Origin of the sequence: Streptomyces sp. NPDC005774, assembly GCF_042871645.1 — a bacterium.
Lineage (GTDB): Bacteria > Actinomycetota > Actinomycetes > Streptomycetales > Streptomycetaceae > Streptomyces > Streptomyces pratens.
Window position 1 is genome coordinate 1 of record NZ_JBIAIV010000045.1, and the last position, 57,671, is coordinate 57,671.

A 57,671-nucleotide genomic window follows, 5' to 3' on the forward strand; every position below is an offset into this window, starting at 1 on the left:
GGGGCGGCCCCCCCGCGGGGGGGGGGCGCGGGGGGGGGGGGCCCGCCGCGGGGGCGGGGGGGGGGGGCCCCCCGGGGGGGGGGGGGGCCCCCGGGGGGGCGGGGGGGGGGCCCGCGGGGGCCGCCCCACGCCGGTTCGGGCGGCTGCCGGCGGCCGCCTGTGTGCTGGACGGCCGGGAGGTGCCGGGGGCGCCGCAGGCCTGGTACATGCCGGCCGCCGCGGACGGGTCGCGTCCGGGCACCTACCACTCCAACACCGAGCGGGCGACCGAGCGTTCGCGGGTGCTCGCCGAGGCCACCGCGTTCCACGAGGCGGTGCCCGGCCACCATGTGCAGCTCTCCCTCGCCCAGGAGCTGACCGGGCTGCCCCGGCTGCGGCGGATCGCGTGGATCAACGCCTACATCGAGGGCTGGGGCCTGTACGCGGAACGCCTCGCCGACGAGATGGGCCTGTACTCGGGGCCACTGGCCCGGCTCGGCATGCTCGCGATGGACTCGCTGCGGGCCGCCCGGCTGGTCGTCGACACCGGGCTGCACCACTTCGGCTGGAGCCGCGAGCGGGCCGTCGGCTTCCTGCGCGAGCACACCGTCCTGGCCGACGTCGAGATCCACAACGAGACCGACCGGTACATCGAGTGGCCGGGGCAGGCCCTGTCGTACATGACGGGACGCCTCGAGATCCAGCGCCTGCGTTCCCGTGCCGCGCGGGAGCTGGGCTCCGGCTTCGACGTCCGCGCCTTCCACGACCTGGTGCTCGGCAACGGCTCGCTCCCCCTGGACGTGCTGGACCGGGTGGTCGCCCGCTGGACCGCGAGCCGCTGAGCGTCCCCGCGTACGGGTGAAGGGGGGCCGGTGGCCGGCCCCCCTTCCGGTGTTCCGACGCTGTGCTCAGCCGCTGAACAGCCCGTTCATCTGGAAGAAGTCCAGCGAGTCGTCCAGCGAGTCGTAGGTGCCCGACTCCAGCAGTTCGAGCGTGGCGCGGCGGGCCGCCGTGTACGCGGCCTGGGCCACGCCCGTGCCGACGCTCACCCTGCGGACACCCGCCTTGGCCAGGTCGGCGACGCCGGGGCCGCCGGGGCCCGCCATGGCGTTGACCGGGAGCGGGGAGCGCGCGGACAGGTCGCCGAGGACGGCCAGGTCGAGCAGGCCGGGGACGAAGATGCCGTCGGCGCCCGCCTCGGCGTAGGCGGCGGTGCGGGCCAGGACGTCGTCCAGGCGGCCGGACTCCTCACCGATGCCGAAGAGGTACACGTCCGTACGGGCGTTGATCACCAGCCCGGGCAGGCCGGCCTCGGTGGCGGCGGTGCGGGCGGCGGCGATGCGCTCGGCCTGCTCCTCGGGCGTGAACAGCGGGCCGCCCGCGGCCTTGGAGTCCTCCAGGTTGATGCCGACGGCACCGGCGGCGACCACTGCGGCGACCGTCTGGGCGACCTCGGCCGGGGCCGCTCCGTAGCCGGCCTCGACGTCGACCGTCACCGGCACGTCCACGGCGGCGGCGATACGCGCGGCGGCGGCGAGCATCTCGTCCCGGGTGGCCTGCTCGCCGTCGCCCTTGCCGAGGGACCAGGCCACACCGCCGCTGGTGGTGGCGATGGCCGGGGCGCCCGCGGCGGCCATCACGGCGGCGCTGCCCGCGTCCCAGGCGTTCGGCAGCACGAGGACCGTGTCGGTGCCGAGCGTGCGCAGCCGCTGGGCCTTGTCCTTGGCGCTCTGGTCAACTGTCATGAATTCCATGTTCCTTTCACATGCGGGGCAGGTGCGGACGATCGTCACACGCCTGTGGGGAAGAGGGGCGGGATTCGGACGGGCCGAGCGGTGGTCAGGGACCCCCGCGGCGGGTGATCGTCACGTACAGGTGTTCGTCGAGGACCTTCGGCAGGGTGACGGCGGGCCGTCCCAGGCCGGCCGCCAGCGTGTCGGCGCTCAGGCCGCTCTCGGCGAGGACCGTCCGCGCCCAGGCCCGGCCCGTGCGCAGGTGGCGGGCGAAGGCGGCGCCGTCCCGGGCGCCGTACAGCTCGACGGCGATGGCCGCGTCCCAGGGCATGACGGTGTGCGGCCGCAACGCGTACAGCGCTTTCGCGGCGGCGGTCGGGCCGAGGGCGCGGGGGCGGGGCGGGGACTTGGCCGGGAGGCGCGCGAGGTCGTCGTAGGCCGTGGCGAGGACGTCGATCGCGGGGTCGGTGAGCTCGGCGAGCGGGGTGTCCGGGAGGGGGTGCGCGACGGCCCAGGCGGCGAGGGCCTCTCCGAGGACGTACGGCTCGCCCTCGCGCGGGTAGGGGAGCCTGCAGCCCCAGGAGTTGAGCCAGCGGTGCAGGGCCGTGCGGTGCGTGGGGTCGGCCGGGTCGACGCCCGGGGCGGTCAGCGCGCGCAGCTCCAGCCAGGTGCGGTCGACGCCCGGGTAGGCGGCGAACACCTCGGCGGAGGCGCGCAGCTGCGCCAGCCGGAGCGGCGGGGCCGAAGGCTCGGGGCCGGGGCCGAGGTGGGCGCGGGCGAGTCGCGCGGGGACGCACATGCGCCAGGCCTCGGTGACCAGTTCCGCCAGTTCCGGCAGGTCCAGGGCGCTCAGCGTCACCCGGGCCCAGTCGTACCGGAGGTCGGACTCGCGGGGCATCGAGAACTTCTCCGGGTCCGAGGCCACCAGGGCCGCGCGCTCCTCCTTGGGGAACGCGAAGCCCAGGGTGGTCTCGTCACGGGACAGCGCGAGGTACACGATCCGGCCGATGCGGAACTTCACCCGGTCCCGGATCAGATGCTCCTCGGTGCGCGGCAGCGCCAGCGCCAGGCGCCGTACGTCTGTGACGGTGGGCATGTCCTGCCCGTCCTTCCTCCTGTGGGCGGTCCGGCCGACACGGTCACGCGCGCGCCGGCCGGACCTTCAGCTCGATCGTCTCCAGCGCCCGTACGGCCGCCGCGTACGCCTCGGCACCGGTGGCGGCCTCCGTGACGGCCGAGCCGACACGGTCCCAGGAACTGCGCAGCTCGCGCACCTCGGCGCCGGGCTCCACACTCACCGAGCACTCCTCGACGCCGGGCAGCTCCCGCGCCGCCTCGACGCCGGTGACGGACTCGACGACACCGGCCTCCCCGGTGTGCAGGAAGCGGACCGCGGCGGCACCGGGCGCCTTCGCCGGGAGGTCCGCGGTCAGGGGTTCGCCCTTCATCAGCGTCCAGTAGTCGCGGACGAGGTCGACGCGGTACGCGCGGTCGATGAGGTCGACGATGCCGTCGCCCGGGAAGCGGCCCGCGCACTCGACCAGGTAGGGGCGGCCGTCCTCGACGATCCACTCGCAGTGGACGGTGCCGGTGCCGAAGCCGACGGACCTCAGCAGGCGCTCGGTCTCGGCGCGCAGCAGCGCGTCCAGTTCGCCGGGGATGTCGGCGGGAACCAGGTGACCCAGCTCGATCGGACGGGAGCCGGGGTAGAGGTCCTTGCCGGTGACGTTGCCGAACAGGACCCGGCCGCGCTCGACCAGCATCTCCACGCTGTACTCACGGCCCCGCACGCACCGCTCGACGAGCATGCGCAGTTCGAAGCCCCGGTCGGTTTCCATCACGCCCTCGTCCATGGCGGTGGTCTCCGCCCAGGCCTCGTCGACCTCGTCGGCGGAGACGAGAACGCGGGTGCCGAGGGCGGCCTGGCGGTTGGCGGGTTTGAGGACGGCCGGGCCGGGGTGGGCGGCCATGAAGGCGCGGACCCCGTCCGGTCCGGTGACCTCCGCCGACTCGGGGTTGAGGATGCCGGCGGCGGCGCTGACCTTGCGCAGCAGGGCCTTGTCGCGCAGGATCCGCAGGGCGCCGTAGCCGCCGGTGGGCAGTCCGTAGCGCTCGGCGAGGCGGGCGGCGAACGGGGTCGCGTACTCCTGGAGCGGGGCGATCGCGGCCGGGTCGAGGTCAGGGTGGGTGTTGTAGAACGCGTCGGCGGCGCCTTCGAGCCGGTACTCCCAGGCGATCAGTTCGCGGACCACGGGAGCCTCGTCGGTCTTGGGCCGCAACTCGCGGTTGCGGATGACGTCGGGTTCGTCGACGACGATCACGGAGCCCTCGGGCTGGAACCGGGCGAGCGAGGTCACCGCCACCGCCACGAAGCCGACCATGATCACGGGTCGTACGGTCATGTCATTCACTCCTGGGTTCGGACGAGGTCGGCGCGGATCTGGGCGGCGAGTTCCTCGGCGGTGGACATCGCGTCCTCGAAGGACGTGCCGGTCACGCCGAGGAAGCCGAGGATGCTGTTGCCCTCCGGCGGGCGGCGGACCAGATCCCCCGGCTTCGCGGTGAGCTTGAGGAAGAGCAGGCCGTCCCGGCCGGTCACCTCGTCGGGGACGTGGACGTCGTCGATCCGGCCGGAGGACCGCGGCAGCAGGCACAGGGCGGCCGTGTGCACGCCGGTCGGCGCGTAGTGCCCGACCCGCGGGCGGATCCCGCGGGCCACGTCGGCGACGGCGGCGATCGGGTCGTAGCCGGCGGAGACGCGGGCCATGTGGTCCAGACCGCCGCCCCCGGGGCGTACGGCGATCTCCACCAGGTGCGGGCGCCCGTCGTGGAAGCGGACCTCGGCGTGCATCACGCTGCGGACCAGGCCCTGGGCGCGGGCGCCCGCCGCGACGACCTCGTGGACGGCCTCGATCCGCTCCGGGGTGAGCGCGGTGGGGGCGTGGTGGACGTCGTCGTCGAAGGTGTCGCCCTCGGCGGTGACCCGGTCGACGATCGAGCCGAGGTACACCTCGTCGTCCCAGACCAGCGCCTCGATGAGGAACTCGTCGCCGTCGAGGAAGGACTCCACCAGCAGTCCGTGCGGGCCGAGGTCGAGGCCGTCGGCCTCCATGGCGTACCAGGACAGCTCGGTCAGGCCCTGGGCGGCCTGGGTGTAGCGCTCGCGCAGCTCGGCCTCGTCGTCGGCGCGGAAGACGTAGTGGGAGGCGGCGCCCAGGGTCGGCTTCACGATCACCGGGTAGCCGAACTCCTCGGCGGCGGCCAGGGCCTGGTTCTCGTCGGTGACGAACCGGAAGGACGGGTGGGCGGCGTGGCCGCGTTCGTGGGCCTGGCGCATCAGGAGCTTGTTCCGGCTGGCGCGGGCGGCCTCCAGGCCGATGCCGGGCAGTCCGAGGGCCTCGGCGACGGCGGCGACCGCGAGGACCCCGGACTCGGAGAAGGTGAGGACGCCCTCGAACCGCTCCTGGGCGTGCCACTCCTTGGCCGTGGCGATCAGATCCGTGACGGCCCGCGAGCCGGCGACGCGGTAGCGGTCGGCGGGCCAGAAGTCGTCGGTGCCCTCGCCGTTGAGGACGTACACGTCGACGCCGAGGCCGACGAGCTGTTGGTAGCGGGAGACGTAGTAGGTGGCGTTCTGCCGGGCTTCGATCGCCAGGAGTCTCATGGCGTTCCTTTCAGCGGGGTCATGGGGAGGCGTCGAGGGGTGCGGTGTCCAGGGCCGTCAGACCGGTCGGGTCGGGGGTGCGGCCGAGGACGCGGGCGGCGAGGGTGCGGGCGATCAGCGGCGCGAACTTGAACGAGGAGCCACCGCAGGCCGCGTAGGCGTGGGCCGAGCCGCCGAGGGAGACCACGAGCGGGCCGCCGGTATCGGAGTACGACAGGTAGTAGCAGTCCTTGCTGCCGAGCACCCAGGCCGGGGAGAAGCCCGGCAGCAGGTCGCCGAACTCGGCCGCCAGCTCGCGCTGGTACTCCTCGGGCGTGCGGTGGTCGGTGAGGGCGCCGACCTCGCGGCACAGCGCGGCGGAGGTCACCTTGAGGGCGGTGCCGGCGACCGGCGGGATCAGCCAGGCCCCCCGCCGTGTGCCGAGCGCCGGGATCGCCGGCGTGGCCGCCCACGCCTCCGCCTGTTCCCCGGGCGCCCTGCAGTACAGCAGGGACTGCCGGTGCAGGGTGAGCGTCTTCGCCACCCGGTCGGGCAGCAGCCCGCGCGCCCACGGCCCCACGGCGACCAGGACACCGTCGGCGTCGAGGACCTGTCCGTCCGCGAACCGGACCCGCCCGCGCTCGCCGTCCACCGCGACCACCGGCCGGTGCGCGACCAGATCGATGCCGGGCTGCCACTTCAGCCAGCCCACGCAGGCGGCGAGTACGCGCTCGGCGAGCAGCACCCCGGCCTCGTCCTCCAGGACGCCTGCCAGGGCGCCGTCGAGGGAGAGGTGCGGGTAGCGGTCGGCCAGTGCGGCGGCGGTGAGCGTGCGGGCGTGCCCGCCGGCACCGGTGAGCAGGAACGCGCCCTCGTCCGCCGCGTCGGGCGGGAGCACGGTGAGCGCGCCGACCCGCTCGTAGAAGCGGGTGGCGAGCAGCTCCTCCAGGTCCAGCCAGCGCCGGTGGGCGCTCAGCGCGGCCGTGGTGGCGCGCGGGTCGGCCGGGTGCAGGGCCCGGATGATGCGGTGCTGGTCGAAGGAGGTGGCCCTGCTGTACGGGATGGGCCCCTGGTCGACGACCGTGACCCGGTGTCCGGCGAGGGCGCACTCCACGGTTGTCAGGAGGGCGATCACGCCGCCCCCCACCACGGTGACACGCATCGGGCACCTCCTTTCGCTGCTCGGGTACGGGGTCGGGACGGAGAGGAGACGGGCCGGAACCGGACACGGACCGGACATGGACCGGACACGATCCGGGGCACGGGCCGGGCAGGGCCCGTGTCCCGGTCCGCTCCGGTGGTCAGCCGAGCGTCGGGACGGTGAACGGCCTGGTCGTCCGCGCCGTCGGCGCCACGGTGAACGTGCCGTCGAAACCCCCGTCCGGGCGGGCCCGTTCGGCGAGGTCGATGAGGATCGGCGAGGCTGCGGCGAGCAGGGTGCGCACCTCCGCGAACAGGTCGCCGAGCTCGTCGGTGGACGCCTCGCGGGTGGCCGGGCCCGGACCGGCCGGCAGGGCCTCGGCCCGGGCCAGGAGGCGCTCGGTGTGCAGCGGGATCAGGTCGGCCGTACGGCTGAGGCTGTACCCGGTCAGGCGGTAGCCTGCCTCGAACCGCTCGGCCATCGCCGCCCGGCGGGCGTTCGCCGCCTCGGACACCGGCAGGTCGCGGCCCTGCAGGCCGAGTTCCGCGACCGCCTTGCCCAGCAGGCCGGCCAGCCGGTTCCACGGCTCGACCAGACGCTCGCCGGTGATCTTCTCCAGGGCGGCCCGGGAGAAGTTGGTGCGGGCGTGCTCGGGGGCGGTGAGGGCTAGGTGGAAGCGGACCAGGTCGCGCGGGACCTCGCGGACCAGGTCGCGGGTCCACACCACGTGGCCCTTGCTGGTGGAGAACTTCTCGTTCTCCAGCTCGTAGAACTCGTTGCAGACGATGGCGTCCGGGAGGACGTACCGGCCCTCGTGGGCGAGCAGCAGCGTCAGATGGGTCAGGCCCCAGAAGTAGGCGTTGTCGAAGCCGAGGAAGTAGACGAGCCGGATGTCGTTCCCGGCAAGCCACAACTCGTCGTCGCTCGAAGGCTGTTCGCCGCGGGCGCGCTGGGCCACCGCCGTGCAGTACATGGAGGCCGGCATGCCCTCCGCCCAGGCGTTGAGCACCTGGCCCGGCGTTTCCGGGAACGGGGCGGGAATGCCCCAGTCCGTCGGGTACGTGATCGGGAAGTCCGGCAGCGGGCGGGCCAGCAACTCGCGCATCAACTGCACGATGTGCGGCCGCCACGTGGACTGCTTGGCCTCGTGGAAGGCGGTGAGCCGCTCGCGGTACTCCTCCAGCGGCAGGACGAGGATCTCGGCCTCGCGGTGGGTGACCTCGGCGTCCGGGTCGATCGTGGAGCGCGGGTCGGTCAGCTCGGTGAAGTTGTTGGGGTGCCCGCAGCTCTCGCACAGCCCGCCCCGGCTGACCGCCAGGCAGACCGGGCAGCCGCCGCTGACCAGACCCTCCATCAGGAACTCGCCGGTGGCCTCGGCGTAGGGCAACCGCACCGTGCGGAGCTTGAACCTGCCGGCTTCGTGCAACCGGGTCAGGAAGTCCAGGGCCATGGCGCGGTAGCCGTCGTCGAAGGGGGCGAAGCCGTCGACGGAGATGCCCATCAGGCCGAGCGTCTCGCGGATGTCGTGCCAGGACTTCTCGGCGAGTGCCCCCGGGCCGGTGCCCAGCTTGGCCGCGCTGGAGACGACGTACGTCTGGCTGTCGTCGGTGCCCGTCGTGTACAGCACCGGCTGCCCGGTGGCCCGCAGGTAGCGGGCGTGGACGTCGGCCGCCATGTACGGGCCGGCGATGTGGCCGACGTGCAGGTCGCCGTTGGGGGTGGGGGGCGGGCCGATGACGACCGTGCGCCGCTGGTCGGTGCTCATCGTGTCACGCCTCCCGTGCCGTGTGACGGGCCGTGAAGCGGTCGGCCGTCCCGGCGTCCCACCAGACGCTGTACATCTCGAAGTCGGCGTCGGAGTCGTTGACGACGCGGTGCTCGTGGTGGGGCGGGAAGTGCACAATGTCACCGGCGTGGAACGGCACGCGCTCGCCACCGGACTCCAGGAAGGCATCGCCGCGCAGGGCGATGAAGATCTCGTACTCGTGGTGGGCGTGCGGGGTGGACGCGGTACCGGGGCGGATGACACACCAGGAGCCCTCGAAGGGCGCGTTGAGGTCGGGCCAGGGAAGCAGGCGTTGGGCGTCGAGGCCGTTCTCGTGGGCGAGGCCGGCGCGGTCGAGGTTCTTGATCAGCACGGGACGTCCTTCTGCTGGGAGCGAGCGTCGGTCAGGCAGTGGCGAGGGCGGGCTCACGGTCCCCGGCAGAGTGCTCCGCGCGGTGCACGAGGATGTCCTCGGTTATCTCCGCCGAGCGGGCGGCGAGGACGCTGAGCAGGGAGTCGGCGATGCCGTGGGTGGCCTCGTTGACCCCCTGGAGGTAGAGGGCCCCGGTGGCCGGACGGCCCAGTTCGAGACGGTAGTTGCGGCTGACCCGGAGCCCGTCCAGACCGAGCCCGGTGCCGAGGTCGCGGACCATGCGGGGCATCGCGCCGTCGAAGCCGGTGCCGAGCAGCACCAAGTCGGTGCGCAGCTCGCCGGTGGCGCCGGTGCGGCGGTCGCCGAGGGTCAGGACGATGTCGTCGCCGTCGGTCACGGCGCCGGTGACGTCGGTCATGGTGATCATGCCGAGCCGGCCGGTGCCTTCCCGCCGGTCCTGGTAGAACTGCCGGTACAGGCTGTCGAGGGTGGCCGGAGCCAGGCCGCCGTAGTTCGCCCGGTGCATCTCCGCCAGCAGCTGACGGCGGGCGTCCGGGGCGGCCTCGTAGAAGTCGTCGACGAACGACGCGTAGAACAGCTCGTTGGTGAACTTGCTGCTCTCGTAGCCGTTCAGACCGATCGAGCGCATGATCATCGTGGGACGGCAGCCGGGCAGGTCCCGCAGCGCCGCGCCGAACAGCTCGGCCGCGCTCTGCGCCCCGCCGACGACGGCGACCCGCAGCGGCCGGTCGGCCGCGACGGACGCGATGCGCCGCAGGTACTCGGTGGAATGGATGACCCGCTCGGCGGGCAGCCCCTCGAACACGGCCGGCACATGCGCGTCCCGCCCGGCGCCGATCACCAGGTAACGGCAGCCGATCGTGTCTCCGTCCGCCAGCCCGGCCTGCCAGCCGGTGAGTTCCCCGCCGTCGCCGTACACGGGGGTGACCGAGGTGACGTCCCGGCCGTACTCGACGTTCACTTCCTCCAGCGAGTCCGCGACCCACTGGAGGTACTCGGATATCTCACTGCGGTACGGCACCCAGCTGCCGAGGTTGACGAACGCGTCCAGCCGTCCGTGTGCCTGCAGGAAGCTGAGGAAGGAGAACCCGCTGCGCGGATTGCGCATCGTGACCAGGTCCTTGAGGAAGGAGACCTGGCTGAGGGCGTCGGGCAGCAGCATGCCCCGCTGCCACATCACGTTCTCCTCACGCTCGACGACGAGGGTCCGGCCCGCGAGCTCGGGGGCCAGCTCCTCGATCGCGACCCCGAGAGCGAGGTTCGCCGGGCCGGCGCCGACGGCGAGCATTTCGACGGTGCGGTGTGCCATGAAGTACTCCAGAGAAAGGGACTGGGCTTCGGTGCGAGGGCTCGTGGGGGGCTCGTGCGAGGGCTCGTGGGGGGGCATGCTCCTGGGGGGCGGCAGCTCCTGAGGACGGGCAAAGGCGGCGGGGACGGACTCGCCGAAGGCGCGCCGGCGGCAGGCGGGGCGAGGCGCGCCCCGCCACCGTCAGATCGAAACCGGCACGGGCAGCGGCCGCCGGTCGAGGCCGACCCGGGCCGCCGCCGCGTCCAGCCGGGCATCGGTCTGCGCCCGGTCCGCGCCGGTGACCACGACGTACGAGTGACGGGCGATGTAGCCGTTCGGCGGCAGCCGCAGTTCGGCGCCGGGCTCTACCAGAGCCTCGGCGGCCAGCAGCCCCTCGGCCTCCGTGGGCGGGGTGACGGAGACGACCTCGCAGTCCTCGGGCGGGTAGCCGAAGCGGATACCGACCGTGCGGTGCACGGTGTCGGAGAAGTCGGGGCGCAGACCCAGTGCGGCGCGCACGGCGGCGCGGGCCGGGTCGATGCCGGTGGCGAGCTGTCCCAGGCGCGGGATGAGGTCGCCGCCGAGACGGCCGTTGATCTCGACGATGACCGGGCCGCGCGCGGTCAGCTTCACCTCGGTGTGGGTGACGCCGTATCCGTAACCGATGGCGCGGTGTGCGGCGCGGACCGTCTCCAGCAGCGTCCCGTCGGTGCGCAGCGGGTCGTCGGCGGCGACGTGGTGGCCGGTCTCCTCGAAGTACGGGAAGAGTCCGACCTGTTTGCGGGCCACGAACATCGGGTGGTACTCGCCGTCGACCACGGCCGCGTCGATGCTGATCTCGGGCCCTTCGAGGTATTCCTCGACCAGCGCGCCGCCCCGGTAGGGCACCGCGCCGATCCGGCCGGCCTCGTCGGCGGTGCGGAACGCCTCGGCGACCTCACCGAGGTCCGCCGCGAACACGACGCCGATGCTGGCGCCCATCCCGCGCGGCTTCAGGACGACGGGGCAGCCGATCGTCCCCGCCGCCGCGAGGGCCTCCTCGGCGGTGTCCACCCATGTGTACCGCGGCTGGTCGACGCCTGCCGCGGTGAGCAGCCGGCGGCTGCGGAACTTGTCCCGGCAGCCCTCCACGCCGTCCACGCCCGCACCGGGCAGTCCGAGTGCCTCCGCCACGTGGGCGGTCGTCACGATCAGCGTCTCGTCCCAGCTGAGCACCCCGCGCACGGGGACGCGCACCGCGAGTTCCCTCGCCGCCGCCAGTACGGCCGCCCGGTCGGTGACGTCCAGCACGGTGTGCCCGGTGAGGCAGGGGGTCTGCCAGTCGGGCTCCTCGCCCGTGAACAGCCAGACGGGGTGCGTCGCCGCCGCGCCGGCCAGCAGGTACTCGCGGTACTTGCGCATGCCGCACCCTATGAGCAGGACCACGCCGTCCGCTCCCTGCTCGCCGTCCACGCCGTTGTGTGCACCGTTGTCGCCCACGCGCTGTTCGCCTCCTGAAACGCACTGAAGCCGAGTGACAACCCGATTCCACGGGGCGTGCGCATTGCCCGGAAGCCATGTCCGGCAAAGCCAATCAACCCGGTTCCAGGCCCGCCCGCGTCCGGTTGATTGGCCGTCGGCCGTGGCCCTTCCGGGCAACTCCGGCCGCCGCTTGCATGGCTGATGTGATCAATTACGACGGCAAGCGATTCAGGAAGGTCCTCACGGACCCGGCCGACGACGCGCCCATCGCGCTCTACCGGCAGCGGGGCGACCTGGTCTGGGCCGAGTTCGCCGGCGGCGACGTCCGGCGCGGCTCGCTCGCGGGCACCCGCGACGCGGACGGCGTGATCAGCTTCTCCTACAGCATGGTCCTCGACGACGGGCGCGTGATCTCCGGCCGGAGCGTGAACACCCCGGAGGTCCGGGCCGACGGGCGGATCCGGCTGCACGAGCGCTGGGAGCGCTACGGCGCCCACGCCGGCAGCGGCATCTCGTACATCGAGGAGGTGCGCTGAGGTGCCCGGCGTCGACTTCTCCACCCTCGCCCGCGAGGTCGAGGGCCGCGTCCTCCTCCCGGGCAGCGCGGGTTTCCGGGTGGGCTCACGGATGTTCAACACCCGCTACCGGGACCGTGTTCCGGCCGCCGTCGTCACCGCGGCCCACACGGCGGACGTCCAGCGGGCCCTGTTGTGGGCGCGCGAGCGGGGCGTCCCCGTCGTCGCCCGCAACGGCGGCCACAGCTTCGCCGGTTACTCCGTCAACGAGGGCCTGGTCATCGACCTCGGCCGCCTCACCCGGACCCGCGCCGACGGCTCCACCGGGCTGGTCGTCGCGGGCGGCGGCGCGAAGATCAGCCATGTCTACGACGCGATGCGGCCGTACGAGATGGTCTTCTCGGCCGGCACCAGTCCGACCGTCGGCGTGGCCGGGCTCGCGCTCGGCGGGGGCGCGGCGTTCGCGGCCCGTCGTTACGGCCTGACCGCCGACGCCCTGGTGGAGACCTCGGTGGTCCTGGCCGACGGCTCGCTCGTGGTGGCGAGCGAGCGGGAGAACCCGGACTTGTTCTGGGCGTGCAAGGGCGGTGGCGGCGGCAACTTCGGCGTCAACGTCTCCCTCACCTTCCAGGCCCAGCCGGTCCCCGACGTCACGACCTTCCACCTCACCTGGAAGTGGGCGGACGCGGCCGCCGTCCTGGACGCCGGCCAGTACATGGTGCAGCGGGCACCGGACGACTTCGCGGCCCGGCTGGGGGTGTGGACGCACGGCACCGGCCTCGGCGCGATCCGCGACAACCTGGAGGTCACCCTCCAGGGACAGTACTTCGGGCCCGCGCACCAGTGCCTGGAGATCCTCGACCCGGTGCTGACCGCGGCCGCGCCGGTGTCCCGGGACGTGAGCGAGCGGACGTTCTGGGAGGCCAACGCGCACATGGTCCACGCGACCACCGGCGACCAGTTCGCGCTGCGCTCCAACTACATCCGCGAACCCCTGGCCGCCGGGGGCGTGGAGACCCTGCTGTCCTGGGTGGAGCGCTGGCCCGGCAGCCACAACGCCGACGGCGGCGGGGCCGGACTGTTCTCCTGGGGCGGCGCCATCAACCGGGTGGCCCCCGACGCCACCGCCTTCGTCCACCGCGACACCCTGTTCCTGGTGTCCCTGGACACTTCGTGGACGGACGACGACGGCCCCGCGCGGATCGACGCCAACCTCGACTGGCTGAACGGCCTGCACGCCGCCATGGCCCCGCACGTCACGGGCTCCGCCTACCAGAACTTCGTCGACCCGGAGCTGACCGGCTGGCGCGAGGCCTACTACGGCGCCAACTACGAGCGCCTGACGCAGGTGAAGAGGAAGTACGACCCGGACGGGGTCTTCTCCTTCGACCAGGCGATCGGTTCCTGAACCCCCGCGGGCCCCGCCGAGGCTCCCCACGAAGAAGCCTCACCCGGGTCCCCCTCCCAACGAAGGTGACGCAATGAGTGTGCCCAAGTCCAAGGACGACGCCTCCCCCGGCGTCCTCGACGCGCTGCGGGCGACGCCGCGCCCGGTCCGCTACCTCCTCGGGGGCGTGCTGCTCAACCAGCTCGGCGCCTTCGTCCAGACCTTCCTCGTGCTGTACCTGACGCACCGCGGCTACGGCGTCGACCGGGCCGGCTTCCTGCTCGGCGCCTACGGCGTCGGCGCGGTCGCGGGCACCGTCGTGGGCGGCGAGCTGACCCTGCGGCTCGGCAGCCGCAACACCATCATCGCGGCGATGGGCGGCTCCTCGGTCCTGGTCTTCGTCATCCCGTGGCTGGCCGAGCCCGGCACCTATCCGGTACTGCTCGGGCTGGTCGTCCTGCTCGGCCTGATGACCCAGGCCTACCGCCCGGCCGCCTCCGCGCTGCTGAGCGAGCTGATGCCGGACGAGTTCCGGGTCATGGGCTTCTCCATGCTGCGGATCGCCATGAACATCGGCGCCGCGGCCGGACCGCTGCTCGCCGCCGGCCTCATCCAGATCAACTGGAACCTGCTGTTCTGGTTCGACGGCGTGACCGCCCTCGTCTACGCACTGCTCGCCGCCGTCCTGCTGCCCAGGCCGGTGAGGAAGGCCTCCGCGCCGGACCCCGCCGAGGACACCGTGGCCGAGGAGGGGAAGCAGTCGACGTACGGCGCGATGATCCGCGACCACCGCTTCCTCTTCTATCTGGCGTCGATGCTGCTCAGCGCGCTCGTCTACGCCCAGTTCTTCTCGGTCCTGCCGATCGACCTGGAGGACGCGGGCCACTCCACGGCCCTCTACAGCGTGGTCCTCACCCTGTCCTCGGCGCTGCTGATCAGCCTGGAGCTGGCGGTGACCGCCCGGGTGAGCCGGTGGCGTGCGAGCACGGCGGCGGCAGTGGGCACGTTCGTGTACTGCCTCGGCGTCGCGGGCTTCGGCCTGCCCGGCAGCGTGCCCGCGCTGATCCTGCTCACCACCGTCGTCAGCGTCGGCGGCCTGATGGTCAGCGGTCCGACCCTGTGGGCCCACCCGGCCAAGGCCGAACAGAAGATCCGCGGCCGGTACATCGCCGCCTCCCAGGCCGTCTTCGGCCTCGGCTCCGCGATCGGACCGGCTCTCGGCATGCTCATGTGGACCCGCTACGGCGACGGGATCTGGCTCGCCTGCGGAATCGTCGGCGTGCTGGCGGCGGCCCTGGCCCACGCCGGCCTGCGCCCCTCGGACGAGCCGGCCGAAGCGGCCGAAGCGGCGCCGCAGGATCCGCCCGCCGGGACCGGCTCACGCGAGGACTCGGCCGTCGTCGGCTGACGCCGTCCGCGTACGGCCCCGGCCCTTATGCCCGGCTCCGGTACCACCCGGCCCGTCCCCCACCCCCCGGACGGGCCGACGCCCCTCACCACCCCGAGTCACGCCGGTACTCAACACCCCTGAGTACCCGTCAAGGAGGCACCCGTGCCCGTCAGCGACACCCTCACCCCCACTGGTCCGGCCCACCGCGGCGAGCGGCCCGCCCGGGTCGCCACCCGCCGCCGGCTGCTGATGTGCCGGCCGCGGCACTATGACGTCACGTACTCGATCAACCCGTGGATGAGCCCCGGCCGCGGCACCGACGGCGCACTCGCGCTGCGCCAGTGGGAGCGGCTGCGCGACCTCTACGTCGAGCTCGGGCACAGCGTCGAGGAGATCGAGCCGGTCGAGGACCTGCCCGACATGGTGTTCGCCGCGAACGGTGCCACCGTCGTCGACGGCAAAGTCCTCGGCGCCCGCTTCCGGCACGCCGAGCGCACCGCCGAGGGGCCCGCCTACCTGCGCTGGTTCCAGGAGCGGGGCTACCAGGACGTGCTGTGGCCACAGCACGTCAACGAGGGTGAGGGCGACTTCCTCACCGTCGGCCGGCGGATCCTGGCGGGCACCGGCTTTCGTACCGACATCCGCTCGCACGCCGAGGCGCAGGAGTTCTTCGGTCTGCCGGTGACCTCGCTGACGCTGGTCGACCCCCGGCACTACCACCTCGACACCGCGCTCGCGGTGCTCTCGGACGACGAGATCATGTACTACCCCGAGGCGTTCACCCCGGGCAGCCGGGCCGTGCTGCGCACGCTGTTCCCGAACGCCGTGATCGCCTCCGCCGAGGACGCCGCCGTCTTCGGCCTGAACGCCTTCTCCGACGGCCGTCACGTCCTGCTGCCGAGCGCTGCCAAGGGCCTGCGGGCCCAGCTGCGCGCCCACGGATTCGAACCGGTCGGCGTCGAGCTCACCGAACTGCTCAAGGCGGGCGGCAGCGTCAAGTGCTGCACCCTGGAGCTGCGCGACCGCTGAGCCCCGCCCCTCCCCGTTCCGGAGGAGCACCCTCATGTCCCCGCGCCCGCGTCCGCGGGCAGCCGTGCCCGATGGCTCGGCCTCGGCCTGCTCGTCGGGCGCCGCTCCCGGTACCGCCTCCGCGGCCACCCGCACGCGCCGCGGGGGCGCACCCACCGGGCCGGCGCACTGCGCGGGCACCACCTGGAGCAGGACGCGAAGAACCCGGTCGGTCCGGGTGGCACTGGGCCACAAGCGGCGCCGGTGCTTCACTCGGAGCAGCGGGGAGCCTCCGTAGGGGTGGGTGCAGCGATCAGCTCCGGATCGTCCCAGGGGCGCGCGTCCGGTGGGTGCCGCTCCAGGCCCGGGTGGCGGCGCGAGTTCGGCCGCACCTGGAAACCGGGCCTGCCCTTGTGCTCACGCCACGGCACGCACGAGCAGCGTCCCCATCGTCCGCGGGCCGGGCGGCGCCGGAATGAGCCGGGTCCGGGCCTGGAACGGCGACAAGCTCCTCGCCCAGCGGCGCACCATCGAGTGCGAACGCCTCCTCTCCCTGGGGCGGAGGCGACGGCCGGGGCAGGAGCTGCGGCAACGGTGGTGCCCGGAGCCGGACTCGAACCGGCACGCCCCCAACAGGGGCAGCGAGGTTTAAGCTCGCCGTGTCTGCATTCCACCATCCGGGCAGGCCATGGGCTCCGCGTGGGGCCCCCCGAGCCTATCGGGACCTCTCACCCGAACTGCGGGGTGGTGGGCCGATGTTGTCTTATTTTATTGACGCCTGAGGGTGTATCAGGCCACGGGAATCGCCATCAGCACATGCCACCAGCCTTGCGTGCGGGAACCCGCCGCGCGTACGGAATGACGGAATTTCACCGTCCGAACAAGGGCGCTCCACCCGTTCTTGCGATGTCGGATGTTCAGTGGGCTCCGCTCGGCCCGAAGGCGCCCCTCCGCCCGGTCCCGGATCCTCCCTCCCGGCCCGAGGGCGCCCCCTCGCTCCGGGTCCGCCGTCATCCGCAGGTATGACGGCGGACCCCGGGGTCCACCCCGGGTCGCCCTCCGGAACCGGAGCTGCGGGTGACTACACGGCCGCCGACGGGCGGAACGATGGACACAGTCCCCTTGCCGTGAAACGTCGTACCGTCAGGAGCACCCATCCCGTGACCACCGCACCCATCGCCGACCGGACCACCCTCGTGGCCGCACGTGCCACGGAGCTGTCGAAGATCTACGGCCAGGGCGAGACCCAGGTGGTCGCCCTCGACCAGGTTTCCGTGGACTTCCGGCAGGCCGAGCTCACCGCGATCATGGGCCCCTCCGGCTCCGGCAAGTCCACGCTGATGCACTGTGTGGCCGGCCTCGACACGTTCTCGGCCGGTTCCGTGCGTATCGGTGACACCGAGCTGGGCTCCCTCAAGGACAAGCAGCTCACCAGGCTGCGCCGGGACAAGATCGGCTTCATCTTCCAGGCGTACAACCTGCTGCCGACCCTGACGGCCCTGGAGAACATCACCCTCCCGATGGACATCGCGGGGCGCAAGCCGGACAAGCAGTGGCTCGACACCGTGATCCGGATGGTCGGACTGTCCGACCGGTTGAGCCACCGGCCGTCGCAGCTGTCCGGCGGCCAGCAGCAGCGGGTCGCCGTCGCGCGGGCGCTGGCCTCCAGGCCCGAGATCATCTTCGGTGACGAGCCCACCGGCAACCTCGACTCCCGTTCCGGCGCCGAGGTGCTCGGCTTCCTGCGCAACTCCGTACGCGATCTGGGGCAGACGGTGGTCATGGTGACCCACGACCCGGTCGCCGCGGCCTACGCGGACCGGGTGGTGTTCCTCGCGGACGGCAGGATCGTGGACGAACTGCACGGGCCGACGGCCGACTCGGTGCTCGACCGCATGAAGCGGTTCGACGCCAAGGGCCGCACCAGCTGAGCCGTCGCCGGCCGGGTTGCCGCCGGCTGAGCCACCGTCAGCACACAACCGTCCCTCACCTCTTCCGGTGACGCGACCTCACCCCTGCTGACGCCCCACCCCCCCACCCGTACGACTGGACTCGAGAAGACACCCATGTTCCGTACCGCCTTGCGCAATGTGTTCGCGCACAAGGCCCGGCTCCTGATGACCGTGCTCGCCGTGATGCTCGGCGTGGCCTTCGTGTCGGGGACCCTGGTCTTCACCAACACCATCTCCAGCGCCCTCCAGAAAAGCTCCGCCAAGGGCTTCGACCACGTCGACGTCGCCGTCACCGCCCGGTGGAAGGACGCCGAGGGAGACCAGGTCGGCGAGCCCCACGAACTGACCTCGGCCATGGTCGAGGACAGCGCCCGGGTCCCCGGCGCAGCACAGGCCATCGGCATCGTCACCGGCTTCACCGCCATGGCCGACGCGGACGGGAAGCTGATCGGCGAAGGCTTCGGGTCGCAGGGCGGCAACTACTGGGGCACCGACGACCCCCGCTACCCGCTGACCGAAGGGCACGCGCCGAAGGGCCCGGACGAGATCCTGATCGACTCCAAGACCGCGGAGCGCGCCGGATACAAGGTCGGTGACACCGTACGGATGTCGGTCGACGGCCCGGTCCTGGAACCGGTCGTCGCCGGCATCTTCACCACCGAGGACGGCTGGGTCTCGGCCGGCGGCAGCCTCGCGCTGTTCGACACGGCGACCGCGCAGAAGCTGTTCGGCAAGGAGGGCACGTTCGACGAGATCGCCGTCAGGGCGAAGGACGGCGTCTCCGAGACCGCGCTGAAGGCGGAGCTGGGCAAGGCGCTGCCCGCCGATGCCGTGGAGACCACCACCGGCACGCAGCTCACCGACGACCAGGCGAGCATGATCGCCTCCTCGATGAGCGGGCTGAAGCAGGGCCTGCTGGTGTTCGCCGGCATCGCGCTGTTCGTCGGAACGTTCATCATCGCCAACACCTTCACCATGCTCGTCGCCCAGCGCACCCGGGAACTGGCGCTGATGCGCGCGGTCGGCGCCTCCCGCCGGCAGGTCACCCGGTCGGTGCTGATCGAGGCGTTCGTGGTGGGCGCGGTCGCCGCCGTGGTCGGGCTGATCACCGGTATCGGCATCGGGGCCGGGCTGCGTGCCCTGATGGGGACGTTCGACGCGGCCGTGCCCGCCGGCCCGCTGGTGGTCACGCCCGGCACCGTCGCCGCCGCGTTCGCGGTCGGCATCCTGATCACCATGCTCGCCGCGTGGCTGCCCGGCCGCCGGGCCGCGAAGATCCCGCCGGTGGCGGCGATGAACTCCGTGCACGCCAAGGCGACCACCAAGTCGCTCGTCCTGCGCAACACGCTGGGCGCGCTCTTCTCGGGCGCCGGCATCGCGGTGGTCCTCGCGGCCACGACGATGAGCGGCTCGGACGGCCAGGCCCCCATGGGCATCGGCGCGGTCCTGCTGATCATCGGCGTGTTCATCCTGACCCCGCTGCTGTCCCGCCCGCTGATCGCCGCCGTGGCGCCGGTGCTGCGCGTCTTCGGGATGTCCGGGAAGCTGGCCCGGCAGAACGCGGTGCGCAACCCGCGCCGTACCGCCGCGACCGCGTCCGCGCTGATGATCGGGCTCACCCTGATCACCGGCATGACGGTGGTGGCGGGCAGCCTGCAGAACGCCATCGACAAGATGGCCACCGCCGCGATCAAGGCCGACTACGTGGTGTCGACGGCGAACGGCAACTGGCTGTCGCCGGACGTCGCGCGGACGCTGGAGCAGTCCGACGACATCACCGCCAGCAGCCCGCTGCGCAACGCGCCCGTCCGCATCGACGAGCAGACGGAGTTCCTGACCGGCGTCGACGGCTCCTCGATCGGCGAGCTGACCGACTTCCCGGTCCGCGACGGCGCCTTCGAGGTGTCCGGCACGCGGATCGTCGTCGACCACGAAACCGCCGAGGGGTACGGCTGGAAGGCCGGTTCGGACTTCACCCTCACCTACGAGGACGGCGAGAAGCAGGAACTGACGGTCGCCGGGGTCTACGAGGGCAACGAGATGTTCCGCGGCATCATGCTCGACACCGCGACCCTCGCCCCGCACCAGCCGGACCCGGTCGACATGCAGGTCATGGTGAAGACCTCCGGCGGTGCCTCCGACGCGGCGAAGGACCGGCTGGTGGAGGCCCTCGGCACCAACCCCGCCATCAAGGTGCAGGACAAGAAGGACATCTCCAACGAACTGGCGTCCATGTTCACGCTGATACTGAACATGGTCTACGGGCTGCTGGCGATGGCCGTGCTCGTCGCCGTCCTCGGGGTCGTCAACACCCTGGCCATGTCGGTGTTCGAGCGGTCCCAGGAGATCGGCATGCTCCGCGCGATCGGCCTGGACCGCAAGGGCATCAAGCGGATGGTCCGCCTGGAGTCCCTGGTGATCTCCCTGTTCGGCGGGGTGCTCGGCATCGGTCTGGGCGTGTTCTTCGGCTGGGCGGCCGGACGGCTGGTGGGCTCCGGGATGGAGACGTACGAGCTGATCCTGCCCTGGGACCGGATGGCGGTCTTCCTGCTGCTGGCCGGCGTCGTGGGCGTGCTCGCGGCCCTGTGGCCGGCCCGGCGGGCGGCACGGCTGAACATGCTCCAGGCCATCAAGGCGGAATAACAGGCCGCGGCCAGGCGACGGCCAGGGGTGGAGTAGTACGGGAACAGGGCCCGTCGTCGTGCCCGTCGCCCTTCGGGGGGCAGGGGTGACGGTCAGTTCCAGGTGCGGGCGCGCAGGGGCAGGCCGGAGGTGCCGGATTCGGGGGTCTTCACGGCCAGGACCTGGTTGACGCCGATGCGGTTGCGTTCGAAGGCGAGCGCGGAGGCGGCCATGTACAGGCGCCAGACGCGGGCCCGGCCCGGCCCGGCGAGTGTGACGGCCCGGTCCCAGTCGGTCTCCAGGTTCGCCACCCAGCGGCGCAGGGTGAGGGCGTAGTGCTCGCGGATCGACTCGACGTCGCGCGTCTCGAAGCCGGCCCGCTCCAGCAGGGACACGGTGGTGCCCACGGGAGCGAGTTCGCCGTCGGGGAAGACGTAGGCGTCGATGAACGGGTTCAGTTCGTACTCCGCCTCGTCCCGATGCGGGCGGCGTGCGATCTGGTGGTTCAGCAGCCGCCCGCCGGGCCCCAGGAGACGGTGCAGAGCGGTGGCGTACTCCAGATAGCGCGGAGAGCCGACGTGTTCGGCCATGCCGATCGAGGAGATCGCGTCGTAGGGGCCGTCCGTGACGTCACGGTAGTCCTGTACACGGATCTCGACACGGTCGGTGAGCCCTTCGTCGGCGATGCGCTTACGGGCGTACGCGGCCTGCTCCTGGGAGAGCGTGACGCCGACGACGCTCGCGCCGTACTCACGGGCGGCGTGGATCGCCATGGAGCCCCAGCCGCAGCCGACGTCGAGCAGCCGCTGACCGGACGTCAGCGCGAGCTTGCGGCAGATGAGTTCGAGCTTGTCGTGCTGGGCCTGTTCGAGGGTGGCCCGCACGGGCGGGGCGGGCCAGTAGGCGCAGGAGTACACCATGGACGGGCCGAGGACGATCTCGTAGAAGTCGTTGCCGACGTCGTAGTGGTGGCTGATGGCGCTCTTGTCGCTGCGCTTGGTGTGGAGGCCGCGGTGGGGCCTGCGGATCTCCTCCGGGGGCGGGCCGGGCGGCAGCGGCGGGCCCGCCAGCGCGATGAGGCCGCGGACGGCCGCACGGACGCCGGGGTCGCGCAGGGACCGGGCGAGGGTGAGGGCTTCCTCGCCGCGCTGCCAGACGGGACCGGAGAGGAATTCGAGGACGGTGTACAGGTCGCCCTCGACCCCCAGGTCGCCGGACACCCAGGCGCGGGCGAGGCCGAGTTCACCCGGTTTCCACAGCAGGTGGCGCACGGCACGGCGGTTGCGTACGACAAGGATCGGGGCGTCCGGCGGACCTGCCTGCGAACCGTCCCAGGCGCGGACGCGCAGCGGGAGCGGTGCGCCCAGCAACTGTTCGACAAGGCCCTTCAGCCGCGAAGCGGCGTCTCTCATGGTGTACACCTCCGATAGGGGCGTCCCCCGCTCGAGCGACGTCGAGAGCGTGGGAAGGCCAAATCCCGGAATGTCGTCACCACGTAAACACCTGCGGGGCACGCGGCAGTCCCGGCGCGCGTCATGACGGGGCAAAACGCCGAAAAGGCCGCCCGCACCACGGATGGCGGGCGGCCCTTTCGGGAGCCGAGGACGGCCTGGCCGATGGCCTGGAGCCTGCCGTTCGGAGCAGGCGCGTCAGGCGGACCGGCGCGTCGGGCGGACCGGAGGGCGCCCACCCGTACGCGGGGCCCCCGGGGGGGAGGGGCGGCGGGTCGGGCGACCAGCGGTCGATCGGCCTGACGTCAGGAGGCCTTGGCCTTCTCGGCCGATTCCTTCTTGACGGCCGCGGGCAGCGGCGCCGGCTTCGCGGCCTCGTAGAACTCGTCGCGCGGGGACTGGATCGCGCCCAGCGAGACGACCTCGCGCTTGAGGAACACGGCGAGCGTCCAGTCGGCGAAGACGCGGATCTTGCGGTTCCACGTCGGCATGGCCATACCGTGGTAGCCACGGTGCATGTACCACGCGAGCCGGCCCTTGAGCTTGATCTTCATCTTGCCCATGACGATCATCGCCACGCCCTTGTGCAGGCCGAGGCCCGCCACCGCGCCCTTGTTGGCGTGGCTGTAGTCCTTCTGCGGGAAGCCCCGCATGCCGGAGACCACGTTGTCGCCGAGGACCTTGGCCTGGCGCAGCGCGTGCTGGGCGTTCGGCGGGCACCAGGCGTTCTCGTTGCCGGCCTTGCGGCCCACGAGGTCCGGTACCTGGGCGTTGTCGCCCGCGGCCCAGATGTAGTCGGTGCCGGTGACCTGGAGGGTCGGCCGGGTGTCCACGTGGCCGCGCGGGCCCAGCGGCAGGCCGAAGCGGGCCAGCGCCGGGTTCGGCCTGACGCCGGCCGTCCACACGATGGTGTGGGAGTCGACCTCGAGGCCGTTCTTCAGCACGACGTGGCCGTCGACGCAGGAGTCCATGGAGGTGGAGAGGTAGACCTCGACACCGCGGCCCTCGAGGTGCTCCTTGCCGTACGCGCCGAGCTTGGGACCCACCTCGGGGAGGATCTTGTCGGCGGCGTCGACGAGGATGAAGCGCATGTCCTCACGGGACACGTTCCTGTAGTACTTGGCCGCGTCCCGGGCCATGTCCTCGACCTCGCCGATGGTCTCCGCGCCCGCGAAGCCGCCACCGACGAAGACGAAGGTGAGCGCCTTGCGGCGGATCTCCTCGTCCGTGGTGGAGTCGGCCTTGTCGAGCTGTTCGAGGACGTGGTTGCGCAGGCCGATGGCCTCCTCGATGCCCTTCATGCCGATGCCCTGCTCGGCGAGGCCGGGGATCGGGAAGGTGCGGGAGACCGCGCCCATCGCGATGATCAGGTAGTCGAAGGGCAGCTCGTAGGCCTCGCCGACGAGCGGCGCGACCGTGGCGACCTTGCGGTCCTGGTCGATGGTGGTGACCCGGCCGGTGAGGACCTCCGCCTTGGGGAGCACGCGTCGCAGGGGGACGACGACGTGCCGCGGGGAGATGTTGCCGGCGGCGGCTTCGGGCAGGAAGGGCTGGTAGGTCATGTACGACCGCGGGTCGACGACGGTGACGGTCGCCTCGCCGTAACGCATCTTCTTCTGGATGCGCCGAGCTGCGTACAGGCCTACGTACCCACCGCCTACTACGAGGATCCTGGGACGCTCCGTGGTGCTCATGCCATCGAGTATCCACCCGCCCCGAGAGGTGAGCTCGTGCGCCCCTTCACAAGCTCGGACAGTGGTTGTGTTACACTTCCCGGCTTTTGTGATCAAGTCCATGCCGGGCATCAGGAACCAGGGCTGCACGCGAGCCGTTGTCAATGCCACGTGAGCTGCCTCTCTTCGATTCCGGCGTCGCCGTGAGGCCCTGCGCGAGGCCTTGGCGGCGACCTCCCGTGCGCCACCCGTTCACGCCTTCTGAACACGTTCAAAGCAGCCCAGGGGGCCCGAAAGGGTCAACCGGACCCGGTTCTTCGACCTACCGGGGCAATTTCCTTGTGAAGAAGTTCACGAACTTTCCCGCCGGCAGCCCACGGAAGGGCCCGACAGGCCCTTCCGATCACCGCTCAAAGCACGTCCGCGCTGCTCAGCAGAGCACTACTCGTCAGTGGCGACGGACCAGGCGATGCCGTCCAGGATGTCGTGTTCGCTGACGACGACCTCCTGCGCTCCGGTGCGTTCCATGACGGCGAGGAGGACCAGGGCGCCCGCTCCGATGACGTCGACCCGGCCCGGGTGCATGGAGGGGATCTCCGCGCGTTCGGCGTGGGTGGCGTGGAGCAGCCGGCCGGTGATCTCGCGGACGCGTTCCAGGGTGACCCGGGAGTGGTGGATGGCCGCCGAGTCGTACGCGGGCAGGTCCTGCGCGATCGCCGACACCGTCGTGACCGAGCCGGCCAGGCCGACCAGGGTGCGGGCCTCGCGCAGCGGGACCGTCCGCTCGGCCCGGTCGAGGGCGGCATCGATGTCGGCCCGCATCGCCGCGATCCGTTCCTCGGTCGGCGGGTCCAGCACCGCCCCGTCCGCCAGCAGGTGCCGCTCAGTCATCCGTACGCAGCCCACGTCGACGGACCGGGCGGCCCGTACCCGGTCGTCGCCGACGACGAACTCGGTGGAGCCGCCGCCGATGTCCACGACCAGGAACGGGCGGTGCAGGTCCGCACGGCCCGTCAGTTCCTTGGTGGCGCCGGTGAAGGAGAACTCGGCCTCCTGGTCGCCGGTGATGACCTCGGGCTCCACGCCGAGGATGTCCAGCACCCCGCGCACGAACTCGTCCCGGTTCTCGGCGTCGCGGGAGGCGGAGGTGGCGACGAAGCGCAGGCGCTGCGCGCCGTGCTCCTTGATGGCCTTGGCGTACTCGCGGCAGGCGGCGAACGTCCGCTCCAGCGCCTCGGGGGCGAGCCGGCCCGTACGGTCGACGCCCTGGCCGAGCCGCACGATCGTCATGCGCCGGTCCAGGTCGGTCAGTTCCCCGGTCGCCGGGTCGGCGTCGGCCACCAGGAGCCGGATCGAGTTGGTACCGCAGTCGATGGCGGCGACCCGGGTCATCGGTCGTTCTCCTCGATCGGCTCGGCCGTGAAGTAGCCGCCGTCCGAGCTCCCCACCTGCCGTCCCTCGCCGGCGGGCGGCTCGGCGACCGTCACGCACGGTCCCTTGCGCCACCACTGGGGCAGCATCGCGAGCGCCTCGTCGCCCAGCGGGTTGACCCCGGGGCCGGCGGCCAGCGAGTGGGCGACCAGGACGTGCAGGCACTTCACCCGGTCCGGCATCCCGCCGGCGCTCGGGAAGTTCCTCAGTTCCTCGATCTCGTCGCGGCGCCGGATGTAGTCCTCGTGCGCCGCGCGGTACGCGGCCGCCAGCTCCGGGTCCGTCGCCAGCCGCTCCGTCATCTCCTTCATCACGCCGTTCGCCTCCAGCGTCCCGATCGCCGAGGCGGCCCGGGGGCAGGTGAGGTAGTACAGCGTCGGGAAGGGGGTGCCGTCGGGCAGCTTCGGCGCGGTCTCGACGACGTCCGGCTGCCCGCAGGGGCAACGGTGCACGATGGCGCGCAGCCCGCGCGGGGGCCGGCCGAGCTGCTGCTTGAACGCCTCGACGTCCGCGTCGGTCGGTTCGGCGCGCGGGGTCGTGGGCGGGGGGGTATCCATGATCTGTCTTTCTGCGGTTCTCAGCGGTTGCCTGCACGGCCTCTGCGCGGTTCTCCGCACGAGACGGGGCTATTGCCGTCGTGCGGGGCCGTGCGGGCCGGCCCTGCGGGTTCCGGTGAACCGCAGAGCATCAAGGCTACGGCCCCGGGCTCACCGCTCGGCCGCGTCGGACTTGTCGACGCCGTCCCAGACGTTCGCGTACCAGGGGCGGGCGGCCGATCCGCGGTCGGCGCGCGGCTGCTCGGCCGCGCCCGGGTCGATCACGATGTAGCCGGTCTCGCCGGGCATGACGTAGTGCAGCCGTGCGCGGACCTGCTGCTCGGCGTAGGCGTCGTCCTGCCAGCGCGCCTTCATGTCGCGCAGCTGTTCGACCCGCTGGCGGGTCTCGCTCTTCTCCTGCTGGAGGTCGGCGATGTCGGCGCGCTGGGACACGTACTGCCGCATGGGATAGGCCAGGGCCACGATCAGCGAGCAGACCACCAGGGCGAGCAGCGCGGCCCGGCCGGTCAGCCGGGAGCGGCGGGCCTGGCGCTTGGTCTGCGAGCGGTAGACCCGGGCGGCGGTCTGCTCGCCGATCAGCCGGATCCTGGTCGCGGTGGAGAACCGGTCCCGGTCCTTCACGGCCATGTCTCCGCCTCCCGTTCCCCTGTCACACGCGCGTACGTCCCCGGACACGGTACGGGACCGCGTCCGGGGACGTAGGGACTACCGGGGTGGGACACGGCCCGGGTCGTCATCCCGTGCGGGTGTGAGCCCGCACGGGTGTCAGCCCGTGCTGCGCCTACTGGTTCGCGGAGCGGAACCGCGGGAAGGCGCTGCGGCCCGCGTACACCGCGGCGTCGTCGAGGATCTCCTCGATGCGCAGCAGCTGGTTGTACTTGGCGACGCGCTCGGAGCGGGCCGGGGCACCGGTCTTGATCTGGCCGCAGTTGGTGGCGACGGCCAGGTCGGCGATGGTGACGTCCTCGGTCTCACCGGAGCGGTGCGACATCATGCACTTGAAGCCGTTGCGCTGGGCCAGCTCGACGGCGTCCAGGGTCTCGGTCAGCGAACCGATCTGGTTGACCTTGACCAGCAGGGAGTTGGCCGCGCCCTCCTCGATGCCGCGGGCCAGGCGCTCCGGGTTGGTGACGAACAGGTCGTCGCCGACGATCTGGACCTTGTCCCCGAGCTTGTCGGTGAGGGCCTTCCAGCCGTCCCAGTCGTCCTCGAACAGCGGGTCCTCGATGGAGACCAGCGGGTACGCCTCGACCAGCTCGGCGTAGTACTCCGTCATCTCGGCGGCGGAGCGCTCCTTGCCCTCGAAGACGTACGTGCCGTCCTTGTAGAACTCGGAGGCGGCGACGTCGAGCGCGAGGGCGATCTGCTCGCCGGGGGTGTAACCGGCTTCCTTGACGGCCTCGAGGATGAGGTCGAGTGCCTCGCGGTTGGAGCCGAGGTTCGGGGCGAAGCCGCCCTCGTCGCCGAGGCCGGTGGCCAGGCCCTTGCTCTTCAGGACCTTCTTCAGCGTGTGGTAGACCTCGGTGCCCCACCGCAGCGCCTCGGAGAAGGACTCCGCGCCGATCGGGGCGATCATGAACTCCTGGATGTCCACATTGGAGTCCGCGTGCGAACCGCCGTTGAGGATGTTCATCATCGGCACCGGCAGCAGGTGCGCGTTGGGGCCGCCCAGGTAGCGGAAGAGGGGCAGGTCGCTGGCCTCGGAGGCGGCGTGGGCGACGGCCAGGGAGACGCCGAGGATGGCGTTGGCGCCGAGGGAGCCCTTGTTCTCGGTGGCGTCCAGGTCGAACATCGCCTGGTCGATCAGGCGCTGCTCGGTGGCGTCGTAACCGACGAGCTCCGGGCCGATCTGCTCGATGACGGCCAGGACGGCCTTCTCGACACCCTTGCCGTGGTAACGGTCGGGGTCGCCGTCGCGGAGTTCGACGGCCTCGAAGGCGCCGGTGGAGGCGCCGGACGGGACGGCGGCACGACCCGTGCTGCCGTCGTCGAGGCCGACCTCGACCTCGACCGTGGGATTGCCTCGGGAGTCCAGGATTTCCCGGGCTACGACGACGTCGATGGACGGCACGAGCATCTCCTTCATGGATGTGACGTGGTTCAGCGGGGCCACGGGGCCCTGCGGACCCGAGCCTATCCGGCTCGGGGCGATCGGCCATCCGGTCGGCCGCTTCGCGGACAGAACCGAGAGTAAATTGTTTCCGAACGGAACAAAGGCGGTATCGGAAAACCGGGAGACGGAAAACCGCGAGACGGGGGGCGGGAGGCCGGGAGACGGGGGCGGGAGGCCGGGAGACGGGAGACGGGAGGCCGAGTCCAGCACCGCGTACGGACCGGATCCAGCACCTGATACGGAAAAGCCCCGCCCCGGCGCGTACGGGGGATACGCGCCGGGGCGGGGCAAGGACCCCGTGGGGGCGGGGCGGGACGTGCGGCCGCGCCTTACTTCAGGTGCAGCTGCTGACCCGGGTAGATGAGGTCGGCGTCCTCGACGATGTCGTCGTTCAGCTTGAACAGCTTGTCCCAGCCGCCCTTGACGTCGTGCTCCGAGGCGATCGAGCTGAGGGTGTCGCCCTTGACGACCTTGTACTCGCCGTCGCCCTTCTCGACCTTCTCGCCGGTCGGGGTGGTGACGGTCTTCTTGGCGGCCGGACGCTCGTCGGAGCGGGAGGCCTTCTGCTCGGCGGAACGCTCGGGGGCGGCCTCGGTGCTCCGCTCCTGGGACTCCTGCTTCGGAGCCTCCTGCTTCGGAGCCTCCTGCGAGGAGCCGCTGCTCTGGCGGCCGGAGCTCTGGTTGCCCGATCCCTCGGCGGAGCCGCCACCGCTGTGGGCGGCGTTGGACAGGCCCTTGCCGCAGACCGGCCAGGCACCCTTGCCCTGGCCCGCGAGGACCTTCTCGGCGATCTCTATCTGCTGGGCCTTGCTGGCCTGGTCGGCGGTGCCGGCGTGCGCCGTGCCGCCGTAGCCGGCCCAGGTGGAGGCGGAGAACTGCAGACCGCCGTAGTAACCGTTGCCGGTGTTGATCGACCAGTTGCCGCCGGACTCGCACTGGGCGACGGCGTTCCACTCGGAGGCGGTTGCGGCGGAAGCATTGCCGGCCGCCATCAGCGGGGCGGCGACAGCGGCACCGGTGACGCCGGCGACGGCGATGACACGGGTGGCCTTGGACGGACGGCGGTGCTTGCCCTTGCCGGAAAACAGCATGGTTGGATCCCCTCACCGACGCCTACGAGGTGAGCTGTCGGGTTCGGGCCGGTTGAGTTGCCCGGCCGCGTCCCTCCCGGGACGCGACTTCACCCCAAGCCGCATCCGGCTTTCTCCACCGGATCCGGCGCCTACCTTGGGTCCCCCGCTCCTGCCTACGGCGCATGACGCGACGACTGTTCCCGTGCTGCCACTGGCAGGATTCGGCGTGGTGGCGGCCGGGGCCCGCGATGGCGAGCGGTCACGACCGTAGACACGGGATCGGCGGATTATCAAAGACGATCAGGGCTTCTGAGACCTATCTCTCATCGCCTTTAAATCGGACATTCGTCGCGAAACGTGACCCTCAATTGGCTTTGTCGGCGCGCTTTTTCGCGCGCCGACCCACCTGCCGCCCCGTCACCGGCCGACCGGCGCACGCCCGCCGCCCGGCCGGGAGAGGCCTGCGCGCCCGACTGCCGACCGGATGTCAGCCGTTGTCCGATTAGGACCCGAACCCGAGCGCCTGACCGGGAAGGATGAGGTTCGGGACGGCCGCGCCCACGACCTCGCCCCCTTCGCCGTACTGGGCGAGCCATCCACCGCCGAAAGCGGGGGAATCGGAGTCGGCCGAGGAACCGCTGCCGGAGTTCGTGCCGGAGCCGCCCGACGGGGACGAGCCGTCAAGACCGCGCGCGAAGCCGAGGCCGCCGCGCGAGGCGTGCCGGCCGGAGGATCCGGCGTCGCGGTCCTCCCGCACCTCTTCCTCGGCGCTGGCGCCGCGGTGACGGCCGCCGCCGGAGTCCTCGCCGTCGACCGATGCCGAAGCGCCACCCTCCTGCCCCGACTTGTCGGATTTCTCACCCTTGACGGGGGTAGAGGCGGAGGGAGAGGTGGAAGCGTCGGGCTCGGCCGATCCGTCCGCACCCTCTTCCTTCTCCTTGCCGTCCGCGGCGCCCTTGGCGTCCTTCGCGTCCGACGAGGAGTCGGAGGACTGGGACGGCGACGGAGTGGCGGACCTTCCGGGACCGGACTTGTCCGTCGAGTCGCCCTGCGTACCGGTGTCGACGTCGGGCACGGACAAGTCCTGGCCCAGGCCCCCCAGCAGCCCGCAGGCCCTCCACGCGCCGACACCCTGGTCGGCGAGGATCTTCTCGGCCACCGCTATCTGCTGGCCGCGGCTGGCCTGGTCGGCGCTGGTCGCGTAGTCGAGGCCGCCGTACTTCTCCCAGTCCCCCTGGGCCAACTGCAGGCCACCGTAGTAACCGTTGCCGGAGTTCTGGCTCCAAGAGCCACCGGACTCGCACTCGGCGACCCTGTCCCAGGTCGAGCCGTCGGCCGCGCTGGCCGCGCCGGCGCCGAGGAGGGGGATCGCGATGGCCGAGCCGGTCACTCCGGCCGCGACGAGGAGAGCCGGAGCCTGGCGGGGGCGACGGTGACGACCGTTCCCGGAGAGCATGCGGAGACCTTTCGCAGACAACGGTTGCTCGCACGGCGGTTCGAGCTGTGGTGCCGCAAGAACGAGACGCCGTGCTTGATGGGTGAACGTATCGGCAGTCGAACGTCTGTCACAAGTTCATGCCGCGCAGATCACATAAAGATCACAGAGGTGAGCGAGTGTCATCTTCACGCTGGTCCCGCCGGGGTTCGACGGACCGTGTCCACAACGGACCTGACGGTCACTTGCCCGAGGACGAAAGGCAGCCGGAGGCCGGCCCGGGGCGGACTCGGCGGCCATCCGGGGCATTTCGGAATGCGTGCCGAGCACGGCGCTCTGTAGGCGACATCACGTCGGCAGCGCGGTGAATCGCACCGGCAGTGTGCGCAGTCCGCGCATGATGAGACCGCCGCGCCAGCGCAGTTCGGCCGGTTCCGCGGCGAGTTCGAGGTCCGGCAGACGGGTCAGCAGCGTGGCGAGCGCGGTCTGGCCCTCCAGGCGGGCCAGGGGAGCGCCGAGGCAGTAGTGGATGCCGTGGCCGTATCCCAGATGCTGGTTGTCGCGCCGTGCGAGGTCGAGCGTGTCGGGGTCGGTGAACCGCTCCGGGTCCCGGTCCGCGGCGGCCAGGACGACGAGGACCGGGTCGCCGACCGAGATGTGCTGCCCGCCGAGGGTGAGCGCCTCGGTGGCGAACCGCCAGGTGGCCAGCTCCACGGGACCGTCGTAGCGCAGGAGTTCCTCCACTCCGGTCTCCAGCAGTCCGCGTTCCCCGGCGGCGAGGGACGTCTGCAGGCGCTCGCGCTGCTCGGGGTGGGTGAGGAGGGCGTAGGCGCCGTTGCCGATGAGGTTGACGGTGGTCTCGAAGCCCGCGAACAGCAGGATGAACGCCATGGCGGCGGCCTCGTTCTCGGTGAGGTGCTCACCGTGGTCGGAGGCACGGATCAGACCGGAGATGAGGTCCTCGCCGGGGGCGGGTTCGGCGGGCAGGGCCTCGCGCTTGCGGTGGATCAGATCGGCCAGGTAGGCGCGCATCTTCTTCACCGACCGGGCGACGCCGCCTCTGGGACCGCCTTGATGCCGGATCATCATGGCCGCCCAGTCGCGGAAGTCGTCCTGGTCCTCCCGGGGTACGCCGAGCAGGTCGCAGATGGCGTAGATGGGGAGAGGGAAGGCGAAATCGTGGATGAGGTCGGCGGAGCCGCTGTCCGCGAACCGGTCGATGAGCCCGTCGGTGAGCTCCTGCACCCGGGGCGCGAACTCGGCGACCCGGCGCGGTGTGAACGCCTTGCTGACCAGCCGGCGCAGCCGGGTGTGGTCCGGCGGATCGATGTTGAGCAGATGCGACATCAGCTCGGCCTTGCGCTCGCCGGGGATACCGGTCCTGCCCTTGGCATGGGCGGGCTCGTCGTGGTGCGCCGGGTTCTTGGAGAGGCGGGGGTCGGCGAGCGTCAGCTTGGCGTCGGCGTACCGGGTGACCAGCCAGGCCTCCACCCCGCTGGGCAGCCGCGTCCGGTGCACGGGCGCGTGCTCCCTCAGCCAGGCGTACGCGGGATAGGGGTCACTCGCGAACTCCCAGGTGAAGAGTTCGGGGGCGCCGTTCTCGGGCTGGGACTGGGACTGGTGCTGGTCGGTCACCGCTCGACCGTATCCGGCGGCACCCGGGGAGGTACGCCCTGCTCCCCGCGACGGGTGCCTGGCCGCACGCGGGCGGGCGCGTCTACTCCCCCACGCCCTCCGCGGCCCGTATCGCGTCCCGGTAGACCCGGGCGGCCGCGCGCAGCGCCGTCTCCGGGTCGGCGCCCTCCGCCTCGGCCCGCACCGCGAGGCCGAGCAGTTCGTAGCCGATGCCCTCCGCCCGGGGCAGGGGGACGTCCAGCCCGGCCGTGCGGACCCGGGAGGCGAGTTTGGCGGCGAGGGCCAGGCCGGGCTGACCCATGGGAATGCCCTCGGTGACCGAGGTGCGCTGCTTCTCGACGGCCTTGGTCCGCAGCCAGTGCGCCTTGACCTCCTCGGGGGTGGTCGCCGTCTCGTCGCCGAAGACGTGCGGGTGACGGTGGATGAGCTTGGCGACGATGCCGCCGGCCACGTCGTCGACGGAGAAGGGCTCCTCCGGGTGCTCCTCGGCGATCCGGGCGTGGAAGACGACCTGGAGGAGGACGTCGCCCAGTTCTTCGCGCAGTTCGTCCCGGTCGCCCTCCTCGATCGCCTCGACGAGTTCGTACGCCTCCTCGATGCCGTACTTCGCCAGGCCCTTGTGGGTCTGCCGGGAGGACCAGGGGCACTCGGCGCGGATGCGGTCCATGACCTGGACGAGGTCGAGCAGGCGGGCGCCCGGCAGGTCGTAGGAGGCGGGGAGCAGTTCCAGCTCCGGCATCGGGACGCGGCCGGTGCCGGCGAGGCGGGCCAGGCCGTCGGTCAGGGCGGGCTCGCCCTCGCCGGTCGCCACGACCACCACCGTCCGCCCGCCGGCGCAGGCGCCCACCAGGTCCTCGGCGGCCGGGGACGCCTCCTCGACCGGTATGCCCGCCTCGCGCAGATACGGCAGCTGCGGGTGGGCGCCGTCCGCGCACAGCACCTCGTCGGCCGCGTGCAGGGTCTGCCAGGCGGGCCAGGACAGCAGACCGGGGGCGACGCGGTGGCTGGTGGTGAGCAGGACGATGCGGCCGGTCGGGACCGCGGAGGGTGCCGCGGAGCTGGTTGCGTTCACGATCCGAAACTAACCCACGGCGCCGCCGGCCCCCGAAAGTTGTCCACAGGGGACCCGGCCCGGTGTGCAAGTACGCCCGGCTCCTCGGGCGACCGACCGGTTCGCCCGACGACCACCCCACTTAACCGGCGACCGACCGGGCCGTCAGGCGACCGGCTGGGCTCCGGCTGCCCCCGTGACCTCGCGCACCCACGGGGTCCCGGCGTCGACGCGGCTGCTCTTCTCGTCGTCCCAGGTGCCGTAGCGCGGGTTGAGGTCGACGTCGAGCTTCTTGCTCGCCTCGGACAATGCCTGCCAGAACTCGGGCCTGCTGGTGTCGGTGCCGAGCCGCTGAGCGAGCTTCTGGGCCTGGACCTGGAGGCGGAGGTTGTCGTCGAGCCGCTCCGGCGGGATGCCGTACTGCTGCAGCCAGGTCGACTCCAGCGCCTCGGCACCGCCGGCCTGCCCCTCCAGACCGGACCGCATCCCCTGGACCTCCTTGGGGGTGACCGTCACACCGGCGTCGCGCGCGGCGCGCTCCAGCACCCGGTCCAGGACCATGCTGTGCAGGGTGTCGCGGGTGAGGCTGCCGGTGCGGGCGATGACCTGCTCGTACTGGGCCTCCGGCACCGCCTCCTGCTGGGCCGCGCGGATCTCGCCGACCCGGTTCTCCAGCTGCGACACCGTGATCCTCTGACCGCCCACGACGGCCGCCGCGCCGGGATGCGCGTCGTTCCCGCAGGCGGTGAGCAGGGGGGCCGCCATCGTGAGGGCGGCGGTGAGGAGGAGCGCGGTGCGACGACGGCGGTGCAAGGAAACCTCCTGAGGAGAGCTTGTGCGGCGGTGCACAAAGTCCTGCGGTGATCGATAGTAGGCAGCGGCCGGGCTCTGGCCAACCCATTCGACCAACGATTCACCGCGACTTCGGGCACCGCCGCCCCGCCCGCCGGGTGGAGCGGCCCGCGATCCGTGGCGGCGCTGCCGGTGACGCACCGACCCACCGGTCAGGCGGCGGCCAGCTCACACCAGACGACCTTGCCCCGGTTGCCCTCCCTCGCCAGCGGCTGCCACCCCCACAGATCGGCGTAAGCCTTGATCAACGCCAGCCCGCGCCCCTCCTCCAGGTCCACGACCCGCTCCAACGGCACCGGCGGCTCCGGCGGCGCGGGGTCCGCGTCCCACGCCCCGATCCGCAACACGCCGGCCGACCACCGCACCCGCAGGGCGGCGGGCCCCTTGGTGTGCCGCACGGCGTTGGAGACCAGCTCGGCGGCGAGCAGTTCGGCGGTATCGACGAGACGGATCAGGCCGTGCATGGTGAGGATCAGGCGGAGGGTCCGGCGGCTGATCGTGACGGCGCGGGGATCGTTGGGGATGTAGAGGCAGTACTCCCAGGGGTCGGCCGTGGTGCCGGTTTCGGACATGGGTCAGCTCCTGTCGTCGGGTGAGGGGTCGGGCTCCACAGCGGTGTGCGGGCGGTGGCATCGCCGCAGCCGTCATGGCAGGACGGAGCGGTGCACTTCCGGGTCCCCGGAATACCGCAGCGTGTGCGTCGCGTCACCGACGGTAGATCTTAGAATTAAGACCCAGCAAGCGATCCCGTAATCTGTCCCCCGAACGAGTCGCGTCGACAGGCACGTTGAAGCGGGGAGCGACCGATGGGAACCAAGCGCGAGCCGACAGCGCGCCAGTTGCGGCTGGCGGTCGAGCTGCGCAGGCTTCGCGAGGCCGCAGGCATCAGCTCCCGGGAAGCGGCCGCGATGCTCGGCGTGAACTCCGTCCAGATCAGCCAGATCGAGTCCGGCGTCTCAGGAGTGAGCAAGCAACGCTTACGCCGCATGGCCGCCAACTACGCCTGCACAGACGAGAAGTTCATCGACTCCCTGGCCGCGATGGTCACCGACCGAACGGAAGGCTGGTGGGAGGAGTACCGCGGACAGCTGCCCACGCCGTTCCTGGACATCGCCGAGCTGGAACACCACTCCACGTACCGGCACGATGTGGAGTTCCTCTTCATCCCCGGCCTGCTCCAGACCCCCGAGTACGCCCGCGCCGCCTTCTCCTCCAGAGTCCCCGAACTCCCCGAGGAAGAGCTCGAACTACGCGTCCGACACCGCATGCAGCGCAAAGTGATCCTTGAGCCGCCTGATCCCACTCCGTACGAGGCCGTCATCCACGAGGCGGCACTACGCATCCGAGTCAGCGACCGAGCCACCTCACGAGCCCAACTCATGCGCGTCCTGGAGCTCTCCGAGGCAGGCCACGTCACGGTGCGGGTCATCCCCTTCGACATGGATGACTTCGGCGGAGCCTGGAGCCCGATGATGCTGGCAGGCGGCACCGTGCCCAAGCTGGACACGGCAGTTCGCGACGCACCCCACGGCACGGGCTTCATTGATTCCGAAGCCCAACTCGGCGTCTTCCGAACGCTTTTTCGTAGAGTGGAGGCGGTGTCGCTCGATCCCGACCGTTCGCGCGACTTCATCCACAGGCTAGCCAAGGAGCTGTGAGCCCCACCATGATCACCCCCGAGAACTGGCGGAAGTCCTCCTACTCCGGCGGCGGCGACGGCAACAACTGCGTCGAGATCGCGAACTCCCCCACCCACATAGCCATCCGCGACTCAAAGGCCCCGTTCAGGGCCGCCCTCACCTTCCCGGCTGGAGCCTTCAGCACCTTCGTCGAAGCCCTCAAGGGCGAGGGCCGCTCGACGAGGGCCAGCCTGGCCGGACTCGACAACTGACCAGCCAGGGACGACCGTGCCGGCCCCATGAACCTGTTCAACAGGTCGCGCCACGCGCCGTGGGCCGCAGTGGCGGGCCGCTTGCCGGGGCAGAGGACGGAGAGGGCGCGGACGCGGCCGAAGGCGGCGATGAGGCCCGCGTGGTGCGCCCAGGGCCCCGCGCCCGCCCCGAGACCCTTCAAAGAACCTGAGTCGTTTCCCCGGCCTCATCGGTGAAGGCCAAGATTCCATGTTTGCAGCGCAGAGGATAGGAATTCCTCTCGCGGTTCGCAAAATTATCCAACAGCTCATAGCCGGCGACCAGCACGACCTCATTTCCCTCGTATGACTCCAGGTTGATCACCGCAGCGTCGAGAAGGCCGATCTCATCGACAAGCAAAGGGATGTCACGGAGACCCCGGATCGACGCCATCCCGGCTCGAGCATAAAGTGAAGATATCAGAGTCAACCCGCTGGCGTTGGCGATCGTCTCTCCACTCGCGTCACTCAACTCGGAAATTTGAGCATAGGCATGTTCAAAAACTCCAACAAGGGCGACTAATTCTCGAATCGTGATTGCAATAACACCCGAAGCGATTGACGACAGAGGGGCGTGAAGCTTGTCACGATGACGTCGATACATCGATACACTCCCGGAAAACCCCATACGCAGGGATACCGAATTTCTCTTTACATCCAGCCGAGCCGCGCGCTACAACCAATGGAACAGAAGCCAAATATCACCTCACATGCAACATGGAAGCCCCCGCTTAAATACTCTTCGGTCGCACTTTACGCCAACCTGTTCTTTCCTTTACATACCGAAACATCGGACGTCGCTGCCAAGGCCACAATGGGGACAGCACGGAAGGAGCAGGTGTGCAGCGCTCATCGCCTGCTCCAGCCGGTGCGGATCGACCTCGAACGGAGGTTACGTCAGCCGAGCCGCCCGCAGACCGGCGCGGTGGAGTAATCGGTACCGGGTCCGAGGGGATGCCGACACTCCTCGCGACTCCGCTCCGGGCCAGGACATAAGCCTGGCTTCCAGGACTCACGAAACCGAGGCCAGCTCACAATTCCTCGAATCCAGTCGGCCCGGCCAACAAAGTAACTCGCCCCATTCACCCAACGATTACCAAGCCGACCACGACCGAGATGGCACACGCGGCGTAAGTCACCGCAAATTTGAGCGCCACTCCCGCTGTCACCTCGGGCGCCCGCTGGGCTTTTGATTCCATAAGACGAGCAATAGCGGCTACCGCTATCCCCGTAATTATTAGTGCGATTCCCAGGTATTTCATCGAATCCACCGTCATCTATCCACGGGTGCGGGGCTTCAGTGAAGCCCCGCACCCTGACTGCTATCGATCTTCTTGGGTGAGTTCCCACCTGTCGCGGACTCCACACCGACCTCGTTGAACTCGTCGGCGCCGTTCCCGCTAAGGGCCTTCTGTGAGCCGCGACAACTGACTCACCAAGATTCGACTACCCGTGCCGTCAGCGTGAAATTCTCCTCCAGCGGCTAACTGAGTGGTCCATTCTCCCACTACTGCGGATGTGCCGGAGCCTTCCGACCCAATACCCGGTTCGCCCAGCGATAGCGGTTCCGGCCGCCCAAGCCCCAGCTCGCCACGATGCGGCGTAGTAACCGCCCCATGTACGCTTGCGCCGAGGAGTATTGAGTCGATAGTTGGCAGATGCCGCAATAGCAGAGCCTGCGGCTACGCATCCTACGGTCGCGACGAATCCAGTGAAGAAGCTGCAGCCCGCAGCCACCCCTACGCCGATGATGGCACCGCCGTGCTTCTTCCAGGTTCTTCCGCCACGGCAGCCGCCGCCCTTACGCTTGCCCAGCAGACACCAACGTCCGTCGAGGTCGTATTTGTTCAGCGGGTCGGCGTAGACGTAGTCGTAAGCGTTGGCGTTGCCTCCCGCAATCGGGTCGACGGAGAGGAAGCGTCCGCTGGTCGGGTCGTAGAGGCGGACGCCCATGAGGGTGATGCCGTTGGGGGTTTCGCTGGAGCGTTGCTTGCCGCCGAGCCAGCCGTAGCGTGCAGGGTCGGTGCCGGGCAGCAGGTTTCCGTACTCGTCGTGGGTGTTGACGATCGGCGTGGTGTCGTCCGCCAGCGGAATCTGGGTGCCGATGTCGCCGTGCAGGTTGGAAAGCTGCAGGATGACGTCGCCGGTGGCGCTGGTGCTGGCGATCAGGTTGCCGGAGAGGTCTTCGAGGCTGCGACTGATAACTCCGTTGCCTTCCGCGATCCAGTCCGGGCTGTCGCCGTCGCCGCCGTAGTGGTTGGTCTTGGTGGCAGCCGTGCCCCAGGTGCCGTCCTCGGCCTGCTCCTCGGTCGCCCAGGAGGCCAGGCGTCCGGCCGCGTCCAGGCTCCAGGTCGTGCGCTTGGAGTCGGCGGTGATCTGGCGGACGAGGTCGTTGGCGTAGTAGGCGTTCTTGGCTCCGTCGGCCTGTGCGGTGGTGCGGCCGAAGGCGTCGTAGACGATACCGGTGGAGATCAGCCGGTCGGCACTGTCGTAGGTGGAGCTGACGGTGCCGGTGGCGGGTTCACCGCCGTCGACGTCGTCGATCGTGGTGGTCAGCGAGGTGCGGTTGGTGTTGTTGTCGAAGGTGTAGGCGCGGTGGGTGGTGACACCGGACTGGGAGTCGTCCACCCCAGTCAGGCGGCCCGCCGCGTCGTAGGTGTACTCCTGGTAGGCGCCGCCGCCGGTGTAGGTGGTGCGGGTGACGACCTGGTCGTGGATGGACTGGGTCGTGGACTCGCCCTGGACCGTCCAGCCGGATTCCCAGTGCCAGTAACGGGAGGTCTCGGTGCCGGTGGGGTCGAGGTTGAACTCGACGTCCATGTTCCACGGCAGCTTCTGCTTGTAGAGGCGGCCGTCGGAGTCGTAGAAGCCGGTCACGTCACCGATCGTGCCCATGACGGAGTCATGGACCCTGGTGGGCAGTCCAGCGGGGTTGTCGTAGTCGTAGGTGACCGTGGACGGGGCCGAGTCGGTGACCCTGATCCTGCGGTCCCGGTTGTCGTACTGGGTGCGGGTGACGTCGCCGGCGCCGTCGTCGTAAGTGATCTCCCGACCGAGCAGGTCGGTGGTGCGGCGGATGGTGGCGGTGCCGTTGGCGATGGTCGCCACGGAGCCGTTGCCCGGGTCGTAGGTGGTGGTCTGGGCCGGCACCGCGGTGCCGATGCCGCCGGTCACCTTGGTCTGCGTGGGACGTCCGGCCGCGTCGTAGGTGTTCTCCGTGGTGCGGGTGACGCCGTTGGCGGTCTCGATGACCTTGGCCGCGTTGCCCCAGCGGTCGTATTCGGTGGTTTTGACCGGCAGTTCGTCCGGGTTCGAGCCACCTCCGGTGATTTTTCCGGCCGGGCCGGTGGAGCAGACCAGGTCGGCCCATTCCGGCCGTCCCTCGCAGGTGCCGGTGCCGGTGGCGGACCAGTAGCGGGTGACGGTGGCGCCCGCGTCCGAGCCGTTGGACTTGGGCAGGGTGGTCTTGACGACCCTGCCCTGGGCGTCGTAGCCGGTGGTCTTGGTCAGCTTGAGCCCGCCGGGGTCGGTGACCTCACTGGTGGGCAGGCCCTTGACCCAGTCGTAGACGGTCGTGGAGGTGCGTACGTCGCCGTCGGTGGGATAGCCGTCGATCTCCGCGCCGACCGAGGTGGTGGTGGCCTGGTCGGAGACCGTGGCGCTGCCGTCGGTGGGCCGGCCCTCGTCGTAGCGGTTGACGGTGTGCTCACGTGCGGCGACCAGGGAACCGGCCGGGAGGTCGGGGCTGTCCTCATCACCCTGGAGAGCCTTGGTCAGCGTGACCAGGTGCAGCGGCCCGGACTGCTCCAACATGCGCTTGCCGTCGTCCGAGTACACCGAGACGGTGCCGAGCTTACGGGCGCGTTCGGCCGGAGAGTCGGCGAGGATGCCGAGTTCGCTCTGGGTGTTGACCTGGTACTCCTCGTTACCCAGGGCGAGTTCCAGGTTGGTGGCCGACAAGTCGAAGACGGTGTTGCCGAACCGGTCGTACTGCTTGGCCGTCAGGTGCCGGCCGGGCAGACCGGTGTTGACCTCGCGGCCGGAGGCGCCGGTGTAGGTGACGGTGGCCTTGTCGTAGTCGGCTGCGCCCAGGTCGCCACCGGTGTGGGAAGCGGGCACCTGGTCGGCGGGGAAGATCGCGGTGGCGTCCGTCGGGGCGTCCGTCTGGCTCCACTTCGCGGTCTCGGCGAGCGAGACCTGGTTCGGGGCCTTGGCGCCGGCGAGCGGAACGTCGTAGACGATGGAGCTGGTGGCCTTGCCGCCGTCCTGCTCGTCCTTGCTGCCGGCCTTCAGCGTCGGGCGGGAGACCGCCAGCAGCATGCCGTCACCGGCCACCGTGCCGGAGCCGGCCCTGCCGTACGTGAACGTCCACGGCAGTTCGCCCGACGGGGTCAGGGTGACCACGCGGCCGACACTGTCGTAGGTGTAGGTGGTCTTCAACGCCGGGGAGACGCGCGGGTCCCACTGCTCGCGCAGGCGGCCCTGACCGTCGTAGGCGTACTGGGAGACGATCGTCGCGGTCGAGGTCGACGCACCCGGGGCAGTGGTCCACAGGCGAATCCGTGTGACCTGTCCGGCCACGTCACCGAGCGTGCTGCCGCTCGCCGTGGTCGTGGTGGCGTACTGGTACTCCAGGATCCTGCAGCCCTTGGTCGACGGCGTGCTCGTGCAGGTGGCGGCGGGGACCGCCGACGAGGGCGCGATCACGTACTTCGGACGGGCCAGGGTCTTGCCGTCCACCGTGGCCTTCTCCGAGATCACGGTCGTGGTGGAGTTCTCGGTGGGCAGGAAGGTCCTCGACAGCTGCCAGGTGGTGGCCGCCGCGTCCACCTTGGCGAACACCGAGGTGGTGCCCTCCGTGTCCTTCAGAGTGAAGGAGCCCGTCAGCGTGCCGGTCAGGGTCAGGTCCTCGGCGCCGGTCTCCGGCTTCCAGCCACCGCCCTTGACCGCGGTGAAGCCGATCTCCTCGCCGTCCACGTCCACGACGGCCACCGACGTCGACGAGGTCGAGCGCACGTAGGCCCAGTCGCTCTCGGAGAGTTCGGCCAGGGTGCCCGCGGTCCACTGCGGACCGAAGATGGCGACCTGCCCCTCCTGCTGGGACCCGTTCGCCGGGCGGCGGGAGGAGAAGGAACGCGTGGCGGTCAGGTCGAACCCGGAGGCGTCGGTGGCCGACAGGCCGAAATCACCGGTGAGCGTGTTCACGCTGCCCGGACCGACCTCCTCGCTGGGGGCCTCGCCGGCATTGCGGTCCACCGTGATCGTGCTGGCCGGGGACGCGTCGCTGGTGGTGCCGTCGGTGAACACCGCACGGACGTCCACCGGGCCGTCCTCGCCGAAGGTGTCGGTGACGTTCCAGGTCAGCACCTCGGCCTCGCCGCCGGTGACCTTCGCCGGCCAGGCGGGCAGGGTCGAGCCGTCGGCCTTGCGGCGCGTGTCCTTGGCGGGGATGTCCTTCCAGGTGTCCGTCTCACCACGGCGGTACTGGTAGCGCACCCCGGTGTCGCCCGTCTTGCCCTGACCGGTCAGCTCGGCGCGGCGAGCGGTACGGTCCCCGTCACCGGGGGTGAGCAGAGCCGCGCCGGAACCGGCGTAGAAGGTGTGGCTGGTGGTGGCCGAGACATTCCCGGCCGCGTCCTTGGTGCGCGCGGTCAGGGTGTGCTTGCCCGCGCGGAAGACAGGCTTGCGGGAGACGGCCGCGCCGGTGGTGGCCGCCGACTGCCAGGCGCCTCCGTCCAGGTTCCACTGGACTTCCTTCACGTCGCTGGCCGGCGGGGTGAAGGTGAAGGTGCCGGTGAAGTCACCGTTGTCGTCCGGTGTCCCGGCCCACTGGCCGGCCGGGAAGTCGGTGGAGGCCACCTTCGTCGTCGCCGGAGCCGTGGTGTCGACCGTGAGCGTGCGGAAGGCGGACCAGGAGCTGTTCGCCGAACCGTCCGAGGCGCGAGCACGCCACTTGTAACTGCCCGCCGGCAGCGCCGAGGGCTTCCAGGAAGCCTGTGCGCCGGAGGCCACATAGCCACTGGCGCCGGACCGCAGCGCGGAGGTGCCGTTGGGCGTCCAGACCTCGAAGTCGAACTTGACCTGCGAGCCGTCCCCGTCCAGCGCCTTCGCCGACAGGGTCGGCGTGGTGACGTTGGTGGCGGCCGCGGCCGCCGGGGATATCAGGGTCGGAACGGCGGGGATGGAGTTGTAGGTCACCGACAGATAGGGAGTCTTGGACGCCGCGTTGCCGGAGTTGAACCGCTTCCAGCCCTGCGGGTCGGACTCGTCGGAGGCGCGCAGCCCCAGGTGGTTGGTGCCGTTGCCGTTGGACGCCCACGACTTCACCAGCGAGGTCGCGTCGATGTTGACCCAGCCGTCGTTGCAGGAGCTGGAGTACCCCTTGGTCTGGGTGCTGGTGGCGTGTGTCGCACCCCAGCTGGGCTGGCTCGTCCAGCGGGTGCTCGTCGAGGCCGCCCCCGTGCTGTACAGGTCCCAGCCCTTGGCCGTGCACGACCAGGAGTGGAACGCGTACAGGTTCAGCTTCGCCGCGTTGATCTGCTTCCCGGTGATGTTCTTCATCGGGAACGACAGGAAGGAACGGGCCTTCTGCCCGGACCCGTTGTTGCCGATCTTCAGCTCAGTGGCGGTGGACTGGTCGGTGCCGTAACCCTCCTGGACGAACGTGTCGAAGCTGGCACCCACGTTGATGGTCGGGTCGATGGTGACCGGGAACCGGGTCTTCTCGTCGGCCAGGAACTCGGCGTCAGGTGTCAGCGTGATGGTGATCGTGTCACCGTCCTGCGCGACCTTCACCCCGACCTTCGCGGTGTGCGTGTGCTCACCGGAGTTCTTGTCGGTACGGGCGTCCCACATCACCGGCGCCGGCAGGACCCCCGCGGTTTTGCCCTTGGCGTCGGTGAAGGTGACCGAACCGTCCGCGTGCGCCTTCGCGGTCAGCCCCTTGGCCTCCAGGCTGTAGGCGACCTGACCGTTGGCATCGACGGCGGAAGGATTCTTCAGTTCCAGGAACTGCTCATAGCCGGTCCGCGTGGACTCGATGAGCAGGTCGGTCGCCGGCAGCACATTCTCGTACCGGGCAACCGTGTCCTCGGCGCCCTCGATCGTGGGCGTGGGCAGAGCGCCGTACCAGCCGAGCCGCATCGGGCGGCCCGCACGATCCTCCATGCTCACCAGCGGCGCCGGCGCCGACGCACTCTTCTCCCCGGCTGCCTTCAAGCCCTTCGGGGCGGCCTTCCTGCCCCCGAGGGTCAGCCCGTGAGGGTGCCCCTTCGCCCGGATCGACCCGTCCTCGGCCTGGATCAGCGAAGCGTCGACGTCGTGCCACGCACCGTCGTCCCCCTTGAAACGGACCGGCCCCGCATACGCCTCCTCCGTGACCGTGCCCTCAGGGTTCACGTAGGTCGTCGAGGTCTCCGTACGGGCGTCGGTGACCTCGATCCTGCGCTTCTGGATCCTTGCCTTGATCCGCGCGGCCGCTTCCGAAGCGGCGGTCGCGGGGCCCGGGTTCTTGGGCTTGCCGGGAGCCTTCGCGCCCTCCGTTTCACGTGTCAGCGCAACGGCTTCGCCCGTGGAGCTCACCGCGGCAGCCTCGATCGCCATCAGTAAGGTCAGGGCCAGGGCCACGGGGCGCAGGCGTCTCATGGACGGTAGTGGCCGAAACGGCAGTTCGGGGTCAGCGGATCTGTGCCGTCCGTATCTGTGGATGAGAGATGACATGTGCAGCCCTCACTGGAGTGATTACGCTCTGTATCAGCAAGGGATCTTCACATGGGGTCCACGGCCTGTCACTCCCCCCCCTGAGAATGACCGGAACTCGCTCGCCCACCAGGGCTGACCAGCTGTCCCCCAATTCACCATTTACCACAGTGCACCCTTCGCTCATTCGCGAGGTAAAGATCGGATATTGCCGCTGAAGCAGGGGCTAGTCGGCCTTTCGCTGCTCGAATGAGGCTTCGCAAAATCTGACAAATCGCGCAGGGCGCATTTCAGCCATGAGGTATTTGCTTCACGTCACCCGCCCGCGTGCGACCGAGTCCTTCTCCGGTTCTTCGAGGGGTCTCGGGGTGGGCGCTTCGCCTGATGTGGTGCGGATGTGACGGCTCGTGGGCTTCTGCCGGTGGCAGACCCCGGAAGCGGTGCAGGCATGGCCGCCGGCTCTGTCCTTCTGCCTGGAACAGCCAAGGAGAGGACTCCGCCCGTCCCGCCGCAGAAACAGCCGCTGACCTGCGGGCACAGATGCCGCCGGTGCCGTCCGTGGCCTGCCGGGCCGGGGCGTCGCCGGTGCCTCAAGCGAGCTGGGACCGGGACTTGTCTCCGGTGTGATCAGGTCATCCGCGCATCTGTCCCAGCCAGCCCAGTGTCCGGCGGATCTCGCCGGCGAGCGGGTGGCCGGGTCCCTGGGAGCGCTCCACGTCGTGCAGCAGCCGGGCCAGGGTCTCGTGGGCCGCGGGGCGGTCGCCGAGGGCGAGCAGGAGGTGGCCGATGCGGCGGCGGACGTCATGGGCGAGCTGCGGGTCGCCCGCGGCCATGTACTGGTTCTCGTAGTACGGCAGCAGCGTCCGGTACTCGGAGAGCGCCGCCGTCGGCTGGCCCAGCTGTTCCAGGCACTGGGCGGCCTCATAGCGGTGGCGCAGGGACTGCGGGTCGGCGTGGCCCGCCTCGGCGGCGCGTTCGTCGGCGAGGCGCCGCAGTTCGGGCAGTGCGCGCCGGTACTGGCCGTCGTCCAGGAGGGTGGCCGCGTACTGCTTGCGCAGGGTACGGACGACCGGGGAGTGTTCGCCGTGCTGTTCGGCGGCGGCGGGCAGGATGCCGCCGAGGATGTCCACGGCCTGGGTGATGCGGCCCTCCCCGAGCAGCCGTTTGACCTCGTCCACGGCGGCGGCGACGTCGGCCTTCTCCGCGGCGGGCGCGGGCGGTGCGGCGGGGGCGGGCTGGGGCGCGGGAGTACGCGCACGGTCCGGCCAGGGGGCGTGCGGGCGCAGGAAGGGACGCGTGGGGTCGAGGGACGCCCCGGTGGGCGTGCCCCGCGACGGCAGCAGCAGTGTCAGGTGCTCGTAGACCTCCTGGGCGGAGGCGGGGCGGTGCTGCGGGTCCTTGGCGAGCAGGCGCAGCACCAGCGCCTCCAGGGCCTCGGGGACCTCCTGGCGGACCTGACGCACCGGCACCGGTGCCTCGTAGAGATGCCGGTGCAGCACACCGAGCACCGTCGAGCCCGCGAAGGGCACGTCGCCGCTGAGCAGTTCGTGCAGCAGCACACCGAGCGCGTACAGGTCCGTGTACGGGCCGACCACGCCGCCCATCGCCTGCTCGGGGGCCATGTAGGCGGGCGAGCCGATGGGCGAACCGGTGTGCGTCAGGCGCGTGGTGTCACTGTCCATGACGGAGGCGACGCCCAGGTCGAGCACGGTGACCGTGCCGTCCTGCTTCACCATCACATTGCGCGGCTTGAGGTCGCGGTGGACGATCGGCACGGCGTGCACCGCGCTCAGCGCGGCACACAGCTGCGCGGCCACCGACACCGCCCACTGCCACGGGTACGGAGAGTGCTCGGCGAGGTGGTCGCCGAGGTCGGCGCCGTCGACGTACTGCATGACGAGGAACAGGTCGCCGTCCTCGCTGCCCGCATCGTGCACGGTGACCAGGCCCGGATGGTCGACCTGGGCCGTCACACGGCACTCGCGCACGAAGCGGCGGCGCAGCTCGTCGGCCTCCTGGCCGGCCACCTTGTCCGGGCGCAGGAGTTTCACCGCGACCCGCCGGTCCAGCCGCTTGTCGTAGGCCGTCCAGACCTGCCCCATGCCGCCCTGCCCGATGAGCGTGGACAGTTCGTAGCGGCCGGCGACGACACGTTTCGCCGTCACGCTCACCTGCCGCCTTCGCTGTTGCCGCGGTCCTGACCGTCGTTGGCGCCGCCCTGGCCGCCGTCGCTTCTGCGCAGATAGTCGCTGAGTTCGTCGAGCTCGGCGCGCACCTGGTCGATACGGGCGGGCCCGGGGTGCTGCGGCGGCTGCGCCGGGGGCATCTGCGCCGGGGGCATCTGCGGCTGGGGCATCTGCGGCTGGGGCTGCGGCACCGGCGTGTGCCCGTACGGCGACGTGGGCTGCGGGTAGCCGTACGGGGCGGGTGCGCCGCCCGGCGGCTGCATCGGCATGACGTGGGGCGGCTGCGGGCCGTACGCCCCGTACTGGCGCAGATGTTGATGGTGGCGGACGTCCACGGTCAGGTAGTACCCGGCGGTGGCGACGCCCAGGAACAGGAGCCCCAGAAAGGCGGCATCGGTCCGGAGGTCCTCCTCCGGCAGCTCACCGATCACCATCAGGAGGGCGAAGGACACGGGCATGCACACCCAGGCCAGCAGCCAGTCGAAGAAGCGTCGGCGCAGGACCGCGACCCGGAACAGCGGCACGCAGGCCAGCAGTCCGCACGACAGGAAACCGGCCGCAGCGATCAGCACACGCAGGTAGATGACCGTTTCTTTGGTGCGGTGGGGCGGCGCCGCGCCGTGGCCGTACATGACTGCTCCTGGACCGGTGTAGCCGATGGGACGAGTGGTGCGGGTCCGCGAGTCTGCGCGGAGCAGAACGCGGTGGGGAGTCCGAGCGTATAGGCCGACGGGGACAACCGGTCCCGGTGTGTACCGAACCGTTGTCGTCCCGGCGGCCCCGCACTCCCCCGTGCTCCCCCGCGCGGAGGGCGCGGGGGCCGCACGAGGTGACGGTCAGCCGCCGCACTGCCGCAGCATCATCTCCTTGTCGGCGGTGGTCACCGGCATCTCGTACTTGACGGCGACCTGGGCGAAGCGGACCGCGTACGCGCACCGGATCTGCTTGCTGGGCGGCAGCCAGGACGCGGGCCCGGAGTCGCTCTTGGAGGAGTTGGTGCTGCCGTCGACCGGGATGAGGTTGAGTGGGTCGTTTATGTCGGCACCCGTAACTGTCTCACCGAGCTTCCAGTTATGTAGGCGTTCAGCTCGCCTCATACGGAGAGGGTGGTGTGTGTGTGACGGACTCTGGAGAATCCGACGCCGATTCGGAAGCGATGGTGCTGCTGCACAGGACCACGGCAGGCGGGACGTCCCCCGCCGATCCACTCCCCTTCGACGGAGATTCGGTGCTCCGACGAGCCGGTGCTGACGAGGGCAGGCCCTTCATCCTCGGCCCGGACGGCAGCTACGACCGCGACCTGAACCGCTTCCTGCGCGACCTGGAGAGCTGGGGCGTGCGGGCGGAGAACAGCCGGATCGCGTACAGCACCGACGTCATGCTCTACTGCCGTTTCCTCCACGAGTCCCGCGGCGGCAAGTCGATCTGGGACACGGACGGCGCCGATCTTCGCGCGTACAAGTCCGTACGGCTGCACGGCGACGGTCCGGGCAAGGTGTCCGCGGCGACCTGGAACCGTTCCATCGCGGCGCTCGACAAGTGGGTGCAGTGGTCGCTGTACGAGGAACTGCTGCCTGCCGAGCCGTTCCGGTACATCGACAAGACCGTGATCTCCCCTCAGGGGCCGAAGCGGGTACGGGTCAACGCCGACGCCGAGCCCGAGGTGCCCCAGCAACCGATCCGGTTCCTGTCGCACGAGGACTTCATGCTCTGGCGGGACGTCGGCCTGAGGGGGCTGCTGCCGAACGGCTCCCCGGACTCCAGGTGGCGGGGGCGCAACGGCGAACGCAATGCCCTCTTCGCCGACCTCCTGATCTGCACCGGCATGCGTCTGGGCGAGGCTGCCGGCCTTCTGACAGCGGAACTGCCACCGGTCACCGGCAGACGTGTGGTCGGCGACATCACCGTCCCGGCCGCCGTGGCGAAGCGCAACAAGGCACGGACGGTGTACGCACGCCCCCGAGTAGTACGCGACCTGCACCACTACCTCGCCATCGAGCGTGACGAACTGGTGCAGCGACGGCGTGTCGAGGGCGTGTACGAGGCGTATACGGACCGGTTGCCGGTGCGCCGGGCGAACCGCCACGCGCTGGCGGTCGAGGACGGCACCACCTGGTCGTACTCGCGGATCGGTACAACGGACCGGGTGCGGCTCGTGCAGGTCGACGGCCAGGGGTCGGCGATTGGGCCCCTGTGGCTGTGGCTGGGCGAGAACGGTCTGCCGCTGCGGAGCGGTACCTGGCAGTCGGTCTTCCGGCGGGCGAACGAGCGATGTGCGGGCTTCGGGCTGGACTTCGACGTCCACCCGCACACCCTGCGGCATTCCTTCGCGGTGCACATGCTTGGCCTGCTGCTGCGGCAGACCGTCCGGGCGCTCGGCATGCAGGAGGACCGACGGTTCACGCACGCCGAGGTGAAGCGCCTGCTCATCGGCAATCCTCTGCGCAAGCTCCAGCTTCTGCTCGGTCACCGTCACGAGGCGACGGTCTACACCTATCTGGACGTGCTGGACGAGGCCCAGGAGATCGTGTTGGCGGCTCTCGACGACTGGGACGAACAGGCCGCCGCCATCGAGCAGGTCCGCCTGAACGTGGAGGAGGAGCGGTGAGCCCGCGCCGCGTCCGCTTTCCCTCCGCTGTCGACACCCCTGCGGCAGCGGACCCCGTACCGTCGATCGGCCCGGTCGTCTTCACCGTGGATCTGCACGGGAGCCCCGAACATATCGACCTGTCCGGGCTCCCGTGCCCGCGCCTCACCCGAGCCCTCGCCACCGCCCTGGCCGAGGTCATCAGCAGTCCCGGCACTCTGCGTTTGCGCAGTAGCGTCCGCTATGTCGCCAAACGGGTCCGGGAGTTCGTCGAGTTCACCGCTGCGGCTCTCCCTGATTCCGCCGCTGACCTGCGTCTGGGTGACCTGGAGCCCGATCTCCTGGACGCTTTCGAGCTGCACCTGATCGCTCAGTACGAAGAGGCGAGCAAGGAGCCGTACCTCGCCATGACGTACCTCGTGCGGCTGCTGAAGCAGGTCCACGAGGCTCACCCGGACGCCTTCGACGCCGCGTTCCATGCCCGCCTGGGATACACCTCGGCATCGGCCAACAGGGCGACGAAGCCGCTCGACGCGTATCCGTTCCCCGTGCTCGATGCCCTGGAGAGTGCAGCCCGGGATGACGTCGCCCGGATTCGCGACCGGATTCTGGAAGGCGAGAGACTCGCCGCCACCGGCCGCGACCCGCATCAACACGGCTGGGACCGGCTGGAGAACGTGCTGTGGCACATCCTGAATCATGGCCCGCTGACCGCTGACGACATCTCGTACAAGGTCTTGCGTCTTTTGGGCGGCAGGAAGGAACTCAACGGCCGCCTCCACCTCACTGCCCTGGACCTGGTGCCCTTCCTTCTGCTGCTGGCCTGCCAGACGGGCATGGAACCCGAGTGCATCCGGCAGTTGCGGTCCGACTGCCTGACAAGCCCTGCACGCGGTTACGTGAGCGTCGCCTACGTCAAGAGACGCTCGGCGGGCGCCACACACAAGACGGTCAGGGTCGCCGACGGCGGCTCCCTGCGCCTTCCCGGTGGCGTGATCCGACTGTCCCTGCGTCTGACGAAGCGGACCCGCGAGCTGATCGGAACCGATGCGCTCTGGTGCGATGTCACCGCGGCCGGGCAGCCTCGCGCGCCCTTCGACAGCCTCTACGGATGGTCGGCCTTCACCCAGGAATGGATGGCCAGGCACGGGCTCGACAACCTCACCGACCGCGGCGGCCTGCCGGTCGCCCTCGATCTGCGCCGGGTCCGCAAGACCGTCAAGTCCCGGCAGTACCTGCGCGCCGGCGGAGCACTGGAGGACTTCGCCTCGGGCCACACCCGGTCGGTCGCGGCGAAGCACTACGCGGACATCGACGCCCACAGCGAGACACACGAGCAGGCGGTGGAGGCCGGCCTCGCGCAGGCGCTCGGTGCCGCTCTGGCTCCGCCGGTGGTGCTGTCCGACGACGGCGACCGCCTGGACGACGGTGAGTCCGAGTTGAGCGATCAGGAGATCGAGTCCGCGCTGTCCGGCGAACGGGACGTGTGGCTCGCCTCCTGCCGCGACTTCTTCGCCTCCCCGTTCGCGCGCAAACCGGGTGCTGCCTGCCCGGTCCCGGCCTGGGGCTGCCTGGAGTGCCCGAATGCCGTGTTCACCAGCCGCCATCTGCCCAGCCTGCTGTCCTTCCTGGACTTCCTGGAGCGGCAGCGCGAGGAGTACCCGGCCACCGAGTGGAGCGCGCGGTTCGGGCTCGCGTGGGACCGCGTCGTCCACGGTGTCCGGGCCCGCTTCAATACCCGCCAGATCACCACGGCCCAGACCATCGCCGAGGCCGACGGCAACCGATTGCTCCTGCCCGCGTCGTTCCTGGAGGTCATCGCATGACTGCCGTCCCGAGGCCCAGGGCGGAGCAATCAGGCCCGTTGCCGTCCGAGAAGTCCGAGGAAGCCGAGAAGTTCGTACTGCCGAAGCGGCTCACGGTCGGCCTGCCGAGCCGGGGCCCGCTCCTCACCGACGACATCTGGGACCTGCGGTGTGTGCTTCCCCGTACCTGGCGGACCTGGCGGCTCGACTTCACAAAGGTCAGCGATCCGGTGACGCGACGCACAGCGAAGGAGTACGTCGCTTCCCGCCTCCACCGGGGCTCGCTGGGGCTGGGTCCGCTCAAGGCCACGGCGGCGGCCGGAGAGCTCCGCACCTTCGCCACCGTCGTCAGGGATCTACGGGAGGCGGGTGCCCCGCGGTTGTCCGACGTGAACCGCACCCACCTGGACACCGTGCTGAAGAAGTGGAAGAGCAGCCCGCACACTGCCACTCGTCATATCACCCTCCTCAAGCACCTGTCGGCGCACGGGCCGTTCCTGTCCGAAGACCGGCTGAGTCTCCTCCCCTGGAACGGCCGCAGTGCCTACGGCGTCGCCGGCGTGCAGCGGGTCAAGGGCGAGAACATCACGCCCCGCATCCCCGAGGAGGTCCTCGCGCCTCTGCTGCGGGCTGCGATCTTCTATGTGGAGACGGCGAGCGGTGACATTCTCGCCACTCAGGGAGAGATCGCTGCACTCGAAGCAGCGCGCAGGGGCCAAAACCTCGGCCATGGCCAGGCACGCGAGCGAGTACTGGCCTTCATCGCCAGGCGTCGAGCCGCCGGCCGGGGCATCCCCGCGGTTCCTCTTGCGGTCGCCCACACCGTGCCCGACGCTCTCGCCGTCGACGGAGTGCTGCAGAGCCCCAACCACAGCCTCGTCTCCCTGCTCGCCGGCTGCGGGAAGGCCGTACACCTGCGCGTGCTGACGGCCGAAGCCGGAGAGAGCCTCGGATACGAGGAGGGCGGCCTGGACACGCCGATGTCGACGTGGCCGGGCTCGGGTCGGCCGTGGCGATCCCGGCTCAGTCCCTTCACCCTGGCCAACGAGCTGTCGTTCCTGCGCACCGCGTGCTGGATCGTCATCGCCTACCTGTCGGGGATGCGCGACGCGGAAGTGCGTGAGCTGGGCCGTGACTGTGCGGTCACCGAGTTCGGAGCCGACGGACGGCCCCGGTACAAGATCCGCGGCAGGGTCTACAAGGGCAAGGGACGCAGGCTCGGTGGGGAGGAAGCCGAGTGGGTGGTCCTGGATATTGTGCACCGGGCCGTTGCCGTACTGCGGGAGATCAACGATGATCCCAGCCATCTCTTCGGCTACGACGGTGGTGGGCGCAACGGCCATGTCCTGCTGAGCAACATGCCCCGGCGCATCAGGGCCTTCCGGGACCACCTCAACGAGTTGTTCAGCACTCAGGACGGTCTCTATGTGCCGGTGCCTGACATGTTCCCGGTGGGGAATGTCCCGCCCCTGGAGGAGGCATCCCAGGGCGGCACTGAAGACGGGGCGGAGTCCACCGCCCTTCCTTGGGGCTTCGACACCCGGCAGTTCCGCCGGACCCTCGCCTGGCACATCGCCCACCAGCCGTTCGGCGTGGTCGCAGGTGCCCGCCAGTACAAGCACGCGGCAATCACCATGTTCGAGGGATACGCGGGAACCTCCGCCTCCGGCTTCGCGGACGAGGTCGCCGCAGAGGAAGCCGTCGCCAAGCTCGACTACGTCGAGGACCTCTACCACGACTGGAACGAGGGCGGGCGCTCCGCAGGCGGCGCCGCCCAGCGGATCGAGGCCGAGTTCGACCGCATCCGCAGCGAACTCGGCGACCTGCCAGGCGCAGTAGCGAGCCCCTCCCGGCTGCGGACGCTGCTGCACCACCTGACGAAGACCCTGCACCCCGGTGTCCTCAACGACTGCTTCTACCAAGCTGAGACTGCCGTCTGCCGCAAGCGCGCCAAGCCCCTGGGGCGTCCTGTCCCCATGCTCGGCATGTGCATGCGCTGCCCCAACTCACGCCGCACCGCCGTCCACATGCCCCGCCTGAAGCGAGCACGTGACATGGCCCAGGCCGAACTCGGTGAGGCCACTGGCCTTCCGCAGCTCCAGCAGCTCGCCATCACCGAACACCTGGCCACACTCACCCACCTGATCGCCGAGATCGACCACGAGGACACCCGACGATGACCGACTCCACGGACGAGACCCTCCGAGCCGCCCGCACCGCCTTCGCGCGCCTCGCCCGGGAGAACCCCGGCCCGACCGACATCGACCGCAGGATCATGCGCGCCTTCGAGCAGCTCATGCTCGGCCGACCCGAGATCACCGACGGCCGGACCTCGGCGGTGAACATCTGCGCCGAGGCTGGTGTCTCCCGGGCCTCGTACTACCGCTCACCGGTCTCGGCGGCGATCAAGGAAGTCCTCGGCGCCCCGCAGGCCAAGCGGCCCGAGGCCGACGAACTCAGGCAGGAGATCGCCCAGCTGAAGAAGACCATGCGGGAACTCCACAGCGACAAGGCCACCGAGATCCGGGAGCTGCGATCGACCCTCGCGGCGTACGCGAACCAGATCCAGATCCTCACGCTCCGCAACGCCGAGCTGGAGTCGGACGCGCGCCAACTGCGCCAAGCGCTGTCGGAGCAGCATCACAGCACAGTGACGCCTCTCCGGTGAAGCTCCACGGCTCCACAACCGACTTTCCACCACTCACGGGAGGCGTTCGAGCACTGGGTTCCAGGCGAACCAGTCCAGCACGTCGGCACCCAAGTCGTACGGAGCCCAGAGGAGCGCCCGCTCAACCTCGGGCAAGTCGTCATGGACGATGGCGGGAGCCTTCTCCATGAACTCGGAGAAGTCCATCTCATAGACAGAATTGAGACGCTCCACGAAGTCGGGGTCCGCCCCTCGAATACGGTCGATCGCGGCACGTGCACGAGGCTCCCATGCAGGCATCCCGAAGTGGTCGGACCCACCCATGCTCGATACCGCCGCCAGGAGCATGAACTCCTCGGACGAGAACTTCTCCTCCAGGAACATGAGGTAGTTGACACGTTGCTTTGCATGCTTCTTGATCTCACCCAGCGCGCCGAATCCGAACTGTGTCAGTGTGCCGGACGTTCCCGGCCAGATGAGTTCACGATCGAGGATGAGCCTCTCGAATTGCAGGAGCGCATAACTCGCATCGCTCCTCACGGCTTCAAGTGCCTGGTGATAGACCCATGTGTTCCGCGCGAACATGACGCCGTCATGCAGACCGTTGCGACGCCCCCGCGCCCCCGCGTGGGCGTCTTCGATGGGGCCGTTACGCCAGACCAGCTGGGTGATACCGACCGCAGCCGCGTTGGCGAGGTTGCCCGCCTCGGGAGTGACTCCGAGGGAAGCCAGGTGTTTCCGCGCATACGAGATGGCCGTCGCGTAGTCGAACTCGGTCTCTGTCACGAACCCCTCCAGTACTCAACTCCCCCGCGCCGGGCCGCGTCATGATCCTCGCTTCACCCGCTGCACTGATCCATCATCGCTCGCCTGTCCGCCGACGTCACCGAAAGCTCGTATTTCTCCGCCACCTGCGCAAACCGCACCGAGTACGAGCAGCGAATCGTCTTGTTGGGCGGCAGCCAGGACGCCGGTCCCGAGTCCCGTTTGGCGGAGTTCGTGGAGCCTGAGACTGGCAAAAGATTCAGCACATCGTTGGCGAAGCGCTGCCGCTTCGCCTTGTCCCAGCGTGCAGCACCCATCTGCCAGGCGTACGACAGCGGCACCACGTGGTCTATCTGCACCTCGGTGGCTTTCGACTTCTTCCAGGCGATGTCCTTGCCCGTGTACGGGTCGTACAGGTTCATCGACACGACCACGCAGTCCGAACCGGTACGGAACCTGACCTCCTGGCCATTGAGTTTCAGCAAGTCGTTCCGCGTGTCACAGCCATTCCGTGCCAGCGGCACGCCATCCGCTGTGTCCATCCAGGCGTAGCCGAACTCGTCACGGGCGTACCCCGTCTTCGGCCCCCGCCCCTTGGTGGACACCTTGGAGATCAGCTCATACGCCGCCGCCTTGTCCTCATCGGAGGAGATCGCGGCCAGGCCCGGCTTCGTTCCGTCAAGGTTGGCCAACGGGCTGGTTCCCTGCTCGCCAGAGATCGACGTGCCCTCGCCCGATGGGCCGTCCCCGTCAGGCAGGCCGCTTCCCGTGCAGCCCGCCAGGGCCACCCCGAGAGTCAGTACGGCACCGACGGCACGCCCACGAGCAGCCCGGCCCTTATGTCCCGTCACTTCCGTCCCCTTCATCGGCCATCCGGCGAGAGGCCGCCTCGCGTGAGACACCGCCCAGGCACTCGGCCACCTTGCCCCTGAGACACATCACCGTAAGACACCTAAGCCGCCAACATAAGGTCGTTGGCCAGTTGCTTGCGCTTGCTCTCCGGCCATCGGGCGGCGCCCATCTGCCAGCTGTAGGACAGCGGGACCACGTGGTCTATCTGCACCTCTGTGGCCTTCGCCTTCTTCCAGGCGATGTCCTTACCGGTGTACGGGTCGTACAGGTCCATCGCGACGACCACGCAGTCGGAACCTGAACGGAACTGCACGTGCCTCCCATGGAGTTTCAACAAGTCGTTCCGCGTGTCACAACCATTCCTGGCCAGCGGCACCCCGTCCGCCGTGTCCATCCACGCGTAGCCGAACTCATCCCGCTCGTAGCCCGTCTTCGGTCCACGACCTTTTGTGGTGAGCCCCTGGATGAGCTTGCGCGCTTTGGCCTTGTCCGCTTCCGACGTGAGCGCGGCGAGCCCCGGCTTCGTCCCGTCGGGATTCGTCAGCGGGCTCACCGCCTGGCCGGCGGCTGCGTCCGGTCGGGATCCTGCGGAATTTCCTCCCGGCTCCAGGCCATCACAGCCTGCGACGAACGCGGCGACGACGACGGCCGAAAGCACAGCATTCTTCCCGCGAGTCCGCAGGGGCCCGTGACTCATGTGCCTCTCACTATGCACAGCTGATCACACCCTGCATACGCTGCGAGAACAGCCCCATTACAGCGCGAACCATAGAGATAATCCGCGTGTCACACCCGTTCCTCGCGAAGGGGACGCCGTCGGCCGTGTCCTTCCAGGCATAGCCGAACTCGTCGCGGTCGTATCCGGTCCTCGGTCCGCGCCCCTTGGTCTTCACCGTCTCGATGAGTTCGCGTCCGGTGGTCCGGTCCGCCTCCCCGGTCAGCGGGGCGAGGCCCGGTTCGATGCCCTTCGGGTTCTCCAGGGGGCTGACGACCCGTCCGTCCGGGACCTGTGCCGTGCCGTCGCCCGCGCCGGGAGAACCGCCCTCCTCGAGGGCCTCGCAGCCGGCGAGGAGCAGCACGGCGGCGGCCAGCGCCGGGGCCGCGAGGCCGGTACGGCGCAGGACCCCGGGCGCGCCCTCGCGGCGCACCCGCCCGCCGGCCGCCCCCGCACGTCCCGCTCCGCCCCGCCGCACGCCCGCCGGGAAAGTTGTCGAGTGCCGCCTCACGGCGCCCCCTTTTCCTTGCACCTTGCACCCGTCCTCGAGCGGCCGGGATCTCACTGTCTCCACGGTAGCCAGCGAGAGGTCCAGACCACATCAGCACAAAAGGGGCATTCGTCGCGCGTTCCGCGTAGGGTCGGTGCTGAGTCACCCGGGAAGGAGCTCCGGATGGGCATCTTCGACAAGTTCAAGAGCAGCCGCGCGGCACAGGACAAGGCGAAGAAGGCCTCCGACGCCGCGGAGAAGAAGATCAACGAGAGGACCGGCGGCAAGTACGAGGACCAGATCGACGCCGGGCAGCGGCAGGCCGAGGAGCGGCTCGGCATGAAGCGGGACCAGGACCGGGACCGGGGCCAGGACCGCCCTGGTCAGGCGTAGCCCCCGGGCCCTCGCCCGGCCGCCGGACCGGAACACACCGGGAAACCCGGACGATCCGTCGTGTGCGGCCCGGCCCCGCGAGGGAGCCGGGGAGCCCGCACGACGGCGCCGCCGCACCGTACGTCACCACGACCCGACGTGACTCCAAGCCGGGAACCGCCCACGGACTCCCCTCCCCGTGGGCGGTTTCGCGCATCCGGGCAGCCCCGGGCACGGCAGGACCTGCCGGATCACGACCCCAGGATCGACGTCAGGAACTCCCCGACCCACGCCAGCAGCTCCCGGCCGACCAGCGGCTTCCCGCCCACCTTCGCGGTCTTCGGGCGGGGCACCAGCACCTGGTGCGCGGTCGGCTTGATGACCGTGCCGGGATAGAGCCGCTTGAGGCGCAGTTCCTGGGACTCGCGCAACTCCACCGGCGCGAACCGGATGTTGTTGCCCTGCAGGACGATCTCGCCGACACCGCACGCGCGGGCGAGCATCCGCAGCCCCGCCACCAGAAGCAGGTTCTCCACCGGTTCAGGCAACTTGCCGTAGCGGTCGACGAGTTCCTCGCGCACCGCCTTGACGTCCTCCTCCTTGTCGGCGGCGGCGATCGCACGGTACGCCTGGAGCCGCAGCCGCTCGCCGGGCGCGTAGTCGTGCGGGACGTGCGCGTCGACGGGCAGCTCGATCCTGACCTCGAGCGGCGGCTCCTCCTGGAGCTCACCGGTCTCCAGCTGGCGCCGGTAGTCCGCGACGGCCTCGCCGACCATCCGGATGTACAGGTCGAAGCCGACGCCCGCGATGTGGCCCGACTGCTCGCCGCCGAGCAGGTTTCCGGCGCCGCGGATCTCCAGGTCCTTCATCGCCACGTACATGCCCGCACCCATCTCGGTGTGCTGGGCGATCGTCGCGAGCCGCTCGTGCGCGGTCTCCGTCAGCGGCTTCTCCGGCGGGTACAGGAAGTACGCGTAACCGCGCTCCCGGCCGCGGCCGACCCGGCCGCGCAACTGGTGCAGCTGGCTCAGGCCGAAGTTGTCGCCGCGTTCCACGATCAGGGTGTTGGCGTTGGAGATGTCGATGCCGGACTCGACGATCGTCGTCGACACCAGCACGTCGAACTTCTTCTCCCAGAAGTCGACGACGACCTGCTCCAGCGCCGACTCCGACATCTGCCCGTGGGCGGTCGCGATGCGCGCCTCGGGCACGATCTCGCGCAGCCGGGCCGCCGCGCGGTCGATCGACTCGACCCGGTTGTGGATGTAGAAGACCTGTCCCTCACGCAGCAGTTCACGGCGGACGGCCGCACCGATCTGCCTCTGGTCGTACGGACCGACGAAGGTGAGCACCGGGTGGCGCTCCTCCGGCGGCGTGGTGATCGTCGACATCTCGCGGATGCCGGTGACCGCCATCTCCAGGGTGCGCGGGATCGGGGTGGCGGACATGGTCAGCACGTCGACGTTGGCGCGCAGCTTCTTCAGCTGCTCCTTGTGCTCGACGCCGAACCGCTGCTCCTCGTCGACGATGACCAGACCCAGGTCCTTGAATGTGGTCTCCGAGGAGAACAGCCGGTGGGTGCCGATGACGACGTCCACCGAGCCCTCCCTCAGCCCCTCCAGGACCGCCTTGGCCTCCGTGTCGGTCTGGAAACGGGACAGCGCCCGCACGTTCACCGGGAACTGCGCGTACCGGTCGCCGAACGTGCCGAAGTGCTGCTGCACCAGCAGCGTCGTGGGGACGAGGACGGCGACCTGCTTGCCGTCCTGGACGGCCTTGAACGCGGCCCGCACCGCGATCTCCGTCTTGCCGTAACCGACGTCGCCGCAGATCAGCCGGTCCATGGGGACCGTCTTCTCCATGTCCTCCTTGACCTCGGCGATGGTGGTGAGCTGGTCGGGCGTCTCCACGTACGGGAAGGCGTCCTCCAGCTCGCGCTGCCAGGGCGTGTCGCCGCCGAAGGCGTGCCCGGGGGCCGCCATGCGCGCGCTGTACAGCTTGATCAGGTCGGCGGCGATCTCCTTGACGGCCTTCTTGGCGCGGGCCTTCGTCTTGGTCCAGTCGGCGCCGCCGAGCCGGTGCAGGGTGGGTGCCTC

At 70.3% G+C, this 57,671-nt stretch carries 43 protein-coding genes, 1 tRNA gene, 2 pseudogenes and 1 riboswitch (1 of these 47 running past the window's edge); of the genes and pseudogenes, 14 read left to right on the forward strand and 32 right to left on the reverse strand.

From position 1 onward, the window contains the following. On the forward strand, positions 1-821 hold an 821-nt coding region (locus ACFYQA_RS30310), incomplete at its 5' end, for a DUF885 domain-containing protein (protein WP_388924519.1). A gap of 66 nt (positions 822-887) precedes the next feature. Here ACFYQA_RS30310 and ACFYQA_RS30315 read toward each other — a convergent pair. The 9 genes from ACFYQA_RS30315 to ACFYQA_RS30355 all read right to left on the reverse strand — a co-directional run bounded on the left by ACFYQA_RS30315 (position 888) and on the right by ACFYQA_RS30355 (position 11,422). Next, positions 888-1,724 carry an isocitrate lyase/phosphoenolpyruvate mutase family protein gene (locus tag ACFYQA_RS30315; protein WP_388924521.1) on the reverse strand — a complete coding sequence of 279 codons (837 nt, stop codon included), beginning with the start codon at positions 1,722-1,724 and terminating at the stop codon, positions 888-890. Positions 1,725-1,818: 94 nt separating this feature from the next. Further along, positions 1,819-2,808 (reverse strand): MmcQ/YjbR family DNA-binding protein, encoded by a 990-nt coding sequence (locus ACFYQA_RS30320; RefSeq protein ID WP_388924524.1) that lies wholly within the window; start codon positions 2,806-2,808, stop codon positions 1,819-1,821. A 43-nt stretch (positions 2,809-2,851) separates the two neighbouring features. Then, a complete protein-coding gene (locus ACFYQA_RS30325) occupies positions 2,852-4,114 on the reverse strand; it encodes an ATP-grasp domain-containing protein (RefSeq protein WP_388924527.1) in 1,263 nt (420 codons plus the stop codon). A gap of 5 nt (positions 4,115-4,119) precedes the next feature. After that, a complete protein-coding gene (locus ACFYQA_RS30330) occupies positions 4,120-5,376 on the reverse strand; it encodes an ATP-grasp domain-containing protein (RefSeq protein WP_388924530.1) in 1,257 nt (418 codons plus the stop codon). A 19-nt stretch (positions 5,377-5,395) separates the two neighbouring features. Continuing rightward, positions 5,396-6,517, reverse strand: coding sequence for an NAD(P)/FAD-dependent oxidoreductase (locus ACFYQA_RS30335; protein ID WP_388924533.1), 1,122 nt, complete (start codon positions 6,515-6,517; stop codon positions 5,396-5,398). A 139-nt stretch (positions 6,518-6,656) separates the two neighbouring features. Next, the gene (locus ACFYQA_RS30340; RefSeq protein ID WP_388924535.1) at positions 6,657-8,261 is read right to left on the reverse strand and encodes a class I tRNA ligase family protein; all 1,605 of its coding nucleotides are present in this window, start codon (positions 8,259-8,261) and stop codon (positions 6,657-6,659) included. Between the two features lie 4 nt (positions 8,262-8,265). Further along, on the reverse strand, positions 8,266-8,634 hold the full coding sequence (locus ACFYQA_RS30345; protein WP_388924538.1) for a cupin domain-containing protein: 369 nt from the start codon (positions 8,632-8,634) through the stop codon (positions 8,266-8,268). A 31-nt stretch (positions 8,635-8,665) separates the two neighbouring features. Beyond that, complete coding sequence (locus ACFYQA_RS30350; RefSeq protein ID WP_388924541.1) at positions 8,666-9,964, reverse strand: SidA/IucD/PvdA family monooxygenase; 1,299 nt, start codon at positions 9,962-9,964, stop codon at positions 8,666-8,668. Positions 9,965-10,144: 180 nt separating this feature from the next. Then, complete coding sequence (locus ACFYQA_RS30355) at positions 10,145-11,422, reverse strand: acetyl-CoA carboxylase biotin carboxylase subunit family protein (protein WP_388924543.1); 1,278 nt, start codon at positions 11,420-11,422, stop codon at positions 10,145-10,147. 176 nt (positions 11,423-11,598) lie between these two features. On the opposite strand from ACFYQA_RS30355, the gene ACFYQA_RS30360 reads away from it, so the two are divergent. The 4 genes from ACFYQA_RS30360 to ddaH all read left to right on the forward strand — a co-directional run bounded on the left by ACFYQA_RS30360 (position 11,599) and on the right by ddaH (position 15,725). Further along, a complete protein-coding gene (locus ACFYQA_RS30360) occupies positions 11,599-11,940 on the forward strand; it encodes a hypothetical protein (protein WP_388924546.1) in 342 nt (113 codons plus the stop codon). 1 nt (position 11,941) lies between these two features. Then, positions 11,942-13,327 carry an FAD-binding oxidoreductase gene (locus tag ACFYQA_RS30365; protein WP_388924549.1) on the forward strand — a complete coding sequence of 462 codons (1,386 nt, stop codon included), beginning with the start codon at positions 11,942-11,944 and terminating at the stop codon, positions 13,325-13,327. A 73-nt stretch (positions 13,328-13,400) separates the two neighbouring features. After that, entirely contained in the window at positions 13,401-14,714 is a 1,314-nt protein-coding gene (locus tag ACFYQA_RS30370; protein ID WP_388924552.1) for an MFS transporter, read from the forward strand. A gap of 144 nt (positions 14,715-14,858) precedes the next feature. After that, a complete protein-coding gene (gene ddaH, locus ACFYQA_RS30375; protein WP_388924555.1) occupies positions 14,859-15,725 on the forward strand; it encodes a dimethylargininase in 867 nt (288 codons plus the stop codon). Between the two features lie 574 nt (positions 15,726-16,299). Here the strand turns inward: ddaH and ACFYQA_RS30380 are convergent. Further along, positions 16,300-16,387: transfer RNA gene (locus tag ACFYQA_RS30380), tRNA-Leu, on the reverse strand. A 477-nt stretch (positions 16,388-16,864) separates the two neighbouring features. Here ACFYQA_RS30380 and ACFYQA_RS30385 point away from each other — a divergent pair. Together ACFYQA_RS30385 and ACFYQA_RS30390 are read left to right on the forward strand one after the other, a co-directional pair. Then, complete coding sequence (locus ACFYQA_RS30385) at positions 16,865-17,635, forward strand: ABC transporter ATP-binding protein (protein WP_388924558.1); 771 nt, start codon at positions 16,865-16,867, stop codon at positions 17,633-17,635. Between the two features lie 135 nt (positions 17,636-17,770). Continuing rightward, the gene (locus tag ACFYQA_RS30390; RefSeq protein WP_388924561.1) at positions 17,771-20,299 is read left to right on the forward strand and encodes an ABC transporter permease; all 2,529 of its coding nucleotides are present in this window, start codon (positions 17,771-17,773) and stop codon (positions 20,297-20,299) included. Positions 20,300-20,391: 92 nt separating this feature from the next. Here ACFYQA_RS30390 and ACFYQA_RS30395 read toward each other — a convergent pair whose 3' ends face one another. The 12 genes from ACFYQA_RS30395 to ACFYQA_RS30450 all read right to left on the reverse strand — a co-directional run bounded on the left by ACFYQA_RS30395 (position 20,392) and on the right by ACFYQA_RS30450 (position 34,121). Further along, positions 20,392-21,690, reverse strand: a complete 1,299-nt coding sequence (locus tag ACFYQA_RS30395) for a class I SAM-dependent methyltransferase (RefSeq protein WP_388924564.1) — start codon at positions 21,688-21,690, stop codon at positions 20,392-20,394. Positions 21,691-22,034: 344 nt separating this feature from the next. Beyond that, positions 22,035-23,423 carry an NAD(P)/FAD-dependent oxidoreductase gene (locus tag ACFYQA_RS30400; protein ID WP_388924567.1) on the reverse strand — a complete coding sequence of 463 codons (1,389 nt, stop codon included), beginning with the start codon at positions 23,421-23,423 and terminating at the stop codon, positions 22,035-22,037. Between the two features lie 420 nt (positions 23,424-23,843). Beyond that, the gene (locus ACFYQA_RS30405) at positions 23,844-24,794 is read right to left on the reverse strand and encodes an exopolyphosphatase (RefSeq protein WP_388924570.1); all 951 of its coding nucleotides are present in this window, start codon (positions 24,792-24,794) and stop codon (positions 23,844-23,846) included. After that, a complete protein-coding gene (locus ACFYQA_RS30410) occupies positions 24,791-25,390 on the reverse strand; it encodes a DUF501 domain-containing protein (RefSeq protein ID WP_388924573.1) in 600 nt (199 codons plus the stop codon). Before ACFYQA_RS30410 ends, ACFYQA_RS30405 begins: the two co-directional genes overlap by 4 nt. A gap of 150 nt (positions 25,391-25,540) precedes the next feature. After that, positions 25,541-26,017 (reverse strand): septum formation initiator family protein, encoded by a 477-nt coding sequence (locus tag ACFYQA_RS30415; RefSeq protein ID WP_388924576.1) that lies wholly within the window; start codon positions 26,015-26,017, stop codon positions 25,541-25,543. 154 nt (positions 26,018-26,171) lie between these two features. Next, entirely contained in the window at positions 26,172-27,461 is a 1,290-nt protein-coding gene (gene eno / locus ACFYQA_RS30420; RefSeq protein WP_388924579.1) for a phosphopyruvate hydratase, read from the reverse strand. 371 nt (positions 27,462-27,832) lie between these two features. Then, positions 27,833-28,594, reverse strand: coding sequence for a transglycosylase family protein (locus ACFYQA_RS30425; protein ID WP_388924582.1), 762 nt, complete (start codon positions 28,592-28,594; stop codon positions 27,833-27,835). A gap of 4 nt (positions 28,595-28,598) precedes the next feature. Beyond that, a riboswitch (cyclic di-AMP (ydaO/yuaA leader) is annotated at positions 28,599-28,767 on the reverse strand. A 311-nt stretch (positions 28,768-29,078) separates the two neighbouring features. Continuing rightward, a complete protein-coding gene (locus tag ACFYQA_RS30430; RefSeq protein WP_388924585.1) occupies positions 29,079-30,032 on the reverse strand; it encodes a transglycosylase family protein in 954 nt (317 codons plus the stop codon). A gap of 327 nt (positions 30,033-30,359) precedes the next feature. Next, positions 30,360-31,646: a cytochrome P450 gene (locus ACFYQA_RS30435; protein WP_388924588.1), complete on the reverse strand. Its 1,287-nt coding sequence runs from the start codon at positions 31,644-31,646 to the stop codon at positions 30,360-30,362. A gap of 82 nt (positions 31,647-31,728) precedes the next feature. Next, the gene (locus tag ACFYQA_RS30440; RefSeq protein ID WP_388924591.1) at positions 31,729-32,718 is read right to left on the reverse strand and encodes a nucleoside triphosphate pyrophosphohydrolase; all 990 of its coding nucleotides are present in this window, start codon (positions 32,716-32,718) and stop codon (positions 31,729-31,731) included. A gap of 144 nt (positions 32,719-32,862) precedes the next feature. After that, positions 32,863-33,510: a SurA N-terminal domain-containing protein gene (locus ACFYQA_RS30445; protein ID WP_388924593.1), complete on the reverse strand. Its 648-nt coding sequence runs from the start codon at positions 33,508-33,510 to the stop codon at positions 32,863-32,865. A gap of 191 nt (positions 33,511-33,701) precedes the next feature. Further along, the gene (locus ACFYQA_RS30450; protein ID WP_388924596.1) at positions 33,702-34,121 is read right to left on the reverse strand and encodes an ATP-binding protein; all 420 of its coding nucleotides are present in this window, start codon (positions 34,119-34,121) and stop codon (positions 33,702-33,704) included. 234 nt (positions 34,122-34,355) lie between these two features. On the opposite strand from ACFYQA_RS30450, the gene ACFYQA_RS30455 reads away from it, so the two are divergent. Continuing rightward, positions 34,356-35,207: a helix-turn-helix domain-containing protein gene (locus ACFYQA_RS30455; RefSeq protein ID WP_388924599.1), complete on the forward strand. Its 852-nt coding sequence runs from the start codon at positions 34,356-34,358 to the stop codon at positions 35,205-35,207. 8 nt (positions 35,208-35,215) lie between these two features. Then, on the forward strand, positions 35,216-35,440 hold the full coding sequence (locus ACFYQA_RS30460; protein ID WP_388924663.1) for a DUF397 domain-containing protein: 225 nt from the start codon (positions 35,216-35,218) through the stop codon (positions 35,438-35,440). A gap of 178 nt (positions 35,441-35,618) precedes the next feature. Here the strand turns inward: ACFYQA_RS30460 and ACFYQA_RS30465 are convergent, their stop codons facing one another. The 5 genes and pseudogenes from ACFYQA_RS30465 to ACFYQA_RS30485 form a co-directional block, all read right to left on the reverse strand. Then, positions 35,619-36,062, reverse strand: coding sequence for a hypothetical protein (locus ACFYQA_RS30465; RefSeq protein WP_388924602.1), 444 nt, complete (start codon positions 36,060-36,062; stop codon positions 35,619-35,621). 854 nt (positions 36,063-36,916) lie between these two features. After that, positions 36,917-43,102, reverse strand: coding sequence for a DNRLRE domain-containing protein (locus ACFYQA_RS30470; protein WP_388924605.1), 6,186 nt, complete (start codon positions 43,100-43,102; stop codon positions 36,917-36,919). Positions 43,103-43,788: 686 nt separating this feature from the next. Beyond that, positions 43,789-45,285: a protein kinase gene (locus ACFYQA_RS30475; RefSeq protein ID WP_388924666.1), complete on the reverse strand. Its 1,497-nt coding sequence runs from the start codon at positions 45,283-45,285 to the stop codon at positions 43,789-43,791. Between the two features lie 38 nt (positions 45,286-45,323). Next, on the reverse strand, positions 45,324-45,974 hold the full coding sequence (locus ACFYQA_RS30480) for a hypothetical protein (protein WP_388924608.1): 651 nt from the start codon (positions 45,972-45,974) through the stop codon (positions 45,324-45,326). A gap of 204 nt (positions 45,975-46,178) precedes the next feature. Further along, a pseudogene (locus ACFYQA_RS30485) lies at positions 46,179-46,379 on the reverse strand (DUF1524 domain-containing protein); the annotation flags it as partial. Positions 46,380-46,570: 191 nt separating this feature from the next. Here ACFYQA_RS30485 and ACFYQA_RS30490 point away from each other — a divergent pair. The 4 genes from ACFYQA_RS30490 to ACFYQA_RS30505 are packed head-to-tail and all read left to right on the forward strand — an operon-like array spanning position 46,571 to position 52,402. Continuing rightward, on the forward strand, positions 46,571-47,950 hold the full coding sequence (locus tag ACFYQA_RS30490) for a tyrosine-type recombinase/integrase (protein ID WP_388924611.1): 1,380 nt from the start codon (positions 46,571-46,573) through the stop codon (positions 47,948-47,950). Next, positions 47,947-49,755, forward strand: coding sequence for a hypothetical protein (locus ACFYQA_RS30495; protein ID WP_388924614.1), 1,809 nt, complete (start codon positions 47,947-47,949; stop codon positions 49,753-49,755). Before ACFYQA_RS30490 ends, ACFYQA_RS30495 begins: the two co-directional genes overlap by 4 nt. Before the next feature lie 38 nt (positions 49,756-49,793). Next, positions 49,794-51,914, forward strand: coding sequence for a hypothetical protein (locus ACFYQA_RS30500; RefSeq protein ID WP_388924617.1), 2,121 nt, complete (start codon positions 49,794-49,796; stop codon positions 51,912-51,914). Beyond that, positions 51,911-52,402 carry a hypothetical protein gene (locus ACFYQA_RS30505; RefSeq protein WP_388924620.1) on the forward strand — a complete coding sequence of 164 codons (492 nt, stop codon included), beginning with the start codon at positions 51,911-51,913 and terminating at the stop codon, positions 52,400-52,402. The genes ACFYQA_RS30500 and ACFYQA_RS30505 overlap by 4 nt, the downstream gene beginning before the upstream one ends. Positions 52,403-52,435: 33 nt before the next feature. On the opposite strand, the gene ACFYQA_RS30510 is transcribed toward ACFYQA_RS30505, so the two are convergent. From ACFYQA_RS30510 to ACFYQA_RS30525, 4 genes and pseudogenes are all read right to left on the reverse strand, one after another. Next, the gene (locus ACFYQA_RS30510) at positions 52,436-53,167 is read right to left on the reverse strand and encodes a hypothetical protein (protein ID WP_388924623.1); all 732 of its coding nucleotides are present in this window, start codon (positions 53,165-53,167) and stop codon (positions 52,436-52,438) included. Positions 53,168-53,220: 53 nt separating this feature from the next. Further along, positions 53,221-54,012: an HNH endonuclease family protein gene (locus tag ACFYQA_RS30515; RefSeq protein WP_388924626.1), complete on the reverse strand. Its 792-nt coding sequence runs from the start codon at positions 54,010-54,012 to the stop codon at positions 53,221-53,223. Between the two features lie 98 nt (positions 54,013-54,110). Then, a pseudogene (locus ACFYQA_RS30520) lies at positions 54,111-54,695 on the reverse strand (HNH endonuclease family protein); the annotation flags it as partial. A gap of 10 nt (positions 54,696-54,705) precedes the next feature. Further along, positions 54,706-55,224, reverse strand: coding sequence for a hypothetical protein (locus ACFYQA_RS30525; protein ID WP_388924629.1), 519 nt, complete (start codon positions 55,222-55,224; stop codon positions 54,706-54,708). Between the two features lie 162 nt (positions 55,225-55,386). On the opposite strand from ACFYQA_RS30525, the gene ACFYQA_RS30530 reads away from it, so the two are divergent. Continuing rightward, entirely contained in the window at positions 55,387-55,596 is a 210-nt protein-coding gene (locus tag ACFYQA_RS30530) for an antitoxin (RefSeq protein WP_388924632.1), read from the forward strand. A 230-nt stretch (positions 55,597-55,826) separates the two neighbouring features. On the opposite strand, the gene mfd is transcribed toward ACFYQA_RS30530, so the two are convergent. After that, on the reverse strand, positions 55,827-57,671 hold the 3' portion of the coding sequence (gene mfd / locus ACFYQA_RS30535; protein ID WP_388924635.1) for a transcription-repair coupling factor. 1,737 nt of this gene lie beyond the right edge of the window; the window shows 1,845 of its 3,582 coding nt (coding positions 1,738-3,582); the start codon falls outside the window, past its right edge; the stop codon is at positions 55,827-55,829.

Excerpts from the sequence above, each read along its gene's own strand:
- ACFYQA_RS30315 (WP_388924521.1), bottom strand. The coding sequence starts at position 1,724 with ATGACAGTTGACCAGAGCGCCAAGGACAAGGCCCAGCGGCTGCGCACG.
- ACFYQA_RS30320 (WP_388924524.1), bottom strand. The coding sequence starts at position 2,808 with ATGCCCACCGTCACAGACGTACGGCGCCTGGCGCTGGCGCTGCCGCGC.
- ACFYQA_RS30325 (WP_388924527.1), bottom strand. The coding sequence starts at position 4,114 with ATGACCGTACGACCCGTGATCATGGTCGGCTTCGTGGCGGTGGCGGTG.
- ACFYQA_RS30330 (WP_388924530.1), bottom strand. The coding sequence starts at position 5,376 with ATGAGACTCCTGGCGATCGAAGCCCGGCAGAACGCCACCTACTACGTC.
- ACFYQA_RS30335 (WP_388924533.1), bottom strand. The coding sequence starts at position 6,517 with ATGCGTGTCACCGTGGTGGGGGGCGGCGTGATCGCCCTCCTGACAACC.
- ACFYQA_RS30340 (WP_388924535.1), bottom strand. The coding sequence starts at position 8,261 with ATGAGCACCGACCAGCGGCGCACGGTCGTCATCGGCCCGCCCCCCACC.
- ACFYQA_RS30350 (WP_388924541.1), bottom strand. The coding sequence starts at position 9,964 with ATGGCACACCGCACCGTCGAAATGCTCGCCGTCGGCGCCGGCCCGGCG.
- ACFYQA_RS30360 (WP_388924546.1), top strand. The coding sequence starts at position 11,599 with ATGGCTGATGTGATCAATTACGACGGCAAGCGATTCAGGAAGGTCCTC.
- ACFYQA_RS30370 (WP_388924552.1), top strand. The coding sequence starts at position 13,401 with ATGAGTGTGCCCAAGTCCAAGGACGACGCCTCCCCCGGCGTCCTCGAC.
- ACFYQA_RS30390 (WP_388924561.1), top strand. The coding sequence starts at position 17,771 with ATGTTCCGTACCGCCTTGCGCAATGTGTTCGCGCACAAGGCCCGGCTC.
- ACFYQA_RS30395 (WP_388924564.1), bottom strand. The coding sequence starts at position 21,690 with ATGAGAGACGCCGCTTCGCGGCTGAAGGGCCTTGTCGAACAGTTGCTG.
- ACFYQA_RS30400 (WP_388924567.1), bottom strand. The coding sequence starts at position 23,423 with ATGAGCACCACGGAGCGTCCCAGGATCCTCGTAGTAGGCGGTGGGTAC.
- ACFYQA_RS30405 (WP_388924570.1), bottom strand. The coding sequence starts at position 24,794 with ATGACCCGGGTCGCCGCCATCGACTGCGGTACCAACTCGATCCGGCTC.
- ACFYQA_RS30410 (WP_388924573.1), bottom strand. The coding sequence starts at position 25,390 with ATGGATACCCCCCCGCCCACGACCCCGCGCGCCGAACCGACCGACGCG.
- ACFYQA_RS30415 (WP_388924576.1), bottom strand. The coding sequence starts at position 26,017 with ATGGCCGTGAAGGACCGGGACCGGTTCTCCACCGCGACCAGGATCCGG.
- ACFYQA_RS30425 (WP_388924582.1), bottom strand. The coding sequence starts at position 28,594 with ATGCTGTTTTCCGGCAAGGGCAAGCACCGCCGTCCGTCCAAGGCCACC.
- ACFYQA_RS30430 (WP_388924585.1), bottom strand. The coding sequence starts at position 30,032 with ATGCTCTCCGGGAACGGTCGTCACCGTCGCCCCCGCCAGGCTCCGGCT.
- ACFYQA_RS30450 (WP_388924596.1), bottom strand. The coding sequence starts at position 34,121 with ATGTCCGAAACCGGCACCACGGCCGACCCCTGGGAGTACTGCCTCTAC.
- ACFYQA_RS30455 (WP_388924599.1), top strand. The coding sequence starts at position 34,356 with ATGGGAACCAAGCGCGAGCCGACAGCGCGCCAGTTGCGGCTGGCGGTC.
- ACFYQA_RS30460 (WP_388924663.1), top strand. The coding sequence starts at position 35,216 with ATGATCACCCCCGAGAACTGGCGGAAGTCCTCCTACTCCGGCGGCGGC.
- ACFYQA_RS30465 (WP_388924602.1), bottom strand. The coding sequence starts at position 36,062 with ATGTATCGACGTCATCGTGACAAGCTTCACGCCCCTCTGTCGTCAATC.
- ACFYQA_RS30470 (WP_388924605.1), bottom strand. The coding sequence starts at position 43,102 with ATGAGACGCCTGCGCCCCGTGGCCCTGGCCCTGACCTTACTGATGGCG.
- ACFYQA_RS30480 (WP_388924608.1), bottom strand. The coding sequence starts at position 45,974 with ATGTACGGCCACGGCGCGGCGCCGCCCCACCGCACCAAAGAAACGGTC.
- ACFYQA_RS30505 (WP_388924620.1), top strand. The coding sequence starts at position 51,911 with ATGACCGACTCCACGGACGAGACCCTCCGAGCCGCCCGCACCGCCTTC.
- ACFYQA_RS30515 (WP_388924626.1), bottom strand. The coding sequence starts at position 54,012 with ATGAAGGGGACGGAAGTGACGGGACATAAGGGCCGGGCTGCTCGTGGG.
- ACFYQA_RS30530 (WP_388924632.1), top strand. The coding sequence starts at position 55,387 with ATGGGCATCTTCGACAAGTTCAAGAGCAGCCGCGCGGCACAGGACAAG.